Source organism: Cryobacterium melibiosiphilum, from assembly GCF_003602235.1.
GTDB classification, from domain to species: domain Bacteria; phylum Actinomycetota; class Actinomycetes; order Actinomycetales; family Microbacteriaceae; genus Cryobacterium; species Cryobacterium melibiosiphilum.
In genome coordinates this window covers 1-48,524 of record NZ_QZVS01000067.1, presented here as the reverse complement: position 1 = coordinate 48,524, position 48,524 = coordinate 1, and the positions used below count along the sequence as shown (strand labels likewise).

Annotated in this window: 44 protein-coding genes and 7 pseudogenes; 29 read left to right on the top strand and 22 right to left on the bottom strand. The window is 61.1% G+C overall.

The window, feature by feature from the left end:
- Positions 1-392: 392 nt before the first annotated feature.
- Both D6T64_RS05510 and D6T64_RS05505 read right to left on the bottom strand, forming a co-directional pair.
- Complete coding sequence (locus D6T64_RS05510; RefSeq protein ID WP_119972856.1) at positions 393-992, bottom strand: CDP-alcohol phosphatidyltransferase family protein; 600 nt, start codon at positions 990-992, stop codon at positions 393-395.
- Complete coding sequence (locus D6T64_RS05505; protein WP_119972853.1) at positions 989-1,594, bottom strand: DedA family protein; 606 nt, start codon at positions 1,592-1,594, stop codon at positions 989-991. The genes D6T64_RS05510 and D6T64_RS05505 overlap by 4 nt, the downstream gene beginning before the upstream one ends.
- Positions 1,595-1,701: 107 nt before the next feature.
- Here D6T64_RS05505 and D6T64_RS05500 point away from each other — a divergent pair, with 107 nt between their 5' ends.
- The 3 genes from D6T64_RS05500 (at position 1,702) to D6T64_RS05490 (ending at position 4,834) form a co-directional block, all read left to right on the top strand.
- Positions 1,702-3,144, top strand: a complete 1,443-nt coding sequence (locus tag D6T64_RS05500; RefSeq protein ID WP_119972850.1) for a sensor histidine kinase — start codon at positions 1,702-1,704, stop codon at positions 3,142-3,144.
- Entirely contained in the window at positions 3,141-3,860 is a 720-nt protein-coding gene (locus D6T64_RS05495) for a response regulator transcription factor (RefSeq protein WP_119972847.1), read from the top strand. The genes D6T64_RS05500 and D6T64_RS05495 overlap by 4 nt, the downstream gene beginning before the upstream one ends.
- 107 nt (positions 3,861-3,967) lie before the next feature.
- Entirely contained in the window at positions 3,968-4,834 is an 867-nt protein-coding gene (locus D6T64_RS05490; RefSeq protein ID WP_119972843.1) for a DNA/RNA non-specific endonuclease, read from the top strand.
- Positions 4,835-4,860: 26 nt separating this feature from the next.
- Here the strand turns inward: D6T64_RS05490 and D6T64_RS23150 are convergent, their stop codons facing one another.
- Positions 4,861-4,965, bottom strand: a complete 105-nt coding sequence (locus D6T64_RS23150; RefSeq protein ID WP_456064317.1) for a helix-turn-helix domain-containing protein — start codon at positions 4,963-4,965, stop codon at positions 4,861-4,863.
- 178 nt (positions 4,966-5,143) lie between these two features.
- Between D6T64_RS23150 and D6T64_RS05480 the strand changes: the two are divergent.
- Positions 5,144-5,917 (top strand): annotated as a pseudogene (locus D6T64_RS05480) (IS30 family transposase); the annotation flags it as partial.
- Here D6T64_RS05480 and D6T64_RS05475 read toward each other — a convergent pair.
- Positions 5,881-7,086, bottom strand: a complete 1,206-nt coding sequence (locus D6T64_RS05475) for an IS110 family RNA-guided transposase (RefSeq protein WP_377012561.1) — start codon at positions 7,084-7,086, stop codon at positions 5,881-5,883. The pseudogene D6T64_RS05480 and the gene D6T64_RS05475 sit on opposite strands and share 37 nt — an antisense overlap.
- 76 nt (positions 7,087-7,162) lie before the next feature.
- Between D6T64_RS05475 and D6T64_RS05470 the strand changes: the two genes are divergently transcribed.
- Together D6T64_RS05470 and D6T64_RS05465 are read left to right on the top strand one after the other, a co-directional pair.
- Positions 7,163-7,801: an IS30 family transposase gene (locus D6T64_RS05470; RefSeq protein WP_119972859.1), complete on the top strand. Its 639-nt coding sequence runs from the start codon at positions 7,163-7,165 to the stop codon at positions 7,799-7,801.
- A 266-nt stretch (positions 7,802-8,067) separates the two neighbouring features.
- A complete protein-coding gene (locus D6T64_RS05465) occupies positions 8,068-8,793 on the top strand; it encodes a hypothetical protein (RefSeq protein ID WP_147364486.1) in 726 nt (241 codons plus the stop codon).
- Positions 8,794-8,945: 152 nt separating this feature from the next.
- On the opposite strand, the gene D6T64_RS05460 is transcribed toward D6T64_RS05465, so the two are convergent.
- Positions 8,946-9,587: a hypothetical protein gene (locus D6T64_RS05460; RefSeq protein WP_119972832.1), complete on the bottom strand. Its 642-nt coding sequence runs from the start codon at positions 9,585-9,587 to the stop codon at positions 8,946-8,948.
- Positions 9,588-9,944: 357 nt separating this feature from the next.
- Here D6T64_RS05460 and D6T64_RS05455 point away from each other — a divergent pair, with 357 nt between their 5' ends.
- Positions 9,945-10,466 (top strand): tetratricopeptide repeat protein, encoded by a 522-nt coding sequence (locus tag D6T64_RS05455; RefSeq protein ID WP_119972828.1) that lies wholly within the window; start codon positions 9,945-9,947, stop codon positions 10,464-10,466.
- 191 nt (positions 10,467-10,657) lie between these two features.
- On the opposite strand, the gene D6T64_RS22530 is transcribed toward D6T64_RS05455, so the two are convergent.
- A complete protein-coding gene (locus D6T64_RS22530) occupies positions 10,658-10,834 on the bottom strand; it encodes a hypothetical protein (protein ID WP_158594820.1) in 177 nt (58 codons plus the stop codon).
- A 145-nt stretch (positions 10,835-10,979) separates the two neighbouring features.
- On the opposite strand from D6T64_RS22530, the gene D6T64_RS05445 reads away from it, so the two are divergent.
- Entirely contained in the window at positions 10,980-11,288 is a 309-nt protein-coding gene (locus D6T64_RS05445) for a PadR family transcriptional regulator (protein WP_119972821.1), read from the top strand.
- Positions 11,289-11,296: 8 nt separating this feature from the next.
- Positions 11,297-11,914, top strand: coding sequence for a hypothetical protein (locus D6T64_RS05440; protein ID WP_119972818.1), 618 nt, complete (start codon positions 11,297-11,299; stop codon positions 11,912-11,914).
- A 1,087-nt stretch (positions 11,915-13,001) separates the two neighbouring features.
- Here D6T64_RS05440 and D6T64_RS05435 read toward each other — a convergent pair.
- From D6T64_RS05435 to D6T64_RS05425, 3 genes are all read right to left on the bottom strand, one after another.
- Positions 13,002-13,541, bottom strand: a complete 540-nt coding sequence (locus D6T64_RS05435) for a hypothetical protein (protein WP_119972815.1) — start codon at positions 13,539-13,541, stop codon at positions 13,002-13,004.
- The gene (locus D6T64_RS05430) at positions 13,538-13,840 is read right to left on the bottom strand and encodes a helix-turn-helix transcriptional regulator (protein ID WP_119972811.1); all 303 of its coding nucleotides are present in this window, start codon (positions 13,838-13,840) and stop codon (positions 13,538-13,540) included. The genes D6T64_RS05435 and D6T64_RS05430 overlap by 4 nt, the downstream gene beginning before the upstream one ends.
- A gap of 674 nt (positions 13,841-14,514) precedes the next feature.
- Positions 14,515-14,988, bottom strand: a complete 474-nt coding sequence (locus tag D6T64_RS05425) for a WapI family immunity protein (RefSeq protein ID WP_119972808.1) — start codon at positions 14,986-14,988, stop codon at positions 14,515-14,517.
- A 505-nt stretch (positions 14,989-15,493) separates the two neighbouring features.
- Here D6T64_RS05425 and D6T64_RS05420 point away from each other — a divergent pair.
- From D6T64_RS05420 to D6T64_RS05405, 4 genes are all read left to right on the top strand, one after another.
- The gene (locus tag D6T64_RS05420) at positions 15,494-16,420 is read left to right on the top strand and encodes an aldo/keto reductase (RefSeq protein ID WP_119972804.1); all 927 of its coding nucleotides are present in this window, start codon (positions 15,494-15,496) and stop codon (positions 16,418-16,420) included.
- Positions 16,421-16,758: 338 nt separating this feature from the next.
- Positions 16,759-18,195 carry an integrase core domain-containing protein gene (locus D6T64_RS05415; RefSeq protein WP_119972801.1) on the top strand — a complete coding sequence of 479 codons (1,437 nt, stop codon included), beginning with the start codon at positions 16,759-16,761 and terminating at the stop codon, positions 18,193-18,195.
- Between the two features lie 179 nt (positions 18,196-18,374).
- Positions 18,375-18,602: a hypothetical protein gene (locus D6T64_RS05410; protein WP_119972798.1), complete on the top strand. Its 228-nt coding sequence runs from the start codon at positions 18,375-18,377 to the stop codon at positions 18,600-18,602.
- Positions 18,599-19,411, top strand: coding sequence for an ExeA family protein (locus D6T64_RS05405; RefSeq protein WP_035880690.1), 813 nt, complete (start codon positions 18,599-18,601; stop codon positions 19,409-19,411). Before D6T64_RS05410 ends, D6T64_RS05405 begins: the two co-directional genes overlap by 4 nt.
- A 185-nt stretch (positions 19,412-19,596) precedes the next feature.
- Here the strand turns inward: D6T64_RS05405 and D6T64_RS05400 are convergent, their stop codons facing one another.
- The 4 genes from D6T64_RS05400 to D6T64_RS05390 all read right to left on the bottom strand — a co-directional run bounded on the left by D6T64_RS05400 (position 19,597) and on the right by D6T64_RS05390 (position 21,068).
- Positions 19,597-20,022, bottom strand: a complete 426-nt coding sequence (locus D6T64_RS05400) for an ATP-binding protein (protein ID WP_158594819.1) — start codon at positions 20,020-20,022, stop codon at positions 19,597-19,599.
- 10 nt (positions 20,023-20,032) lie between these two features.
- Positions 20,033-20,185 carry an STAS domain-containing protein gene (locus D6T64_RS22525; protein WP_158594818.1) on the bottom strand — a complete coding sequence of 51 codons (153 nt, stop codon included), beginning with the start codon at positions 20,183-20,185 and terminating at the stop codon, positions 20,033-20,035.
- On the bottom strand, positions 20,185-20,661 hold the full coding sequence (locus tag D6T64_RS05395) for a Dps family protein (RefSeq protein WP_119972793.1): 477 nt from the start codon (positions 20,659-20,661) through the stop codon (positions 20,185-20,187). Before D6T64_RS05395 ends, D6T64_RS22525 begins: the two co-directional genes overlap by 1 nt.
- 221 nt (positions 20,662-20,882) lie before the next feature.
- The gene (locus D6T64_RS05390; RefSeq protein ID WP_119972790.1) at positions 20,883-21,068 is read right to left on the bottom strand and encodes an integrase core domain-containing protein; all 186 of its coding nucleotides are present in this window, start codon (positions 21,066-21,068) and stop codon (positions 20,883-20,885) included.
- A gap of 574 nt (positions 21,069-21,642) precedes the next feature.
- On the opposite strand from D6T64_RS05390, the pseudogene D6T64_RS05385 reads away from it, so the two are divergent.
- Positions 21,643-22,137 (top strand): annotated as a pseudogene (locus D6T64_RS05385) (recombinase family protein); the annotation flags it as partial.
- Positions 22,138-22,382: 245 nt separating this feature from the next.
- Here the strand turns inward: D6T64_RS05385 and D6T64_RS05380 are convergent.
- A complete protein-coding gene (locus tag D6T64_RS05380; RefSeq protein ID WP_233550842.1) occupies positions 22,383-22,703 on the bottom strand; it encodes an ATP-binding protein in 321 nt (106 codons plus the stop codon).
- Positions 22,704-22,878: 175 nt separating this feature from the next.
- Here D6T64_RS05380 and D6T64_RS05375 point away from each other — a divergent pair, with 175 nt between their 5' ends.
- From D6T64_RS05375 to D6T64_RS23140, 7 genes and pseudogenes are all read left to right on the top strand, one after another.
- A complete protein-coding gene (locus D6T64_RS05375; RefSeq protein ID WP_147364485.1) occupies positions 22,879-24,924 on the top strand; it encodes an EAL domain-containing protein in 2,046 nt (681 codons plus the stop codon).
- A 365-nt stretch (positions 24,925-25,289) separates the two neighbouring features.
- Positions 25,290-25,607 (top strand): annotated as a pseudogene (locus D6T64_RS23145) (helix-turn-helix domain-containing protein); the annotation flags it as partial.
- Positions 25,608-25,744: 137 nt separating this feature from the next.
- Positions 25,745-26,143, top strand: coding sequence for a hypothetical protein (locus tag D6T64_RS05365; protein ID WP_119972781.1), 399 nt, complete (start codon positions 25,745-25,747; stop codon positions 26,141-26,143).
- 411 nt (positions 26,144-26,554) lie between these two features.
- A pseudogene (istA, locus tag D6T64_RS05350) lies at positions 26,555-28,113 on the top strand (IS21 family transposase).
- Positions 28,110-28,862, top strand: coding sequence for an ATP-binding protein (locus D6T64_RS05345; RefSeq protein ID WP_119972768.1), 753 nt, complete (start codon positions 28,110-28,112; stop codon positions 28,860-28,862). The pseudogene istA and the gene D6T64_RS05345 overlap by 4 nt, the downstream one beginning before the upstream one ends.
- 118 nt (positions 28,863-28,980) lie before the next feature.
- Positions 28,981-29,745, top strand: a pseudogene (locus D6T64_RS05340) (transposase); the annotation flags it as partial.
- Between the two features lie 42 nt (positions 29,746-29,787).
- Positions 29,788-30,114, top strand: a pseudogene (locus D6T64_RS23140) (IS30 family transposase); the annotation flags it as partial.
- 24 nt (positions 30,115-30,138) lie between these two features.
- Here the strand turns inward: D6T64_RS23140 and D6T64_RS05335 are convergent.
- The 5 genes and pseudogenes from D6T64_RS05335 to D6T64_RS05315 form a co-directional block, all read right to left on the bottom strand.
- The gene (locus D6T64_RS05335) at positions 30,139-31,770 is read right to left on the bottom strand and encodes an RCC1 domain-containing protein (protein WP_119972764.1); all 1,632 of its coding nucleotides are present in this window, start codon (positions 31,768-31,770) and stop codon (positions 30,139-30,141) included.
- A gap of 66 nt (positions 31,771-31,836) precedes the next feature.
- A complete protein-coding gene (locus tag D6T64_RS05330) occupies positions 31,837-32,541 on the bottom strand; it encodes a signal peptidase I (RefSeq protein WP_158594816.1) in 705 nt (234 codons plus the stop codon).
- 297 nt (positions 32,542-32,838) lie between these two features.
- Complete coding sequence (locus D6T64_RS05325; RefSeq protein ID WP_119972758.1) at positions 32,839-33,537, bottom strand: hypothetical protein; 699 nt, start codon at positions 33,535-33,537, stop codon at positions 32,839-32,841.
- A 115-nt stretch (positions 33,538-33,652) separates the two neighbouring features.
- On the bottom strand, positions 33,653-34,078 hold the full coding sequence (locus tag D6T64_RS05320) for a hypothetical protein (protein ID WP_147364483.1): 426 nt from the start codon (positions 34,076-34,078) through the stop codon (positions 33,653-33,655).
- Positions 34,079-34,572: 494 nt separating this feature from the next.
- Positions 34,573-35,876 (bottom strand): annotated as a pseudogene (locus tag D6T64_RS05315) (ISL3 family transposase).
- Between the two features lie 176 nt (positions 35,877-36,052).
- On the opposite strand from D6T64_RS05315, the gene D6T64_RS05310 reads away from it, so the two are divergent.
- From D6T64_RS05310 to D6T64_RS23130, 4 genes are all read left to right on the top strand, one after another.
- Positions 36,053-37,345 (top strand): sensor histidine kinase, encoded by a 1,293-nt coding sequence (locus tag D6T64_RS05310; RefSeq protein WP_119972751.1) that lies wholly within the window; start codon positions 36,053-36,055, stop codon positions 37,343-37,345.
- Between the two features lie 83 nt (positions 37,346-37,428).
- Positions 37,429-38,184, top strand: a complete 756-nt coding sequence (locus D6T64_RS05305; RefSeq protein WP_199719074.1) for a response regulator transcription factor — start codon at positions 37,429-37,431, stop codon at positions 38,182-38,184.
- 117 nt (positions 38,185-38,301) lie between these two features.
- Positions 38,302-38,820 (top strand): DNA/RNA non-specific endonuclease, encoded by a 519-nt coding sequence (locus D6T64_RS23135; protein ID WP_267900471.1) that lies wholly within the window; start codon positions 38,302-38,304, stop codon positions 38,818-38,820.
- 6 nt (positions 38,821-38,826) lie between these two features.
- The gene (locus D6T64_RS23130; RefSeq protein WP_233550839.1) at positions 38,827-39,195 is read left to right on the top strand and encodes a hypothetical protein; all 369 of its coding nucleotides are present in this window, start codon (positions 38,827-38,829) and stop codon (positions 39,193-39,195) included.
- A gap of 25 nt (positions 39,196-39,220) precedes the next feature.
- Here the strand turns inward: D6T64_RS23130 and D6T64_RS05295 are convergent, their stop codons facing one another.
- Positions 39,221-39,781 carry a recombinase family protein gene (locus tag D6T64_RS05295; RefSeq protein ID WP_119972744.1) on the bottom strand — a complete coding sequence of 187 codons (561 nt, stop codon included), beginning with the start codon at positions 39,779-39,781 and terminating at the stop codon, positions 39,221-39,223.
- 288 nt (positions 39,782-40,069) lie between these two features.
- Between D6T64_RS05295 and D6T64_RS05290 the strand changes: the two genes are divergently transcribed.
- The 3 genes from D6T64_RS05290 to D6T64_RS05280 all read left to right on the top strand — a co-directional run bounded on the left by D6T64_RS05290 (position 40,070) and on the right by D6T64_RS05280 (position 42,661).
- Entirely contained in the window at positions 40,070-40,666 is a 597-nt protein-coding gene (locus D6T64_RS05290; RefSeq protein ID WP_119972741.1) for a hypothetical protein, read from the top strand.
- An 8-nt stretch (positions 40,667-40,674) separates the two neighbouring features.
- On the top strand, positions 40,675-41,880 hold the full coding sequence (locus D6T64_RS05285) for a helix-turn-helix domain-containing protein (protein WP_119972738.1): 1,206 nt from the start codon (positions 40,675-40,677) through the stop codon (positions 41,878-41,880).
- A 178-nt stretch (positions 41,881-42,058) separates the two neighbouring features.
- Positions 42,059-42,661, top strand: coding sequence for a hypothetical protein (locus D6T64_RS05280; protein WP_119972734.1), 603 nt, complete (start codon positions 42,059-42,061; stop codon positions 42,659-42,661).
- 198 nt (positions 42,662-42,859) lie between these two features.
- Here the strand turns inward: D6T64_RS05280 and D6T64_RS05275 are convergent, their stop codons facing one another.
- Positions 42,860-43,792 carry a TIR domain-containing protein gene (locus tag D6T64_RS05275; protein ID WP_119972731.1) on the bottom strand — a complete coding sequence of 311 codons (933 nt, stop codon included), beginning with the start codon at positions 43,790-43,792 and terminating at the stop codon, positions 42,860-42,862.
- Positions 43,793-43,866: 74 nt separating this feature from the next.
- Complete coding sequence (locus D6T64_RS05270) at positions 43,867-46,710, bottom strand: DNA methyltransferase (RefSeq protein ID WP_158594815.1); 2,844 nt, start codon at positions 46,708-46,710, stop codon at positions 43,867-43,869.
- A 631-nt stretch (positions 46,711-47,341) separates the two neighbouring features.
- Here D6T64_RS05270 and D6T64_RS05260 point away from each other — a divergent pair.
- Positions 47,342-48,157 carry a coiled-coil domain-containing protein gene (locus tag D6T64_RS05260; RefSeq protein WP_147364482.1) on the top strand — a complete coding sequence of 272 codons (816 nt, stop codon included), beginning with the start codon at positions 47,342-47,344 and terminating at the stop codon, positions 48,155-48,157.
- Positions 48,158-48,524: the final 367 nt, after the last annotated feature.

Genomic DNA, 48,524 nt, shown 5'->3' with positions numbered 1-48,524 from the left:
GCCGCGCACCATCCCCACCTGACCACCAGCCACCCGGCCCCGAAGATCACGGAACACAATCGGCAGCAAGGCCGACAGCTTCACCGCGCCCACCACCACAACACCACTCAGAATCCAGCGACCACGCTCAATCAAGGCGAACCGGTGGATCGAGGCTTAGGCACATACCGGATTAGGATTGACGGGCCGGGATTCGTCAACCGGCTCACGCCAGGAACGCGTCTCGCGTTTGAAGAGTGTCCGGAATTGATCTTGTAGCACCAGTGTCGTTTTCCAAAGTCGTCTGCACAACGGCCCTTGTATTTTCGGGGTTGTGCAGGCAAGTGTGTGTCGAGGGCAATGAGGAACTGGGCGTTCTTCATGGTCCGTGACAGATAACATCCGCAATAGCTTCAGTCGCGCCCGTGAGCCGTGGCTGGTGCATGCGGTACATCTTGTCGGAGCAGTTGTCGTAGATAGCCGATGCCGGCAGCGATGTGGAACAAGGCGCCGACCACCAAACCGACCTGTCCGATCAGCAAGACCAATTCCATCCCTGGAACGAGGCCGACTGTGACAGCGAACGCGCTGATCATAATGAGCGCGGTGCGAATCTTTCCGATCCAGGTGACCGAGAGCTGATAGTTCCGGTGTCGTACCAGGAAGACGCTTCCAACGATCAGATCGACGAGGAGGATGACGATGATTACCGACCAGGGAATTGCACCGATGATCGATAGTGCGATGCCAAGGCAGCCAATTCCCAATCGGTCGGCGATCGGGTCGAGGATCTCTCCGACCCGGGACTCTTGGCCGAGCCGCCGAGCGAGGAATCCGTCTACCCAATCCGTCGCGCCGAAAAGCACCGTGAGAGTGGCAACTGTGAGCGGCTGAGCACCCGACAACAGAAGGGCCACGATCGGGACGATCAGGACGAACCGAATAACGGTGACGACATTTGGGATGGTCCACCACTCGAATCGCGGCCGTAGAGTCCGATCTTTCGTATTCATGCGGTTACCCGCCTCCGCCGGATAACGAAGAACCCAACAGCGGCAACCACCGCTACCGCGATCGCAAAGATGGTCGTGTGATTGGCGAATTCAACAAACGCGAAACCAAGCGCGGCGCCGCCCAGCACCCAGAGAAGCGACCAGACGACAGCTGCGGTGCCGGAGGCGAGAACGAACCGCCGGTAGCTCATGGGTGACGCTCCGGCTGCTGCGGCGACCAGGGTTCGAACGCCAGGCAGGAGCCGAGCGACGATGATGAGCCAGAAACCGCGTCGTTCGACGAAACCGGTAGCCGCGTCCCAACGATCGACCCCGATTCTCCGCACCACCCGTGTGTTCACCATCTTCACGCCGAGTTTCCGTCCGATGAAGTACCCGATGTGGTCGCCAATGAAGGCCCCGGCGGCAGCGACGAGTACGGCAAAAATCAGAAGAGGACTATCACGGAGGGCGACCGCGGCGAACACCAGAACGGTTTCCCCCGGCAGAATGGCACCGAGGCCGAAGGCCGCGTCCACGATCGAGGCAATGAAGACGATCGCAAGGATGATTCCGATGTACTCACTGACGGAGTCAAGGAACAAAGTGATGTTTTCAAGCATGCAAGAAACGCTAGAACAGCCCCGCTACCGTCGATAGTGACAAAGGTGAAGCCGCGAACTAACGAAGGCGAGTTCTTTCGTCCACCCGGTCTCCCTAGGGTGGGAGGATGCTCGACAACAATCCGACTCCGCACACACGACGTGCGCGCAATACCCACACGACAGTCGCTGCTGTTGTTGGAGCCTTACTCGGAGTCGCCTCTCCGTGGACGGACGGCTCGGGTCTGGTGCTATTAGGCACCATCGCAATCATCGTCGGCTTCTGCGCCTCTTTGTGGAAGCCGTCTTTCGGCGTCGTGATGGTCGCGGTGGCGGCCTCGCTCGTCGCTGCGACACTGTGCGGCCTGATCTCGAGTCCATCGTGGGTCGGTGCCATCCTCGGGCTCGTCCGCGGCACGATTTACACCCTGTGCCTCGTCGTCCCCGTTCTGACGGTCGCTGCGCTTCGCGGACGGCGGGCCTATCTCCAGCGCGGCTGGGATCTGGCCCTCGCCGAGGCACGAGAACACGATGCTCGCGTCGAGCAGGCCGTGATGCGGGAAAAAGATGAGATGGCTAGTGAAATCCACGACGGGTTAGGGCATCGGTTGACGCTGATCGCCGTCCAAGCCGGCCGCCTCTCCCTGGACGACACGTTGCCAGCAACGGCGAGAACGAAGCTGCAGAGCATCCGGGCCAATGCCGCCGCCGCGTCCGACGAACTCGGCGAGACCGTTCGACTGCTTACCGAAAGAGACTCCGGCATTACCGCCTCGCTGAGCAACCTCGGCATTGAAGACGTACTCGAGCGCGCGCAATCCTCCGGTATCGAGGTAAACAGCACCCTCGCACCAGACATCGAGCGATTGACCAACAATTACTCTCGCGCCGCTCTCCTCCGGGCACTGCAGGAAGGACTCACGAACGCCGCAAAACACGCACCGGGCACGAAGGTGAACATCGACATCGACATCGACGGAGACGATGTCGAGTTACGCATTCGCAATCCCGATCACGGTACGACACCGTCCCTACCTATGACAGGCCACGGCATCGTCGCCTTGCGACACCGAATCGGGATTCTTGGCGGAACCCTGAACGTGAATCGTAGCGAAGACTTCACCCTCACCGTCCGACTCCCAAGGTCGGCAACTCCATCCTCAGCCGCCACCAGTACACACCAATCTCGGACCGAGCTCGTCACCGCCTCGGACAGCAGCTCCAACCGGAAACGCCGGCGCACCGCACGGACCGCCTGGCTAGTTCCCATCCTTCTCCTCTCCGCTGCAGCGCTCAGCGCGATCGGTTACTTCGCTTATGCCAACGTCGCGTCAGTCCTGCCTCCCGAACGGTTCGCCGCCATCAACACCGGTGATACCCGCATCAAGATCGAGCTCCTTCTTCCGGCAGTGGAAATGCTCGATGCCCCGCGAACGTCTTTGGCTCAGCCCCCGAGATCGACGTGCGAGTTTTATGAGGCCTCGATAAGTTTCTTCGACCGCGACGATGTCTTCCGAATCTGCTTCGTTAACAACCGCGTTCTCGCCACCGACACGATCCCCGCCCCATGACCGGAAACCTCACCGGCGACACACTGCCCGACAACCCCCACCAACAAAAAGACGGCCCAATACGAGTCCTTCTCGCCGATGACGATCAGCTCGTGCGTGCTGGGATCGCCAGCATCCTCTCCACAGCCCCGGATATAGCAATCACCGCCGAAGCCTCAAGCGGAACCGAAGCGCTCGAACTGGCTCGACGGCACGCGCTGGACCTCGTCGTTCTCGATATCCAGATGCCCAGGCTCGACGGTATCCGCACCCTTGAACAGCTGCGGCGCGAGCAGCCACACGTACCGGTCGCAATGCTGACCACGTTCTCCGATGAGGCCTACATTGCAGAGGCCATCACCCTCGGTGCGCTCGGCTTTTTCCTGAAATCGGATGATCCGCGTCACTTGATCGCCGGCGTCCGCGCTCTCGCAAGCGGCGGTGCCGCATTCTCACCGCGGGTCGGCCGGTGGCTGGTCCGCCAGGAAACCGGCGCCCGTTTCGGCCGCTCAACACGAGCCCACTCAACCGTGCGCGAACTGACCCGCCGACAAAGCGAACTGCTCGCCGGAATCGGGCGAGGCCAGTCGAATGCCCAGATCGCAAAATCCCTACACCTTTCGGAAGGCACGGTGAAGCAGTATCTCAGTGTTCTCTTCACAGCGCTTGGCGTCGAGAATCGTGTGCAGGCGGCGATCATCGCATACGAAGCCGACCTCCTCACAGAACGCCCATAAGACGTTGGCGGTTTCAAATGGTGGACGCAGCAGGAAATCTTCCCATCAACACGGTCATGTAGATCTGAAGACTCCCAGCTGTCAGCTGTGGCTGCTTGACTATCACCATGAACGCCTCGTTACTTTATCCTTCTGGATACAACATCGAGTTCCTCCAGATCTCTCTGCCGCTGCCGGCGCCTCCCGCCGGAACCCTGATTCGTGAACTGCTTTACACACATTTCACCGTGCTCCTTGACCCCGCGCGGCGCCTCGCGATCGCGACCGGCGTCAACATCGACGGGGATCGCCTCGTTACCGTTGACCGGGCCGACGACTGGCACCTCGAATCGCTTATCCCGGCCTACGAACAGGCCGGGGAGGGCGTCTACGCCAGAAACGATCTCGACCGCGGGCACCTCGTCCGGCGCCTGGACCCCGTCTGGGGCGACAAACCGACAGTCAGGCGAGCCAATTACGACACCTTCACTTACACCAACGCCGCCCCGCAAGCCGCAGCCTTTAACCAATCGAAACAACTCTGGCTCGGCCTCGAGGACCACGTCCTCACCTACGCACGCACCAACGGTAACCGCATCAGTGTCTTCACCGCCCCCGTACTCTCAGCCCAGGACCCGATATACCGCGGTGTCAAGATCCCACAAGCGTTCTGGAAAATCGCGGCATGGACAACGACCACGGAAGGCTCCACCGTTCTGCACGCTGCCGGATTCGTCCTCGACCAAAGCCCGCAGTTAGAAGACCTCGACCTTGACACGGTCCGCGCTCCAGCCCTCATGTACGGTACTCCCCCGCCGCTTGGACCGTACCGCACCTATCAGGTACCCATCGTGGACATCGTCGATCTCACCGGGCTCACCCTGACCGCCCTATCCGAGGCAGACGTCTACGCCCCGACCCCAGCTATCCGGAAAGACACCGACCGTCGAACGCGCTGGGTCGAACTGGGCGACCCAGCAGGAATCCGCCTCTAAACCGCACCGAATCGTCTATTACCAGCTCAGCCCCCCCTCGCACGGAGGTAGACATAAACGGTTTCGCGGCTTATCCCAAACTCTCGAGCAAGCACAGACTCCGGCACGCCAGCAGCAGCCTTCTCACGCAGCTCGGCCGCGCGGACCGTGTCGAGTGACGGGTACGACCACGGTTGTGACTTTTGGCGCTCTGTGGCGGCGTTCTGTGACCGCTATTTGGCGTATTGAACTGTATGTCCGCGTCGCTCCGGAGCCGACGTCAGCGTCTTGTATCCCATGGGCAGCTTCAAGGGGTCGTAGCAACATCGTATGAGTGAGGTGTTGTTGATGGCGTCGAGAGTGGTGTTCAAGGATCGTGAGAACTTGTTCTGGGATCGGGTCCGTGAGGGGATGTCGGCGGCGGCCGCGTGCGAATCTTTGGGAGTGAATCGCAGCCAGGGATATCGGTGGATCAAGGCCGCTGGCGGGCGAATACCCGTTCCAGCCGTGGCCTCTTCGGGGCGCTACTTAGGCCAGGAGGAACGTCTGCGCATTGCAGATCTGCGGCTTGGCGGTGCCGGCGTTCGCGCGATCGCACGGGATCTGGGACGCTCCGCGTCGACGATCAGCCGGGAGCTGCGTCGTAATTCCCACCCGACAACGCGCAGCTACCGGCCTTACGCCGCGCAAAAACGCTGCGTGATCAGAGCGGGCCGACCCAAGCCGAGCAAGCTCGACGACCGGCTGCTTGCCGCTGCCGTGGAGGAGCGGTTGCGGAAGAACTGGAGTCCGCAGCAGATCAGTGACGACCTTGCGGTCGTGTTTGCCGGCCAGGCCGAGCTGCAGGTTTCCCACGAGTCGATCTATCAAAGCCTCTACGTTCAAAGCCGTGGTTATGTCGGAGTGCGCCTGCACCGGCACCTGCGACGGGGCCGATCAGCCCGGAAACCGCGGGGCACACACCTGAACGCGGCGGGTAAAATTCGCGATAAGGTGATGTTGAGCGAGCGACCTAAAGAGGCCAACGACAGGCTGGTCGCCGGTCATTGGGAATCTCAATGTCTTTGTCAAGCGGTTTTGAGCATCGGGATCTCGGCTGGTTCCTGGTAGAGGGTGTGGTCGCGGAGCATTGCCCAGAGGACGTTGATGCGTCGCCGGGCGAGAGCGAGCAGCGCCTGTTTGTGGTTTTTCCCTTCGCGTCGCTTTCGGTCGTAGTAAGCCCTGGAGGCGGGGCTGTTCTTCAAGCTTGATAGTGCTGCGAGATAGCAAGTTCGTAACAGCCGTCGGTTGAATCGGCGGGGTCGGTGGTGGTTGCCGCTGATGCGACCGGAGTCTCTGGGGGCTGGTGCGACGCCGGCGACGCTGGCAAGTCGATCGGCGTTCTCAAAATTACGGAGGTCTCCACCGATGTTTGCGAGGAAGGTGGCGGCGAGTATGGGGCCGAAGCCGGGCATGCTCTGCAGGATCTCGGCGTTCTCGTGCTCGTTGTATCGGGCGGTGATGGTTTTGTCGAGTTCCACCAGCTCCGCGGTGATTGCGGTGATTACGGCGGCCAGGCGCGACACGAGGGTGGCGGCGACAATCTCGGTGCGCAACGTCGTTTCTTGCTCACGCGCGGCGTCGATTGCTTTCTGGGCGACGGTGGCGCTGTTGCGGCAGCCGCGGGCTTTCAACCATGCAGCCAGACGCGTTACTCCCATCCGGCGAAGCGCTCCGGGCGTCTGGTAGGTCGATAAGAGGGTGAGAGCGGCTTTGCTTTTGGAGTAGTCGAACGCGCGCTCCAGCGCGGGGAAGTACTCCAGCATGTTCGCGCGGAGCCGATTGATTGCGCGCACCCTGTCGTGGATGATGTCCAGGCGTCGAGCGGTCAGGAGTTTCAGGTCGACGCTGATCTGATCACTATCGCGAACGGGTTGGAGGTCGGTGCGCATCCGTGCCTGATCGGCGATGATTCGGGCATCTTTCGCGTCTGTCTTGCCCTCACCGCGGTAGGTCGCAGCCGCATGGTGAATGATTCTGCCCGGGATATAGAGCAGCTGCTGGCCGTGATCGACCAGCAGGGAAATCAGGAGAGCTGCGCCGCCTGAGTTCAGATCCGTCGCCCATACGACCTCGTGCCCATCGGCGATCTCGGTGACCGTGGCGATGATTTCGAGCAGCACGGTCTCGTCGTTATCTATCCGTTGGGAGAGAAGTATCTCCCCGGCCTGGTCGATCACGACGCAGTGATGCGCCCGCTTTCCTGAATCGATTCCCGCCCATACTGCTGGCATCTGAATGTTCCTTCCGTCTCGTTGATAGCAGTTTCCCTGTCGATAACCACGCCGGCACGTCCTTACCCAGCGATCAATGTCGCAATTCTCAATCAGCGGTCGAGTCATCTGCGGGCAGCGGGCGGCCATTCCCAGTGAGCCGTTTATGCGGCAAGGCGATCTCAGCCATACCCGCCACCCGAGGGTGATCGACACACTACGACAGTCCCGAAATCACCCACCACAACAACGTAAGGAAGGCGATCTGATCGTCGGATCCGCATCAGGATCGGCGATCGCGACTCTCGTTGAACGCACGACTCGGTTCGTCGTCCTGGTGCATCTGCCCAATGGCCACAGCTCAGCTGCACTCCATGACGGACTCATCAGCGCCCTGGACGCTTTGCCCGTGCTGCTACGGCGCTCATTGACGTGGGATCAGGGAACCGAGCTGGCCCGGCACGTGGACATCACCAAGGCCACCGGCGTTCCGATCTTCTTCTGTGATCCTGCCTCGCCCTGGCAGCGCGGCTCGAACGAGAACACCAACGGCCTCCTGCGCCAGTACTTCCTCAAAGGAACCGATCTGAACGCCCACAGCGCTCAGCGCCTCCTCGAAGTCGCTACTGAACTCAACGATCGGCCCCGCAGAATCCTCAAACGCAGCACCCCAGCCGACCTGCTCAGCGAGCTAGTCTCGAAGAAGGAATTAGCCCCTGTTGCTTCCACCGTTTGAAACCGCCAATCTCTTGCGGGACGCTGAGCCGGGAATGCCTTGGTGTCCTGCTGCGGCCACGGAGCGCGTGCGCGCATTTCCGAAGGCGATTAGGACTCCACAAGGAATGCAACGCGGCAAAGACCGGGAGTGTGAGCGTGGTGGTCCAGCCAGGGCCGGCCATCACAAAGCCTGAACCACCTGAGCTGATCAGCTAGGACCCCGCTCGCCATCCCAGGAACCATATCTGCGTTCAGTCGCTCGGAGCGATACCGTTGAATTCTGGGGTGGACGGTTTGTTCGCATCAGCATTTTCTCTGGGGGCTCCCATTCGTAAGACATTTGCAGTAATTTCCATGGCCGTCTTGGGCTTGATGCTCTCAGCCTGTGCTGCTGTATCGCCCGCGGCACCCGACCCGATTGACCCATTGTCGTCGGCATCCGCACCGACGGACATCATCATTGGCGCCGAGAATACGGACATTGTCGATGTGAGTGGAAACGTACTCGTCACGCTGACGTATTCCGAGGACGGCGACGCCGCCGTTGCCGCCGCCGTCGGAATCCTCGGTGAACCGACCGAGGTGCGCCACCAAGACCGAACAAACCACTATCCCGAAGTTGACGGGACTTCCTGGGGCGGATTCGACATCGTCGTCAATCGGTACCCAGCTGAGGCGTTGCTCACCGGCGAAGCGCGCTTTTATCAGCCCGCGTTTAGCGTGCAGGCCACGGCTGCGACCACGGACGCCGATGTGGCCGTCACTGCGGTCGACCTGACACGTGTCGGGGATGATTTTGACCTCGCCGCTGAAGGACAGCCCGCGAACCGCGTCCACACCGACGACGCATTCGGAATACGCTCCGTTGCGATAGACCTCCCCACGTCGTTTTCGGGGATCATTGACGATGCCGGGATAGAAATGACTTACGGTGCCATTGCCAATGCTGTCCCCGACTCAAGCACCGTCACCCAGATCGTCGCACCGGCGTACCTGTTCTCCCTGTCATAGAACCTCGACGACCTCCTAGACAAACGCACAGCAAGCGGTACGGGCCTCGAGGGCTGAAGACAGCGGCCCATCGCAGCATTCCCGATAAGGGAACCCCCTGCGCGACGGATCCGCGGCCAATCGGGTCGATTGCCGAGCGCCCAGATTCTGGGTCAGTGGGGGGACCGTAGCTGGTCGCCCGGCTGGAGCGCAGTGCCGGCTGCGCACCCGAGCTCTCCGGGCTGAAGCAGAATCTTGGGCACCTGCAACACCTGCACGCCGTCGACGTCTCGTTTCACGAGCAGGCAGTCGTCCCCATCGCCCATCGCGAAGCCGATGTCGCCGTCGACTACCGTCGCCTCGGGATCGAACGCGACCTCACGCTCACCGGTCGGCTGCGGCATCCGCTGGACGATCTCGGCGATTATGTCGTCAGCGGATGCCGCGGACGCCGCGTTTGTCAGCACCTCGACGACGAGAGCCTCCGCTCCGTCGGGAACAACGTCAACCAAGCGGGTGTCGACCGGAGGGGGGATGCGCTGTGCGTCCGGCGGGCAAGCGATGTCGTGGGCGACCGCTGTGTCGTCGCTCCATTCGCCGGGCTCCTCGGTCGCGACGCCCCAGAAATCAAACTGCGACTCAAAGCAAGCGACGTGCGGCCCTTCGTTCGGGGTGGGCTGTAGCGTCGCACGAAACTGCAGCGCTCCAACTGGTTCGCCGTGGATCGCGCCGGGATATGGTTCGTAGCCGATCAACTCGACTACGGTCGATTTCTCGGTGTCGGTGTCAGCCCAGCGGGCATAGTCATCGATCACGTCCGTCCCCTCACGGTAGAGATCCCGAGAGACGTCAGCGACTGCCTTGCGCGCCGACACTTGTGACACCGCGTCCGACGCCGGGACTGCTCCCGCGCAACCAGTGAGCGTGCCGCACACCGCGAAGGACAACAATGCGACGGTGCTCGGACGGTGTCGGTTCGAAACGGAACGGCGCACGTTGTTGATCAAACCACAAGTCGGCCGGATGTTGTTGCAGGGGGATGGCCCACATCAGCACGGCGTCAACGCCGAAGGTGAAGTCAAGCGGTGGTAATCATGTCATCGACGGTACCGCGGCCCTCGCCCGCAAGCCGAAACTTCAGCGGACAATCGCGGTAAGGGCACAATAGGTGGATGACACTTGATGAGGAGCTCAACCGGATCTTCACTGTTCGCGATCGGAATAAGATGCAGCCCACAATCGATGCGCTGCTACCAATTTTGGTGGACCACCCGGCTGACGCTCGCGTGCTGTATGAAGTGGGCGGCGCCTACGACACTGCCGGTAAGGAACAGGCCGCGCGATCGTTCTACGAACAAGCCCTCCAGGCTGGCCTCTCGGGTGATCTGCTGCGCCGATGCTACGTCCAGTACGGATCCACGCTGCGGAATCTCGGCGAGTTCGCTCGCTCGGTGGAAGTCTTCGAGCGTGCCCGACAGGACTTCCCGGACTCGCCATCGCTGGCGGTGTTCCAAGCGATCTCCCTTCATGCTTCCAGCCGCTTCGATGAGGCTGTCGCTGCGTTGCTCGAAGTGGTTGCTGAGGGTGTCAAGTCGCCAGATATTGAACGGTATAAGCCATCCATCCGCGGCAACGCCGCCTACATCCGGTCCCTCGCGACCTCCGCGCAGCCAACGAAGCAACACAACGCGTAGAAGGGTCACGGTCACGGCGTCGGCTCACTCCGGTGAAGGACGACCGGATTCCCATAGCGGGAACCCCTTACGGGAACCGCCTACGGGACAGGTGGCAGGTCACTCAAAATGTCCTGGCCGAAGGCTTAGGTTGGTTCCATACCAAGAGCGCGGTAGACCGATCCCGTCACCTCGCGGCAGCTCGACATAGATCACAACCCCTCGGCCGTCAGCATGCCCTGCAGCCCGAACGAATACGTCGTTGACGTCGGCTGCTCCTTCGACCCGCCACTGGCAGCGTCCCGGGTCCAGAAGTCCACGCGATAGCTGGACTTTTCGTCGATGTGATTGGCGTAACGTGGGTCAGCTGGAGTAGTGCGGAGGCGCATGAGATATCCGATCGTTTTGCAGATGGTCCTGGTCGCGACGTGAGTCCAGAAGTTCACGACGTATGGTCTGGCGGTCTTCGCCAGAAAGCCGTGCCACGGCCGACGCTTCGCCACCTCACTAATCAATATAGCTAGAGTAGTAATTATGGAGCCAATATCGCGGGTGACTGCACCCACCGTGGACGTGCTGAAAGTCCTCCTCAGCAGTTCGGCCCCGGTCTGGGGATTGGCCATCATCAAGGTAACCGGAAGGCTCCCGGGTAGCGTGTACCCGATTCTTGAACGCCTCGAAAGGCTCGGATGGGCGGAGTCGTCCTGGGACGTCGACACCGACCGGTCCGGTCCGCGTCGACGCCTCTACGAGCTAACGGCGCCGGGCGCAGCAGCAGCAGTCCGCACCTGTCATCAGTTCGAGGTACGGTCGCACACGCGTTTGGTGCCGGTGACGTCGTGACAAGGCTCATGGCACTTCTTGTTGAGGCGGCTGTATGGTTGAGCCCCGCAGATCGCCGGTCCGTGCGCCGCGAACAATGGACCGCAGACATCGCCCTCGCCAAGACGGAGGGCTTGTCACCGATGCTTTTCGCCGTCGGGGCACTGACCACGTCCCTGGTCGGCTGGAGGTCGCGCCTAACACCCCATTTGATGGTGGCGGCCTCGTGCCTCACAATCGCGGGCTTCACCCTGCTCGGCGCAAGTACGCTGTCCCAAGGCGGCTACCAGGCCACCACAACTTATTTCTCTTCGCAGCAACAAGCGGATGCGGAACGCATCGTCGCAGAATTTACGGCAACGAACACAGCGCCACTCCCCGAGGACAGCCGTGCCGGGGAGAGCTTTGAGGAACAGACCGCGCAGTATTGGCAGGATGTTCCCTGGCGGGCGGTGGCCGAACAGTGGGACTGCAAGGTCACCCTCGACGCCAGAGTGACACATACCCACACCGAGGTCGGCCATGCAACGGTGACGCTGGAGAGCGGCCAAATATGCGCCGACACGTCTGGTGTCGCAGCCGAGGGCGCGGCGACAGTGCTGCCGAAAGCTGTCTATCTGGCCACCGCAGCAGCATCCGCCCAATAGATGAACCACGCCGGCGTCCGCGCTGAGGTAGACGGACGGACCGCTTCCAGCGTGCGGCCCGCGCTAGCAAAGTTGGACTTCCAACTACGAACACACACCGTTGCCACCGACGGTGACATCCGAGGAGGCGATCCATTCGCTCGGACCGCGGGGGTCGTGCAGCGAACGTTTCGGTCTCGATTCCAGGAACGGCCAGCGTAATGCGCAATGCACCAACTAGTCTCTTCGGCATGCCGACAACATTGCGCACAACTGAGCCGAGGACCCGATGGGTCGTCGCGAGCCTGCTCGTAATCGTGGTCAATGTCTTGCTCTTCGGACTTACCGTCGGAGAATGCACTGATTACGCCGTGGAATCGGGTGCGGTGAGCACGTGTGCCAGCGGCCCCGTCTTGGGATACCCGGGGACGTGGGCGTTGGGGATCCTCAGCATCTTCGCATTGGCCTACTTCGCACATCGACTCTTGCGGCGGCCAAGTTCTCGTTGAGGTTCTCTTCTCAGGTACGGTCCATGCGCTGAGGTAGTAAACCCAACGAGTGTGGATGGTGCGCACCCTGGGCACTCTTCCCATAACGGGAACCCCCTGCGGGACGCTGTCGCACCAGACGACAATCAGAGCCCACAGCGGCGCCACGATCGATCGGGCAGCAAGGGAGACGATTGCGCATCCAACCGATCCGTGCGACCGTGGCGTACAGATGGGTTGGGGGACGATATGAAACGTTGGATAGTTGGAACAGCGCTAACGCTCGGATTGGCTGTTGTCGCGCTTCTGGGAGTAATCGGCTACACGGCCGTTGGCCGGGCTCGCGGGGAAAGCTGGAGCAGCTTCACCGGTCCCGAGCCGGTTTGGCCCGCAGTCGTAGGTTTCGGTGCCATGTATCTCATCCCCCTGGCCGCCGTACTGCTGGTCGTCCTCGTTGCCACTGCCGTGGTTCGCGCATACATTCCTAGGTCCACTGCCCCCAGATAGGTGTGCCCCGCAACGGGGACGTCGAGCGCGACAGATCTGGGGCCAAATCAGCTGGCGGCCGAAGGCGCTGACGTTGTGTCACAGGGGAACCCGGAGAGGGACAGCCCGTCAGATCACTCGTTGTGATCGGAGCCGAGTCTCGCGCTCCAAAGAATTACTGCGGCGGGCACCATGGTCATCGTGACCACCGCGGTGAGGGTGATGAAGATCCAGGAATTACCTCCAAGAAGCTGGATTGGTCCGGCGGCGAACTGGTCGATGACCGCCAGCGCCCACAGCATCCCGACAATCGCCAGCGCGAGCTGGAAGGCCCGACCGAACGCTCGGTTGCGCTGAGCCAATTCGCGCTCATCGAGCACCTTGCGAGGCGCGTTATCGAGCCTGTTAATGGCAAGTCGCAGAAAGATCGTTCCCGTCGCTCCAGTGACGAGGGCGAGGCTGAGAAGCACGAGGCCTAGGGAGTTTTGTGCGCTGAATGCTGCCGCTATGCCAAGGCTGAAGGTGATCGCGGGCGAGAAAGTCAGCGCGATCCGAGCGATCGGCTTCCGCAGCCACGAAGGGAGGGGACGTTGACGCGAATCCTCCAGTCGGTCCTGCATCTCGACATGCAGTTCGGCGGCACGACGGCGGGCGTTCGAGTTCGAGTCGCTCATGCGTCAAGTCCTATCGTTGGGTCGGGAGCGGGGTGCGAGCGGTATAGCTGCGCGGACATCGGGGCAAAAGGGTGAAGGGAGAAGATTGCCTCTACCGGGAGAGTGAAGTGTGTCGCGATCTGGAGGGCGAGCTCGACGGACGGTCTGTAGTCGCCGCGTTCAAGGAAGCCGATAGTTTGATGGTTGACGCCCACGGCCTCCGCCAGTTGACGCCGCGTAATGCCGCGCTCGGCGCGCAAGACCGCCAGTCGGTTATGCAACCGTTTACGTACCTCTTCATCCGCAGTCTTGCCTATCATGATGTAATCATTGCTTACTCACAATGAAACAGCAACAGTTCGAACTCCATCGTTGCTTTAATGGAGCAATCTCATGGCTAGATCCTTCGGGGAATCGCGAGATGGCGTGCCCATTTTGGTCATCGCAAACCATGCACCCCCTCGTCCCGCTGGAGTTCAGCGTGGACGCGACCCACAGTCGCTGTGCGGGCAGGGACGGCCAGCTTTGAGCTAACACGGGCAAGATCAACGACACAAAATGGCGGTTACCCTCCGCATAGCGGGAAAAGTCACAACTACTGCCTCCTCAGACCCCGCTATATATCCGTAGGCGGGACGCCGTGCGACACAGGTGTGGTACCGAAGCACCCGGTGGCCAAGTTCGCCGACGCTGTGCCACAGGGGAACCGCTACCGCGACGAATTGCGTGAACGGATCGCCACGCCTCCGACGGGAACAACGACCAGGCCGCCCGCACAGAGGAACACGATCCAGTATCCGGTGGCCAAGCTCACCCACAGCCCGATCGCAAGAATTGCGATGCTATAGACAATTCCGAATATCCAAATCCGACTTCGCGATGAGGTGATCTGAGTAGTGGACATACCTTCACGCTATCGGACACCGAACGAACGTGAAATGCCGTGCCTCGAGAAAGGTCGCGTCGCACACAGTGAATCCCGTAAGCCGAACGCCTAGCGGTCCGGAAAGGCTGACAGGGCCTTGTCCCATTCGTCGGCCGCCGAGTCAAGGTCTGCAGGCGTCACTGCGACCTCGACCCAGAACTGATCCCGGTCGTCGCTGCTCTGGCCAACAGGCTTGGTTTCGAGTGCAAAGTGCACCCTAACCGAGGTCGACTCGTCCCTATAACTGTCAACGCTGAACGCAAGATTTGGTTCGGTGAATTCGAGCGACGGCACAACCCCCGCGTCTCCAATGACGCTTACGGGAATGCTTCCATCGGCCACGCTCCGCAGCCAGGCCGAAATTTGTTTCGCTTCGAACGTCGTCAAACACGGAACGGAAAATTCCCACTCCGTGTCCGGCGCCGATATGCCCCCGCTGATGACCAGCCAGTTGTCATCCCACTCATCGCCGGCAGGGTTCGCGAACTCATATCGAACGGGCTCCAACGTCACGGACGCTCTCGTGCCCACACCCAGTTGCATGGGTAAATCCTACTGACCGCAGGTCTCGCTGAAGAGTTCGCTCACCCCTCGCAAACGTCCAGCTCCTCGGTCCCATAAGCCGGACGGTCACCGGGCACTCCCCCACCGTTCCCGCCTTCGTGGAGTTCTGCAAACTCGGGTGACGCGTTTGCCCCGCCCGACATTAAGCCCGATGACCGGACGTCATACGCACGAGGTTGAGCACGACAATAGATGTCTAGCCCATGGGTTTCGACACACTTTAGTTACGAGACAGATTTCAGAGTCGTTCCGGGCGGTGCCTCGTCGCGCATTGTTAACGCGGAGGCGAAAATGGGGCCAGTAGTGCCGGGTGAGTTCTAGCATTACTGGCCGATTTTTCGAAGAGCGCTGACAGGGCACGTCACGTCTCGACCGAATTGCCGCTGGAAGAGTCCACCCGTGACAACCTCGCCTACGTTCGAGGCGCGTATCAGCGCGCAGGCACGGCGCAGAGTGACGACACGTAATAGGGCAGGATGGATCAATGAAGACATTCACACCTCCACAGACGAATCTGCAAGCATCCAACGTCATCCTCGGATTGATGCGGATCTCTGAAATGGAGGACGAGGAGATCCGCACCCTTGTCGGCACCGCCAGGGATGCCGGGATCAACTTTTTCGACCATGCCGACGTTTATGGTGGGGCGCACGGATGCGAGAAGCGGTTCGGTGACGCGGTCACGTTCACTGCCACCGAGCGCGAGTCGATCATCATCCAGTCGAAGGTCGGCATCCGCCAGGGCTTCTTCGACTTCTCGAAGGAGCACATCTTGCGCTCGGTCGACGAGTCCCTCGCGGCGCTGAACACCGACTACATGGACATCCTGCTGCTGCACCGTCCGGACGCCCTGGTCGAGCCCGCCGAGGTCGCCGCGGCGTTCGACGCGCTGCACGCCGCCGGCAAGGTGCGCAACTTCGGCGTGTCCAACCAGACGCCGGGGCTGGTCGAACTGTTGAAGCGTTCGGTCAACCAGCCGCTCGCTTTCAACCAGGTGCAGCTGAGCATCACCCACTCGCCGTTGATCGCCCAGGGAATCGCCGCCAACATGGCGGGACTTGACCAGTCGATTGACCGGGACAACGGCATCCTCGAGTACAGCAGGCTGAACGACATCACGCTGCAGGCGTGGTCGCCGTTCCAGAAGGGCTTCTTCGACGGTGTGTTCATCGGTGACCGGGAGAACTTTGGCCCGCTAAACGATGCTCTTGACGAGATCGCCGCCGCGCACGGTGTCACCCCGACCGGGATCGCGGTCGCCTGGATTACCAGGCACCCGGCCAACATGCAGGTGGTGCTCGGGACGACCAAGCCTGCGCGGGTGCTGGAATCTGCCGCGGGCTCCGACATTCCGCTTAGCCGTGAGGAGTGGTACCGCCTTTTCACGGCGGCCGGGCACGTCCTACCGTAAGCGGGCTACCAGGCGACGTCGGCCAGGTAGGTAGGTGGCGGCTTCGCCCGCCGCTTCGTGGCCGGCGTCCCCTCTACGGGGGTGCGGGACGGCTGTGTCGGCGGCTAGAAAACGCCCTTTTGGTGCTCATGGCGAGTAGTCCGACTTAGTACGGGTAGTCCACGTTGTTGGTGTGTTACCTCGGGACATCGTGGACAGTGGATCTCATCACTTCGTGGACGTTGGGTCTCATGGCTTCGTGTGTCCTGTCTCAACGCATCGTGGACACACGATCTCATGACATCGTGGACACCCTGTCTCACAGCATCGGAGACACTGGCGCCGATGATAGTTAGGGAATGTCGAATTCTCTTTTACCCCAGACTCGTGCCGCGATCATGAACTACGACCCGACCCAGCCTCACGCGCTGTCGATTGTCGGGTTCTGCCGCTCGTTGAAGATCTCTCGGAGCGTGTTCTATAAGATCCGTGGGCGAGCTGCCCAGAAGGCTGCTGCTGCGCTGCACCCACGCTCCCGCGCCCCGAATGTCCCTGCCCGGCGTTATGGGCAGGTCGTCGTGAATGAGGTGGTGAAGATCCGCAAACAGCTCAAGACTGATGGCTGGGATTATGGTCCCCGCTCGATCTACTACGAAGCGGCTATGGATAGCGGGTTTCCCGGAGGGAAGGTCCCGTCGGTGGCGACGATCGCACGTCTTCTGGCCCGCGTCGGGCAGGTGGACGCGTCACCGAGAAAGCGACCGAAGTCGTCCTACATCCCTTTCGTGCGCGCGACGGCGATGTCCCTGTGGCAACTGGACGCATTCGAGTACCGGCTGGCGGACGGGCGAACCGTTACGGTGTATCAACTTCTCGATGACGCAAGCCGTTACGACGTGGGCTCCGACGCGTATTCGCGTCATGAGAACAGTGCTGATGCCAAGGACGTCCTCGAACGGGCAATCGCCGCATGCGGGGCACCCCAGGAAGTGTTGTCGGATAACTCGCTGGCGTTCAACCAGCTGCGCGCTGGCAGAATCGGCTCCGCGGAGATCTTTCTGGCATCGAAAGGCACCATGCCCATCAGCGGACTGCCGGGTAAGCCCACCACACAGGGCAAGAATGAGCGTTCGCACCAGACGTTGATCCGTTTCCTGGACGCCGACCGGCCGGCCACTCTCGAGCGTCTCCGTGTCCGGGTCCAGCGTTTCCGGGAGCACTACAACAACCGCCGACCGCATCAAGCCCTTGAACAAGCTACGCCGCGGGCGGCGTGGGACCTGCTCGAGCACACGCCGGCGACCGAGCCGATCCCGCTGTCGGTGCTGGAGGCGAAAGCCTCTGAGTACCGGTGGGCTCGCACACGACGGCAGTCAGACCTTCACCGGGCGTCGTTGACGATCTCCAAGACCGGAGAGGTCCTGCCCGACGAGAGCGCGCAGCCGCCCACAGCGGATCAGTCACTCGTGGAGGTCACCATGGCGAACAGGCAGGTCTATTTTCAAGGATTCCACGTCTCCCTGCCGACGACCTACGCCGACCGCACGTTCTATCGGACGATCACCGCTGACGCGTTCTTACTGACCGATCCCGTGACTGCTGAAATCGTGTTCTCGTTCCCGCTGCCGATGGTCGCGCTGAACGTCCGAGGCCGATACGTTGCCTCATATTCCATCCAGGGCGTGGGCGTGACCCACCCGACGAAACCCTGGGAACGCAAGAACGCGGAATATCAGACACAGTTCGCCCAGCGCCAGACCGATCTCCCCGCAGTGCTCGGTGCGCCAGAGCGGTAGCTGTGCACGAAGCCATGAGACCCAACGTCCACGAAGTGCTGAGATTCACTGTCCACGATGTCCCGAGGTAACACACCACCAAGGGCTACTGCTACCACCAAGGGCTACTCGCCAACGCCTTCGACCTGGCCGGGCTGATCACCGTTTCGGCAGGAAATGGCGTCTCGGCGGGCGTCGCCGTGCTCAGTGAAATCCGCCGCCACGTTCACAAGAAGGCCGCGACGGCTGCGGCCGACGAGGCCGAGACGGGCGCGAGAAACGCGGTGTCCGGCATCGATTACCTCCGCCTGGTCGAGGATCGGCACAAGGGCACCATGGCGGGCGAGCCGATCAGCTTCGCTAAAGCGTCCACCGCGAAGCGTCCCGCGGTCGTCTTCGTGCCGACCATCCAGGAGGCCGTTCGATGAGTATTGACACCCTGCAAGCGCATTATGGATTCACGCGCATGCCCTTCTCCCGTGATATTCCGCCGCAAGCTTTGCACCCGCATCCCTCGCATCGGGAAGCGATCGCCCGGATTGATTGGTGCATCAGCCAACGCCAGCTCGGCGTGATCAGCGGGGAGGTCGGCGCTGGGAAAACCGTCGCCGTCAGGGCTGCCCTCGCTCAGCTCGAGCCGTCTCGGCATCAGATCATCTACGTTCCCGACCCGACGATCACGATGCGCGGCATCCACACCCGCATCGTCACCGCGCTCGGCGGAACTCCGGCGTTTTTCTCCGGAGTGCTCGCCTCGCAAACGGCGACGCTCCTCGCGGGGGAACTCGACGAACGCGCCCGCCTGCCCGTCGTCGTGATCGACGAAGCGCACCTGCTCACCAACACCGACCTCGAATCGCTGCGCCTCTTGACCAACGCCGATATGGACACCGGCTCGCACTTCGCGATGCTGCTCATCGGCCAGCCGACGCTGCGGCGCCGCCTCAAACTCGCGGTGCTTTCAGCGCTCGATCAACGCATCTCCACCCGTTACACGATCACCGGGATGGGTGCTGGCGACACAACCGATTACATCCGGCAGCACCTCACGTTCGCCGGCCGATCCGACCCGCTCTTCTCCGACGACGCCATCCACGCCATCCACCTCGCGTCGCGCGGTTATCCACGTGCGGTGAACAACCTCGCGGTCGCCGCGTTGATCGCGACCTACGCTGCCGACAAAGCAATCGTCGACCTGGCCGCAGCGCAATCGGCAATCACCGAGAACAGCGAGTGAACCCGCGTCACGAGTGACGATGACCACGTCACCCTGACGATGAAAGCCCCGCCGGAATCCTCCGGCGGGGCTTTTTCAGACCCGGGCATCGTCACCGACGATGACGCCGCCACCGTCAAATAACGCGACGGACAACAGTCGGTGAAGACGACGACGTCGCCATGTTCAATCAGGGCAGTCCCCGCTTAGAAAGCAACGGGTATGTCAGGCGAGCCGGGACGTGTGATGTTTTTGGTGATGCTCCACAGGTTGCGGTCACCGACGCGCTCGTAGTGAAAGTTATCAACGAGGGCGTGGATGAGCGCGATCCCCCGGCCCGATTCGGCCAGCTCGTCGTCAGGCATTTCCCGAGCGACCAGTTTGATGCCGCGGTCCTCCGCGGTGTCGCTCAGTTGAGCTTCGATGCGATCGTGACTGATGCGCAGGGAGAGCGTGCAGGTTACGCCAACCCCGGTGTCGGCGTGCTGGATGACATTAGTCGCCAGCTCGATGAGCGCCGTCACGAAAGCCATCCGGTCTATCGTGTTCAAGTCCGGGTGCCGGTTTAGCTCCGCGACGACGAAATCGTGCACGTCGTTCACGTCGCCGGGCGGCGGAGTCAACCGCAGCACGCAAGCACCTTCAACCACTGTAGGCCTCCTCCGTCGAGCCGTAGCTCTTCAGCACGCGGTCAAGGTTGGACAGCCGCAACACCAGGGTTATCTGCGCGGCGGGCTGCGCGATGCGCAGGTCACCTCCCGCCTGGCGGGCACTCTTCAAACAGCCAATGACCATTACAGAAACTTAGCTTCGTCCGCGGAGTACAGCCGTCGGTTCTCGGCGCTGATCATCCACGCGTGCTGCTCCAACTTCTCAATGAAAAGGTGCAGAATATCGGCGCTGGTGGGATCTTCGTCATCGACCTCATCGTGCACGACCCTCATGTTTTCCACCGTGAGGTTCAGGCGTTCCGTGATGAGGTTGACCGCGTTTGTAGTGAGGACCTCGCCGGCGGGAAAGGTCGGCAAGTGTGCGGTCGCGGCGACGGTTTCAATGCGTCCGTCGGGCTCCACGTTGAGGGCGCGTAGGCGTTCGGCCAATTGATCAGAGAATTCACGTACGTCATCGACGATTTCGTCGAGTTGCAGGTGGAGGTCGCGAAAATTCGGTCCAACGATGTTCCAATGCGCCTGCTTGCCTTGCAGGTGCAGCGCAATCAGGTCGACGAGAACGGACTGCAAGTTCATGCGGAGTGCCTCGGAGGCGTGCATGGTGTCCTTCCTTGATGCGGAGATAGAGCTTAAAATGTGATGCCACCGCGCCTGCCACTATCGCGGTTATGCGGGTTTCAACGAACGTTTTAGGCTGTTCAAGGCCCCTTTCGATGATAAGGCCATCAACTCAAAGGCTGCACCGAGCTGCACTGCCCAAGCAGCGCCTCTGACCCGTCGAGAGAACAACTCACAAGAGGGAGCCTGAACCGTCCCGGGTTTCATGCCGCCGTTTTGTTGGCAGCTTCGATATTCATCGGGCCGTTTGTTTCAGCGTAGTAGTTGCGTTCATATTCTTCGGGCGGGATGTTCCCGAGCGCGCTGTGCAGCCGCCGATTGTTGTACCAATCCAGCCAGTCGAAGGTAAGTTTCTCGACGTCCGCGAGGGTCTTCAACGGCCCCGTCACGAAGGACGAGTTCTTCGCTACGGCCTCGTTTTAGTAGAGCCCTGTCAGCGGCCACGAGAATCGGCCCACACACGGCCACATCGGAGCCCGTATACGGCCAATAGCCGATGGCCATCTATGGGCATGTGTTTTGACCACCAGATGTTCGAAAGGCGTACCGTCACATGCGCGACCGGACATGCCTCGTCGGCACTCGCGTCCTTCAGCGCAGGCGGGACTACACGGTAACGCCCGAAGCAAATCCCGGCGGGATTCCTTGCGATTGAAGGCGAGAGTGGACAGCGACGAGCGGCTGTGCGGCTGTTGACGCACCAGCTGCGACGAGCCGCGCCATGTTCGGGGTCGTTCTTGCTGGCATGTGGAATCGGACTGTGGTGCTTTCCCGGCACCACAGTCGAGCGATACGACTGGCCGTCGGTGGGCTGGCCTCGTGGCCATATGACGCAGGCACTCCGACTCCCCATTGACCGGGCGGATTCTGAGAGTCGACGCAACACAAGCGTTGTAGTCCGGCGTATTTCCGGGCAGTTTCAGGCTATCGCGGGTTCGCTTCGGCGACCCACTCTAGATGACGTTTACCGATCAGGGCCTGACCGGAACAAACCGTGCCCGGCCAGGTCTTCGCGAAGCGTTGGCCGCATGCCGAGCCGGCGACACCCTCGTCGTGACCAAGCTCGACCGTCTGGCGCGCTCGCTTCGCGGCGCGAAAGACATTTTCGATGATCTCACCCTTCGTGAAGTGAAGTGAAGTGAAGTGAAGCTCAGCATCGGCGGTTCCGTTCACGACCCCACCGACTCAGTTGGAAGGCTCCTCTTCAATGTGCTCGCGATGGTCGCTGAATTCGAGGCCGACCTCATCCGAGCTCGCACCCGCGAAGGCATGCAGGTCGCCAAAGCGGCTGGCCGGCTCCGCGGCGAGCAACCCAAACTGTCCACGGTTCAGGAGAAGCACCTGGTCGAGGTCTACCAGCGCGGCAATCACACTACCGCGCAGATCGCTGAACTCTTCAGCGTCGCCAGATCCAGGGTCTACCGGGCAATCAAGCGTGCCGGGGACACCGCCGTCTGAACGTGCGTCCTGCAGAGAAGTAGGGGTAAACGGGCGTTTGTGCAGAGAAGTACGGAACAGCCGGTGTTCACACGCGCCTGCACAACCCTGAAAACACCATGACCGTTGTGCAGACGACTTCGGAAAATGACAAACGATAAGTGGCGTTGTTTTGGCCGCGATTAGTGGCCGATGAGGAACGCTTCCCGCGCGGCGTCGACGACCTCGGGCGTGAGCGTCTGGAGGCCGTTCACTGTGTGGACGCGTTAGGTGAGGAACCGATCGACGAGTTGGAACTTGCCGCCGGTGATGCGGACGGTCACGACCGCGGTCGCGTACGCAATGCCACCGTCGTTTACCTCGACTGAGGGAGGGAGCCGTTGCGGGAGTACGGCGGTGAGTTCTTCAAGCGTTAAAGGGCGGTACTCGTGCGCGAATCCGCTTGAGCTGCAGAGCTGCGGATAACGGGCGAAGCGTTTCTTGATGCCGGGCATTCCTATCTGTTCGAGGCCGGTTGTTTTGCGACGGTCAGCTTCGTTGATAATAAGCAGCTCGGTCCAGCCTTTGGAGCGGGATTCTTCGTGCACGTAGGGATCGAGGGCACCATGCTCGGGATAGTCGAATTGCGCATTTGGAGTCGGTGGGACTTCCCCGCGCTGATCCCGACGAGGCCAACAGGGCCCTGCAGGATGTTGGATATTAGTTCGCGGTGAACAGTCGGAATGACCATGAGGTGAGGGGCGGCGGTACAGTGCTGTGGCCATGTGTCAGACTTTATTGATGCACTCATTTTCTACTGAAACACCTGCGGCCAGCGCAGAGCTTTTGGCGCGAGCGTTCGCGGCGACGGCGCGTATGTCGTTGATTACGGACGCGCAGCAGAACATTTTGCATGTGGGTAATTCCTTCACCACGATTACGGGATACGGCGCCGACGAAGTGCTCGGCCGCAACTGCCGCCTGCTTCAAGGCCCGGGTACAGATCGTGCAGTCGTCGCCACTATCAGCGCCACATTGTGGGCCGGAGACGCCTTCGAGGGTGACATCCTGAATTACCGTAAGGACGGATCGCCGTTTTGGAACGGTTTGAAGGTCACACCGCTGCGAGGCCCGGCAGACAAGATCACTCACTACGTGAGTACGCAAAGTGACATTAACACCCGTCGAGCGTTCCAAGACACTCTGCGCTTCCAAGCGCTGCACGATGTTGTCACGGACCTGCCTAACCGCCGCTACCTTGAGCAGCACTTAGCGCGGGACAGGGCAGACCTGGACGCGGGTGTCACGGCCGTCGGTCTGATCAATATTAACGAATTCCGTCGCATCAACGACCAAGTTGGACTTCGCGGAGGTGACGAGCTTTTACGTGCCCTGGGTCGCCGGCTTCGCAATTTGGCCGGTGACGGGGTTTTTCTGGCGAGCCTGAAAGGTGATGAATTCGCCGTCGTGATCGACGACCTCGGTTCGCCACGCGATAGTGCAGATATTGACGATCAGCTCGAAGTGGTCCTGCGTCGGTTGCACGAAGCCGTTGAGCGCCCGTTCCAAGTGCGGGGGCAAAGCGTGAGCGTCAGCATCAGCATGGGAGTCGCTTTTTGCCCGCGGGATATTGACGACACTTTAAACTGTTTTCGTGACGCCGAGGCGGCGTTGAAAACGGCTCAGAGATACCGACACGATCGTAAGCGCTGGTGGTATGTGGCACCGCCGGTTTCCGAGACCGGCACACAGGCGATAACCATTTTTACGACGCCGCGTGCAACGCAGGCGGAACGGAACGTGCAGAACCAACGCTTCGAAGACCATCGGTGGCGCCTCTTCAACGGAGGATTGTCTATGTACATGCAACCCGTCATTGACTTGCGCACCGGAGATTTAAGCCGAGTAGAGGCTCTAGCGCGACTAATACTTGTCGATGGCACCGTCGTCGGTCCCGACCAGTTCCTTCCCTCACTCGACGATGCTGGCCACGATGATCTGTTTCGTCTTGGTCTTGACGAAGCATTAGGCTGCCTCGCACGTTGGGACAGGGAAGGGCTGTCAACCCGGGTCTCGGTCAATTTGTCTCCGTCAACGCTTTACGACTTGAACTGTACCGGCTGGGTAAAGAGTGCCTTGGAACGCCACAACATAAATCCGAACCGCCTCTCGCTCGAGCTGCTAGAGACGGAGTCAGCGAAGTCCGCAGTGCAAATCGTTGCAATCAACGACCTGCGAAAACTCGGAGTCGGGTTGGCTCTTGATGACCTGGGTTCCGGTCATGCAACTCTAAAGCGTTTGTCAGACTTGCCTTTCGACTCGATCAAGCTGGACCGCGGCTTATTCGCGAGCCTGAATAATCGTCCGCTGGAGACACTCAGCATGCTCGCCACACTCACACAAATGGGACGCGATTTCAAAGTCGACGTCGTAGCGGAGGGCCTTGAAGATGCCCGCCTCGCTGAAGCTGCGGTCATACTCGGGGTGCCATTGGGCCAGGGATACTTCCTTGCCCGACCGATGCCCGCCTCGTCGATACCCGACTGGGCCACGGCACACAAATTCCCCCTGAGCGCTGGTAAGGTAACGACCGCACTTGGAGCACTGGCCTACCATTGGAAATTTCTGCGTTGGGAATCACCGCATCCGCTGCCGCTATCGGCATGTCCGCTGACCGACTTTATGCAACGTCACACGCCGCACACCAGCCGAGCGACCGCTTTGCACGTGCAACAACACGAGCCCTTCAACGAGCCATCGACGGATGGTCAACAGCTGCAGGAATGGCTGATCGACTTAGTGCAGGACCACATCACAGCAGCGGTCTGAACACCGTCGCCCAGCGCCACTGAAAATGCTCACCCCACGTGCGCCAGCGGCACCAACAATCCAACGCTTCACGACCTGCCCTCACCCCACCCTGACGGAGGGCATCTTTGATGATCTAGGCTTGAAGCATGATGGGGGAGCATAGTGGGGCATCGCAGGCGCAGGCGCAAGCGCAAGACGCGACGAGCGTTTCGTGACTGGGCCTTCCGAATAAGCCACTCCCGCGCCGCGCCTATCTGGGCTTGGTCATTCGTGGTTGCCATGGCTGCCATCGCAATCTTTCTGGTCTGGGTAGCCATGATGCGCTAAGTTACACACCAACTCGCCGGACTATCGCTACCACCAAGGGCTACTCGCCACACCACCAGGAATTCTGGGATCTCGTCGGGCAGGGCATCTCGAGCGAAGAAGCTGGCGAGCGAGCCGGCGTGTCGGCGCCGGTCGGGACTCGCTTCTTCCGCCACGCTGGCGGTATGCGAGATGTCAGCAAGGACCCGCTTTCAGGAAGATTTCTGTCTTTCAGCGAGCGTGAGGAGATCGCGATCCTGCGTGCACAGAACGCTGGAGTTCGACAGATTGCGTAGGCGTTGAGTCGGTCCCCATCGACGGTCTCACGCGAGCTTCGGCGCAACGCGGCCTCACGGGGCGGCAAGCCTGAATACCGCGCCACGAGCGCCCAGTGGCACTCCGACCGCCCTACGTGTCAGGGTTGGGTGAGGCCAGCACCTCAGAGCAAGTCCACCGTCTCACGTAGGGCGAGAACCAGGAAACCCCGAACATGACCAGCCCTTCTCCGTCCGCTCTGCGCGACGATAGACCCATGACCAACACCAGCCCGGGCCCCCGCGCCGGAGGCCCGAAATCACGGCGAACATTCACCCCGGCCCAGAAACTCGACCTCCTCGCGGGCTACGAAGACGCGGTCCTCCGCAACGGGGGCGGCGCGTATCTGCGCAAGGAAGGCATCTACTCGTCACAGATGACCGAGTGGCGCAAACTGCGCGATGCCGGTGTTCTCGCGGGCAGGAACCCGGGCGAGAAAATCGGCCGGTTGACACCCGAGCAGGCCGAGATCGCGCGTCTTCGCCGGCAGCTCGCGGTCACGCAACGACGTTTGGGAATCACGGAGGTCGCCCTGGGGATCATGGGAAAAGCACACGAACTCTTGGAAGAGATCTCCAAGGGTTCGCACGACGACACCCCGCCCAAGAGACGCTGATGGCCACCTATCGGGCCCTGATCACCGCGGACGTCCCCACCCGGGCCGCCGCAACTTTGGTCGGGATCCCGCGGGCGACGGCGACGAGGAAGCCTCGAACGACACCACTCCCGGCAGCGACAGTCGTGCCGGCGAACAAGCTCGGCCCCCTCGAGCGGGCACGGATCCTCGATCTGGTGAACTCGCCTCGGTTCGTGGATCTGCCTCCGATTCAGATCTACGCGCAGCTGTTGGACGAGGGCGTGTATCTTGAATATTCGTTCTCCTGGGGGCCAGCGTTATTGACCTTCGGGGCCACTGATCAAAGTGCTGAGTAGCGTTCTCGGGGGCCACCAAATATTTCCGTTAGGGGCCATCTGCTTAGCTCCTTCCGCTGCGTGTATTGGCACGCAGCGGAAGGAGTAGTTAGCAATGGTACGAAGGATCAAGGCGAAGCGGGTGCTCGAACTCCGCGCCGAGGGCATGACGGGGCGCGCGATCGCACTCGCGGAGGGCATGTCGCGCAAGAGTGTGCTGGCGGTGTTCGATGCCGCTGACAAGGCCGGCATCGGCCGCGACGGCCACGTGGGCCGCAGCGATGCTGAGGTGTATGCGTTGCTGTTCCCGGGGCGCGGCGAGCATGAAAGTGTCTTTGTGCAGCCCGACTGGGACGGGGTGCACAACGAACTCGCCAAGGTCGGGGTGACGCTGAAACTGCTCCACGGCGAATACATCGACGGGTGTGCTGCGAAGAAGCAGCCCTCGATGGGCTACGACCGATTTTGTAAGGCCTATGCCGCGCATACTCTGATCACAGGAGCGGCGTCCCGGGTGGGCCATAAGGCTGGGCAGACCATCGAAGTCGACTGGTCGGGCCCGACGATGCAGCTGATCGACCCGGTGACGGGAGAGATGTCTCGGGTGTATTTGTTCGTGGCGTGTCTGCCGTTTTCGAGGTATGCGTTCGTCGAGCCGGNCGCCAAGACACCTGGCTGCTGGCCAACGTGGCGATGTTTGAGTGGTTCGGCGGGACGGCTCCCCGGATCGTGCCCGACAACCTCAAGACCGGGGTGATCAAGCACCCTCGCGAGGGCGAGATCGTGTTGAACGATGCCTACCGGGAGCTGGCCGCGCATTACTCAGCAGCGGTGCTCCCCGGCAGAATTCGCCGCCCGAAAGACAAAGCGAGCGTCGAGAATACGGTGTCCCACGTGGCCACCTGGGTGATCGCTGGCCTGCGCAATCAACAGTTCGCAACCCTCCCTGAATTGCGGGTCGCGATCCGGAAGCGCATGGACGCTTATAACCGGGAACCGTTCCAGAAACGGGCTGGCTCTCGCCTGAGCGTGTTCCAGACGGAGGAGAAGTCACTGTTGCGGCCGCTGCCGTCGGTTCCTTTCGAGATCAGCAGGTGGGTCATGGGGCGCCGGGTTCAAAAGAACGGGCATGTGGTCTGGGAGAAGAATTTCTACTCCGCCCCCTACGCGCATATCGGGCAGGGGGTCGATCTGCGCATCACCACCCAAGTGCTGGAGATCTATCGCAACCACGAGCGCCTCACAAGCCACCTGCTGCTCCCGGAGCATGTCATCAACGAATACCGGACCAACGATGCCGACCAGCCTCAGGGCGAGAAATACCGGGAGTGGGACGCCGTCAGGATCCGGGCTTGGGCGACGCGTGTCGGCCCGAACATGGTGACCGTCGTGAACAGGATCTTTGAGGCGGTGCCGGTGGAGGAGCAAGGCTTCGATGCCGCTCTCGCAGCGCTGCGACTGAGCCGCCGATACTCCAGCGAGAGAGTGGAAAAAGCGTGCCAGATCGCCCTCGAAGGGCGTATTCGCTCACCCCGATATGCGCACTTGCGGCCGATCCTAGAGACCGGACAAGACAAAGCAAGCACCCGCAGAATACCGCGCTTCGAACCGACAGAACCTGAAACGGGCGGCTATGTCCGCGGCGCCGACTACTACGCCGGAGGCGCACGATGAGCCGCATCGACATCGAGACCAAACGCAAGCTCCGCGAGATGGGCGTGACCACCCTGCTAGACGCGTTCGACGCCCAAGACGACACCCTGACCCTCGGCTTGGCGTTCGAGGAGAAAATCAAACTTGCCGTCGATGACGCCCATGCCTCCTTCACCCAAACCAAGGTCGAGGGGCTGATCCGCCGGGCGAACCTGCGATATCCCAACGCCGACCTGCGACGCCTGGACCTGGTCGAGGAACGCGGCCTCGACCGGTCGGTGATCGCTGGACTGGGCACGTGCTCGTTCATCGACCGGCAGCAAAACGTCGTGTTCCAAGGATTCACCGGGTCGGGAAAATCGTATCTGGGGTGCGCGTTAGCGAAGGCCGCGTGCCTGCACCGAGTGCGGGCGCACTACATCCGGATGCCGGAGCTCGAAGAAGCTTGGCAGCTGGCCCGCGATAAACCCGCCGGGACGACCAAGTTTCTGAACAAGTACACCGCGTTCACGCTCTTGGTGATCGATGAATGGCTCCTCGACGAACCCGACGAGAGCACCCGCAGCATGCTCTTGGAATTCCTCGAGCGACGCTACGACGAAGCATCAACGGTCTTCTGCACCCAATACGCCCAACGTGATTGGCACCAGCGCCTAGGTTCCGGGGTTCACGCCGACGCGATTATGGACCGCATCGTGCACAACACCATCTGGGTCGAGACCGGCGGCCACAACATGCGAGAACACACCGCCGGCCTGGTCACGGCCTAACCCGTCGCGCGGTCGGAGGAAAGTGGCCCCCGACCGCGCGTCAGCCCGGCATCTCCAGGCAATACCGGTGGCCCCCGAAGGCAATATCGGACGGCCCCCAAGCCCTCAAATACTCAATCTCGCGTCGATCTCAACGATCTACCGGATTCTTGCGGAGAACAGGCAAGTCAGGGAACGCCGCCGCCTAGCGAGGCATCCGGCACGGAAGGTCCCGGAACTCGTCGTTACAGCCCCCGGAATGGTGCTCAGCTGGGATATAACGAAGCTCGCTGGACCCGTCAAAGGCAAGTACTTCGACTGCTACGTGATGATCGATATCTTCTCGCGTTATATCGTCGGCGCCGTCGTCCACGCCTCGGAATCGGCGGTCCTCGCAGCTGAGATGATGAGGACGACGTTCGGGATCCACGGGACCCCGCAGGTCGTCCACGCGGACCGAGGAACATCGATGACGAGCAAGACCGTCGCGGTGTTGCTGTCAGATTTGGAGGTCACGAAGTCGCACTCGAGGCCTCGCGTCAGCAATGACAACCCCTATAGCGAAGCGTGGTTCAAAAGCCTCAAGTTCGCGCCGGTGTTCCCCGAAAGGTTTGGGTCCCTGACTGATGCGAGGGTCTTCATCGCGGCGTTCGTCGAGGGCTATAACCACTCGCACCGTCATACAGGCATCGGGTTGAATACGCCCGCTGACGTTCACTACGGCCTCGCGGTCGGCAAGGCTGAAGACCGCTCCGCGGTCCTCGCCCAAGCCAGGCTCTCGACACCGGAGCGTTTCGCGACGGCCCTGGATCCGAAGATCTTGGCGTTGCCGGACTCGGCGTGGATCAACCGGCCGGTCGAGGATCCCGTCGCCGCAGAAGGGATCACACAACTAGCTGCGTAAACTCACGCTGGCCTCATTCGCCTTGACAAATTCCGCCGGCGCGCCTGCCGACCCAAAACTGCCAAGCTCGTGGGCAGCCCTCAGTTGCGCGAGTACGTGCAGTCGCGGTTGGATGGAGCGGTCACCCGGGCTGACGGCACGCCCGCGGCAGCGCCTGGAATTGGTGCGTGGAATGGACGTCGTCACGGGCCACGCAAGGATCGGCGCTGGACGACCGCGTGGAGCCCGGAACAGATCACAGGTCGGCTCAAGATCGATTTCCCTGAAGATTTGAGCATGAGGATCTCGCACGAGGCGATTTATCAGGCCCTCTACATCGTGGGGCCCGGCGCGCTGCGTCGCGAGCTGACCACTGCCTTGAGGACCGGGGCGATCACTGAACCGTACCGGGTTTCATCCCGCCGTTTTGTTGGTCGTGACTTTCAGCCATCCGCTCGGTGGTGATGTCCACCGACCAACCGCGTAGGAAAGCTCATAATAGTAGGCCGTGTCAGGGGTCAGGGAGCAGGTGGTTACGCGGGTTTGCGCGTTGGTGCTCTGTGTGGCGCCGGGAGCGCAAAGAACATACTCGTACGCAGTTGACGTGACGGGCACTGGCGTGCGGGTTGATGCTGTGGCGCCGCTGCCAAGTTTTCCCGAGTCGGTGGAGCCCCAGCAGGTGAGGGTGTTGTTAGTGATGGCGCAGGTTTTGTAGTCGCCGGCGTCGACGGTTTTGGTTGCGCTCGTTGCTGGAGTGAACACCACGACTTGGGGTGTTACCTGGATGGTTCCAGTTGTGTCGGACGCGTCATAGCGGTTGTTACCCCAGCAGTTGACGGAGTCGGTTGTGGTGGCGCAGGTGTGCTCCCTACCGGCGGAGATCGTAGTGAATTGGTACGAGCCACTCACGAGACCGGGCGTGCTCTGACTGGTTTGGGTACCGTCGCCGAGCTGGCCGAACGTGTTGTCTCCCCAGCAATATGCGGTTTCATCCGTTGTGAGGGCGCAGGTACTCTCGAAGCCAGCTGTGATCGTGGCGAAGTTGTTAATGCCGCCTGTCACGGCTTTTGACTGCAGACTTACCGGTACCAAGCTGCCGCTGCCGAGAACCGGTACCGAGCTGTCGCTGCCGAGTTGTGTCGAATTATTATTCCCCCAGCAGTGGGCCTCTCCGCCTGCGATGGCGCAGGTGTGTTGGCCCGAGGTATCGATATCGGTGACGATGCCGGTTTCCGTCACGCTACCGGTAACAGCAACCGGCGTGCTGCTGCCGCTCATCAGACCGTCACCCACCTGCCCTGAGTCGTCGTTTCCCCAGCAGAAGGCGGATCCGTTAGATACTGCACAGGTCGTGTTACTGCCGGTGGTAATAGCGGTAACGGTCCCACTCAGGCCTGAGATTGCCGTCGGTGTCATGTGGTCAGTAGTCGTGCCATTTCCTAACTGCCCATCCGCGTTGGCTCCCCAGCAGTAGACGGTGCCATCGGCGAGGGCACAGGTGTGAGCGTCTCCCACGCTGATGGCGCTCACATCGTTTAGGAGGCCCGCGACCTTGACGGGAGTGGTCGTATCCGTAGTCAAACCATCTCCTAACTGCCCGGCGGAGTTCGCTCCCCAGCAGTACGCGTTGCCAGCGGCAACGGCGCAACTGTGTTGATACCCCACGACGACGTCGGAAATTTCCGCCCGGACCGCCGGATCGCCGGCGTCTGTGACGGTCAACCCCGTTCCGGAATACAGCGTGGTGGGCTCGCTACCATCCGCACTCAACGAACGCTGAACTGTAAAGCTCGCGGTATCGGCAGGGACAGGTGCTGGTGCAGCAGCCCAGTCGAGGTCAACCGCGGTATTGCCTGTCGTTATCGTCGGGGCCGCCATCGCGGCGAGGGTGGCGGTGGTGATGGTGTTGTCGGTGATGGAACTCTGCGCGGTGAAGTCCGCCCCGCTTCCGAGCATCGGCGTTGCCGTGACGATCAGCAACGCGCCGATAGCGGTGAGGGCCGCTCGGCACGTGCGGCGCAAGGTGGACTTTGCGGACTTCGTCATGCAGATTCCGTTCTGTTGGTGCGTTTGGTGCGTCGAGTATGGCGGCTGACTAGGTGACAGGCAGTGTCAGACCGAGCTGCGGTCGGCCACTGTGGTTCCACTGGACTCGGCGAATAACTCAGCGATGAAGTCGAGTTGATCCGCTGCGGGACGCGGCGGGACCGCGACATCCGTTGGGGTGGAAATGTCGGGCCCGCTGCCGACGGCGGGTTGGTCGGCGCCGTGTGGGTCAGCTGCAGCCTGAGCGTCGTGCTGCGAGTCGGCGCGCCTCGATCGCGCCGCGCCGGGCAGGGGCAGTATCGCTAGTCCGCCGATGACCGCGAGGAGGGAGATACGTGCGGGCAGCGTTTCAAGGCTGTGCAGCACTCCAGCCAACGGTTGGCCGACGGCGCCGGTAACAACACCCACCACCATGCTCTGCACAAGCGGGGTGGTATCAGCACTGTTATTGGCGTCGCCCTGTGTGGTGGCCTCGTCACCGTTCACAGCGATGATGCGATGGGTGACAAGTGCGCCGGAGTCATCGTTTATGGTGATAACCGCGTTAAGAACAAGGTCGTCACCAGTCGGCGGCTTCAGCGTGATGATATCGCCGAGCATATAGGTGGGCTCCATCGACCCGCCAATTACCCGCACCATGTCTTGTCCCGAAACCCAGGTGAAGACGGCCGGTCCTACTACTAGGACGACGATCCCCGCGATCAACACAGCCCGTCCCGTACCGAGCACCCTGCGCAGCACGACTCTCGGATGACTGGGGCGGTGGCGCATAGGGAAGTCCTCAGTGCTAAGGGAAGGGTAGAAGGTTTCGCCAGCCAGCCAGCCAGCATGTCGCGGTCTCTGGCTGATGCCGGTAAGGCTGTCGCGCAAGCATGGACCCACCGCCCACGGCGCCGCCCTGCGGGCCCTGATGACCATGACGGCCAACAGTGCCCGCAGGGTGAGGTCCTCGTGAGCGCGGATGGCTCGTCGGACGGGACTCGCACGGTGTGAGATGAGTGATAAAAAACGTGAACGAGGTCACACCTACATGTTTTCCGTCAGTGCGGCAGCGGTGACGCGAAAGACTTACGGCTGCGGCTGCTGCTGTTTGGCGTCGATGACGACGTCGAAGCCCACTTCTGCACCCTGAGCAAGGTCGCCCGCCTTGGAATTGAGCGCAACGGTGACAACCGTCTCTCCCTCCTGATTTTCTCTGTTTATCGGGGCGGCGACAGAACCGGCATCTTCTAATGCTTCGTTGAAGGTGCTCAGGTCGTTGAGATGGCCGGTTATGTCGAGCCCGTCCTCATCCGTGATGGTTACGTCGAACCATCCGAGCACCGCCGTTGTAACATCGGCCGCGGCAGTTTCGCCGGCGTCGACGGCGGCGGGGTCAGTGATCGCGACATTGTTGGCGGTGGCATAGCCTTGGGCGGCGCGGGCGGCGACGCCGGCGGCGGCGGGAACCGTGGCGGTAAGGTCGGTGATACCCAGGTCGTAGTCGAAAGCCACCGTGCCGGCGTTTTCGAAGCTGAGCGTCTTCGTGCTGCCGGTCGCTCCGGGCAGCATGTCCTTGACGTCAAAGGCCCTGTTGTTCGATTCGTCAACCGTCAGCGTTGCAGTCGTGAAGGTGTTCGATTCGACGCGGTCCTGGCTGGTGAACAAAGCGGTAGTGCTGAGAAAGCCGCCGGCGCCGATGGCTACGGCTGCCCCGCCAGCGATGACGGCAAGAGTGCGGGGGCGCAGACGTCGCGCAACGGAAACGGTTGTGGTGATGTCACTCATGATTTACCTTTTTTTAGTGTTGTGAACGGACGTATTCGGAACTGTGTCAAAGACACAGGAAAAGTTTTGGCTGGCCTGATTGGTGCAGCTCGCCGCACAGATCAGACCAGACGGGTCAGACCTGGCGGGCGTTGAGGATGGATTGGAAGGACACTGTGGCGCCCTGCGCGTCATTGCCGACGGAATCTGACACCATCACGTCGTAGGTGAAGGTCAGCGCGCTACCGGCCGGGATCCTCAGCGCCACGGTGTTGGGCATGGCGTCGAGGGCGCCGGAAGCGACCAGCATGGTGGCAGGTGAGGTGTCAGTGGAGGTGAACAGCCGCGTCACGAACCACGAGGCCACCGAAATTCCGGTGAGCGCCGCAGTACTGACGGTGACCTCGATGTCAAAGTCGGTGGGATTGGCGACGGTGTAACGCAGGGCAGGGCGGGTCTCGTTCGGCAGCAAGTTCACGATCGAGGTGTCCTGGTTGAACTGCAACCCGGAGATTTTTACCAGGGCGCAGGAATCCGCTGTAGTGACAGTGCCAACGGTCATCGCGGCGGTTGCTGAAGCGGTGCTGGACTGCGCAGCCTGCGCCGGAGTGAAACCCACACCGGTCAACATCGCTACGACACAAGCAACGGTCAGCACCGAGCCAACAGTCCGAAAGTCGCGTCGGCGAGAGCTCACGGCCACGGCGACAAACCCGGCGACCAACAAGCCTGCAGCGATGAGGGCGATACCGTCGCCGTTAAAACCAGTTGCGCCGAGTGCGTGAGCCGCCGGCGCGCTCACTACGACAACCGAACATGTGTTATCCAAGGTGGTTCAAGCCGTCTCCCCATCAGATGCTGATTTCACGCAGTACCAAACCAACACGTCAACCGCCGCCCCGGTGGCATAAAGATGAATCAAAATGTTGTGACACACACCACGCAGTTGCGCGCACGTATCAGAATGCCAAATCAGAATCAGGATTCACGGCAGATTTCGGCCCAGCAACTACAGGATTAGCCCAGTTTTTTGGGCTCTCCTGACGCTTCCGTGGGTTAAACCCGGCCCGGGAGGACCGGTTTGTGCCCGCCGAGGCTGAGCATCGCGAGGGCGATCAGGGCGTCGGGTGATGTGAAGCCGAACGCGATGCGGGTCATGAGGCGGATCTTGGTGTTCATGGATTCGACGCGGCCGTTGGAGAGGCCGTGCTCGATGGACGCGAGGATCGCGGTGCGATGCTTCACGATGCTTTTTTTTGCAGTTTCACGAACGCCGGGATCCGGCAGCGGCGAGCCCAGCTGACCCACTTGTCCAAAGCCTCAGTGGCGTCGGTGAGAGGGAGTTTGAAGATCACGTGGAGGCCTTCCTTCAGGTAGTAGGCGCGCGCCAGTCGGGGGTCGGTCTGCACGATCCAGGCGAGCTTGGTTTGTTGTTTCTCGGTGAGATTTTCCGGGTTCTTCCAGAGCGCGTAGCGATAGTTCTTGATGCCGGCCGCTCGGGCGCTATCGGGTCGTGGTGGGGCGTCGGCGGCAGGCCGGCCACCGCCGCGGCGGGTCTCGTTTTGCCGGGCGGCTATGCGGGCTTCGTTCCACGCGGCCCGGCGGACGTCGTCGAGGGCTTCGGTAGCCCATTTCACGACGTGGAACGGGTCGGCGCAACGAACCGCGTTGGGTGCGCGTTCCTTGACCACACTGGCGATCCAGGCTGCGCCGTCCGCAGAAACATGCGTGATCTGGGCTGAGCGTTCCGGCCCCAACGCGTCAAAGAACGTTGCGAGGGTGGCTTTGTCCTGGCCCGGCGCCGCCCAGACGAGGCGGCCGGAATCGTGGTCAACAACGCACGTCAAATACTTGTGGCCGCGCTTGTAACTGATCTCGTCGATGCCGATCCGGGTGAGGCTGGCGAACTGGTCGAACTGCTTCTCAGTGTCGGCCCAGACCCGGGTAATGATCGCGCCGACGGTGTGCCACGCGATGCGCATCAGCACGGTGATGGCGGTCTTGGAGGTTTGCGTGGCCAGCCACGCGACCTGGTCGTCGAAGAACAGCGTGTGTCCGCTTTGATGCCGAGCCCACGGGACGGCGGCGACGGTGACCCCGTGCACCCGGCAGCTCACCCGGGGCGCGGCGGCTTCTAACTGGATTTGTACTGAGCCTGCGTCCAGGGACCGCCAGCGGCGACGCCCGTCACCGGCGTCATAGCGGGGGCAACGTTTCCGGCAGGCCCCGCAGCGGTTCCGCATCGAGGCCGTGGGGCGTACTGACGCGACCAGAATGCCCGTTTCCACGTCGAGATCGACGGTTTCGACGATGGTCTTGTCGACTCCGAGCAGAGTTCGCCATAGTGTTGAGTTTTGCACGCCGCTTTTCCGATCCTAAGTTTCTTGCCTTTGACAGTTAGAAACCTAGACGCAGAGCGGCGTGCACTCGTTAAGGCGCTCGGAAACCACCCACGGTTACGTCAGGAGAGCCGTTTTTTGTCCCCAATAGTGGGCGTTGCCCCTGTGATGGCTGCGTGGAACCTTAGTCTGAGTCCATGGGGACAGATCAGGCACGCCGCGGCACGGGTCGGGCCCTGCTGGAGTTTCAAGGCGTTGTGTTCGGGGCCCTGGTGGTCGTCGGCTCGGCGGTACTGCTCAGCCAACCGGCTGACCTTGATCCGCTTCTCTACGCCGCTGGCGCCGGCATCATCACCGTGATCACTGTAATCACTGTGATCTGGCACAACCGACCGGGTCTGCAACGTTTTGCGGTGCTGCTTCCGCTTCTTGACCTGCTCGGTATTCGGTTCACCGCGCACGCGGAAGGCGCAACGCTCTCGGGCGGCGCCTTACTGCTGATTCTGCCCATAATCTGGATCGCATACTCGTTCGGCATGCGGGGCGTACTGGCTAGCGTCGCCCTTCTCCTGGTCACAAGCCCGGTCGGACTCTTGCAGGCCTACAGCGGAAACATGGAACCGGGCAATTTCACCCGCATCGTGGCCTACCCGCTGACGCTGCTGATTTTGGCGGGGGCTGCAGGAGTGTCGGGCGTGCGCATCCGTCGAAAAAAGGTGCAACTCGCAGCGCAGACCGCCCTCACCGAGCAAGCGGTGCGGGCCCGCGACGACCTGATCGAAGCGGTCACGCACGAGCTGCGCACACCACTCACATCGATTCTGGGCAATGCCGAGCTGGTGCTGCACACAAATGATGCCCAAGCTGTTGAGCGGCGCGCCGGGGTAATCGTGCGCAACGCCGAGCAGATCAGCATCATTCTCGCGGACCTGCTCCTTGCACGCAGCACCGGCACTGCAACGCCGGGGCTGCACATCACGTCCACCAACGTGAGCGGGCTCATCGCGACGTGCGTCGCGGCACGAAGCACAACAGCCGATGCGCGCAGCGTGTCGATCGACGTGATCATCCCTGACACACTCTGGGCCGACGTCGACTCCAATCGTATTCGGCAGGTATTCGACAACCTGCTGACCAATGCCATCAAATACAACCGGGTCGGCGGCACGGTAATCGTGAGTGAAACCCGCACAGTCACCACGGCAACCTTCGCCGTCACTGACAGTGGATGCGGCATAGTCCCCACCGACCATGCACGCGTATTCGAGCCGTACTATCGCACCGAGTCGGCGCGGCTCTCGTCGCAAGACGGCTCGGGGCTGGGCCTGGGCATCAGCCGTGACATTGCACGCGAGCATGGCGGCGACCTGCGCCTAGTCGAGTCATCGACGCGCGGCAGCAAGTTCGAATTGATCCTACCGCTCGCACCTGCAGGTCACACGGACACCGTGGCACCGTCAGTGCACGGGAATGAGCCCAGTGTTGCGTGAACCCGTGAAACAACATTTTTCTTGTTCTTATGTATTGGAGCGGTGTGGGTAGCGTGAGCGGACAAAGCAAACCGGGGGTTCGCGTGAATACTGATCGCATCGCAGTCGTCATCGAGGACGACGCTGATGTCGGCGAAGTGATCGAGGCGATCCTTGTCCAGGCCGGCTTCAACGTGAAGCTCGCCAGCACCGGCGCTGAAGGTATCGAGCTCGTCCGAGTTCATGCCCCCACGCTCACAACCCTCGACGTGAACATGCCCGGCATGGACGGCTTCGAAACCCTCAAACGCATACGCCACATCACAGCGAGCAGCATCATCATGATCTCCGCCTGCTTCGACGAGGTCGACGTCGTCCGCGGCCTCAGCGCCGGCGCCGACGACTTCGTCGCCAAACCATTTCGCATCGGCGAACTGCGCGCCCGCATCGACGCAGTACTGCGGCGAGCATCAACTGTGGCCGAACTACACCCGGCCACATCGACGCCGACGTCGTTCGAAAACACGCCACAGCGCGAATCAAGCGGATGGCTACACCACGACGGTCTGCGCCTCGATAAAGCACGGCGCATAGTGGAAGTGGATGGAGCTCCCGTTATGCTGACCCGCAGTGAATTCGACCTGCTCGCGCAACTGTTGCAACCCGCCAACCAAGCCCACAGCAAAACCAACCTGATCCACGAGATACGCAGCGACAATTACAGGAGCGGACTCCTGACCCACGCCGACAAACGCTCACTTGAGGTGCACGTAGCCAACCTGCGCAAAAAAATCGGACCCGCCAACCGCATAGAAACAGTGCGCGGGGTCGGATATCGGCTCGCCAATGGTCCCTTCTAACCCCGCACACGCTGCGCAGAAAGTCCGCCAATACACGGAAGTTCGGACCTGGCCGGAACGCGTCCGCGAACACCGCACGGTAAAGCAAGCCAGACTGCTCAGCTTCGACAACGGACCTTGAGCTGCCGCGCACTATTTCATCCTTCTGGATACAACACCGACTTCCTTGACGTTCCTCTGCCACTGCCGGTCCCTCCCGCGGGAACCCTGATTCGTGAACTGGCCTACACACATTTCACCGTGCTCCTTGACCCCGCGCGGCGCCTCGCGATCGCGACCGGCGTCAACATCGACGGGGACCAGCTCGTTACCGTTGACCGGGCCAACGACTGGCACCTCGACTCGCGTATCCCCACCTACGAACAAGCAGGGGAAGCTCTCTACGCCAGAAACAACCTCGACCGCGGGCACCTTGTCCGGCGCTTGGACCCCGTCTGGGGCGACAAAACGACAGCCCTGCGAGCGAATTACGACACCTTCGCCTACACCAACGCCGCCCCGCAAGCCGCAACCTTCAACCAATCGAAAGAGCTCTGGCTCGGCCTCGAGGACCACGTCCTCACCTGCGCACGAACCAACGGTAACCGCATCAGTGTCTTCACCGCCCCCGTACTCTCAGCCCAGGACCCGACATAACGCGGCGTGAAGATCCCGCAAAAGTTCTGGAAAATCGCGGCATGGACCACGACCCTGGAAGACTCCACCGTTCTTCACGCTGCCGGGTTCGTCCTCGACCAAAGCCCACAATTAGAAGACCTCGACCTCGACCTTGACCTTGACCTTGACCTTGACATGGTCCGCGCTCGCGCCCGCACGGACGGCACTCCCCCGCCGCTTGGACCGTACCGCACCTACCAAGTACCCATCGTCGACATCGTCGACCGCACCAGGCTCAACATGACCGCCCTATCCCAGGCAGACGTCTACGCCCCGGCCCCAGCTATCAGGGAAGGCACCGACCGTCGAGCGCGCTGGGTCGAACTGGACGACACCGTAAGCATCCAGCTCTAACCACACCGGATCCTCTACAGCCAGCTCAGTCCCCGGCGCGGAGGTAGACGTAAACAGTTTCCCGGCTGATCCCAAACTCACGAGCAAGCACAGACTTCGGCACACCAGCAGCAGCCTTCTCGCACAACTCGGCCGCACGGGCCATGTCGAGTGACGGGGTACGACCACGGTAAACGCCACGCCTCTTCGCCAAGGCAATGCCCTCACGCTGACGTTCACGAATCAAAGACCGCTCAAACTCAGCAAACGCCCCCATAACGTTCAAAAGCAGATTCGCCATCGCATTGTCATCGCCCGTGAACGTGAGCTGCTCTTTCACGAACTCAACCCGAACCTTCTTCGCCGTAAGCCGGCGCACAATCAAACGAAGGTCATCAAGGTTGCGGGCCAACCGGTCCATGGAATGCACGAGAACGGTATCGCCATCGCGAACGAACTTGATCATCTCCTCCAGCTGGGGCCGGTTTTGATCCTTCCCCGACGCCTTATCCTCAAACACCCGATCAACCTCAACGCCAGCAAGCTGACGGACGATGTTCTGATCGAGAGTGCTCACTCGCACATATCCAACTCGTTGACCCGCCACGGGGCTCTCCTACCTGTTTTGTCAGATTGAAGTCATAGACCCCGTCAGGAGGGGTGTCTACCAATCAAAATGTGATCCTATCCTGACAATTTTTGATTAGGACGTCTGACGCCTAGTTGGGGTACACGCCATATGGGCAGATTAATTGAACGACCTCGAGAATCACAGACAAAAGCACTACGAAAACCACAACAGTCGGTGTCCGTATCAGGGGCTTCCACCGGCGCCGCCACTTCATGTCAATCTAGCAGCTTGCGCTGTGACATTCGATATAATATCCTCATAGCTATGGTCACTCTTTCTGCAGAACTCGTCGACGTACTCGGCGATCTCGCCATCGACGTTCGTGAAGGCTTCGAGGCAGGGGTGTGGGCCGTCGATGAAGGGCTCTCTCTTCACACCGCCTTCACCGACAACAATGTCCCCCGGTCGTCACTCGTGCGCTCGATACTCGCGCGCGAGTTCCGTGCTGGTGCGGGACGACGTGGCCTCAACCCACGCTCAGGACTGGGCGGCGCCACGGAGCTCTACGAACTTAATGGCAACGAGTACGCGGTCATTCGACTCCGTAGTGCAGAGCAAGTCGGCGACGAGCTTCGGGTCATTGCCAACAGTGGCTCCACGTGGGGCGGGACGTCTGACGACGGGCTTTGGCGCGAAATTCCCTACATCTTCGGGTGCCTCGTTAGCCAAACGTCAGTCGAGTTTTTCGTCGCAGAGGTGATCGGTCAATCGAACGCTGCGGTACCCCACTTGGAATTCGGCTGGACCCACCGCTTCACTCCTCCGACCCCGCAGGACGGCTCGTCGTTCACACCCGACGATGGTGACTCGCTTGATGGTTGGGATATGCCCGATGAGGGTGACGCCTACAAGCACGGATAGGACTGCTCGTGTCTGCATCGAACACTGTAAAACCCACCGTCTTCGTCGGAACACGCGTGCGCCAACTCAGACTTGCCCTAGGGCTCACACAGGCTGATCTCGCTGCGCAGACCGGTCTCGCGTCCGGATCAATATCCATGATCGAAAACGGTCATCATGAGGCCGACATTGCCATGTTGCGGTCTCTCGCTGAGGCGCTCGACTGCGACCCTTCGTACTTAGTCTCTGTCACGGGTGGCGCGGACTATGACCGCCCAAAGCTACGCGCGTACGCTGATGCCTCTCAGAGAGCAGTCGACCGAACCCTATTCGACACCATCACCGCGGTGGAGGCGATTCGAGCGACTGGCCTCCGATCACTCCCAGTGAAGCTACCCGTCTACGACGGAGATCTAAACGATGATGACGGTATAGATCGGATTGCAGCTGATGTCCGCACTGCCGCAGGCCTCGAACCTGACAGCGTGATTCCGAACGTTATCCGCGCCGCTGAGAGACTTGGGTGCGTCGTACTCCCACTGGACCGGGAACTGGGACGCCATTGGGGCATGTCCCTGACGGTTGACGGTATTCCAGTCATCCGGGTCGCGCGCCCATCGAACGACCCGGAGAACGACATTCCCGGCGACCGACAAAGGTTCACTGTGGCGCACGAGCTAGGTCATCTCGTCCTCCACGCAGGATCAGCGCAGCCAGCAATACCCTCAGAAGCCGCAAGGATGGAAAGGGAAGCAAACCGCTTCGCCGCCTCCTTCCTCGTGCCCGGGGACGTCGCCCTAGAAGATCTCAACAGCAACGGTGGCCGCATCACGCTCAGCACGCTCGCAGCGCTGAAGCAGAAGTGGGGGTACTCGGTCAAGGCGTTCGTGTTCCGGTTTCGCGAGCTCGGCGTCATCGATGATGCTCAAGCACGTTCGCTCTACAAGCAGATCTCCGCTCGCCGCTGGAACAAGGAAGAACCTCATCGTCCAGGCAATGAATCTGCGGTGTGGTTCGCCAAAGCGTTACGTGAAGGATTCTCCGGATCAGAGGGGACTAAGAAAGCTGCCGCGGCAGCGGGACTCGGCGAGCGTTACATCGCTCGCTGGGTGGACTGGAGCCCATCGGGTTCGCCAGCACCGGAAGCCCGGATATCTCAGCTGAAGCCCCGGCAAAATCCTTCAGCGCAAGCTGATCAGACTGCTCAGGTATCAAGACTTCCCCGGCGACCCTGATTTACATCCGCCGCGGACCACAACTCATCGCCAACTGCGGTGAGTCGCTGATGCCGACAAGTCATACGCCATCGCGCGGTCGGGGGCCAGTGGCGCCCGACCGCGCAAGTGCCTGTGCCGTAACCTGCTCTGACCGGCGATGCTTCGCGCGAGTTGCCGGATTGGCTACTCTCGTCACATGAGGAATATTGACGAGTTGAACGATGCAGTGAAAGCGGCAAAGGCGGCGGCGGTCGAAGCACAGGGAGTGTTTCTTCTCTCGCTGGCCGAGCAGTGGCGGGACATGGCGACGCAGGAGTTTAGGAAGCTCGCCACGGAGCTACAGCCGGAGATCACGCACGCTCTTGGTGATGGCTTCGCGGAGGCGAGGGCGATCGTGACCAGGGTCATCAATGAAGGCGCTGATCGGGTGCCCGAACTGTTCGCACCAGCGAGTGATCCGGAGCGGCTTGTGGCTCAGGTGAAAAATCGCACGTATGGAAGTGATCCGATCTCGATTAAGTTCGGTGGCTTCGGCGGGCCGATCGAGGGGGTCGCTCAGCCGCTGCACGATGCCTTGACGAGCTTGAAGTACAACCCGGACCTCATCAAGGACCGCGGCCATCAAGCGTCTTACTCCAGCTCGGGCTTCACAGAGAGCGACTTCCCCCTGCCGTCGAGCACTGTACGGTCCGCGTATACCGAGGCGCTCAATGTCTATGCCAAAGCGCGCTTCGCCTTGGCTGCTGCGGAGAAGGAGAACTCTGCCGACGCAGCGCAGGATCTCTGGGATCGATCGTAACGAGGCGCCTGGTCCATCGGACGAATAGATCTGATTGACAGGAGGAAATCTAGACCCGCCGCGACTGAGGCTGACGCTGCGTCGTAACTGGGCGGACGGTGAATCCCCGGCCTGCGACGGTACCTCAGCTCGAAGCCCACGGACTGAGCCACCGACCGAGATGAATTTTCTGCACGGTTCGAACAGCGTGACCACGAGTCAATCCTGCTCCGGGAAGCTGCCGATCGTACGCCAGACTTCACCGTTGTCATTGACGGCAAGGCCACAACTCTTTAGCCGACCGATGAGTTGCCGTCGGCTGGAGATGTCTCCGCGCAGATTAACATAGTTCAAGCCATCGATGTCGCTCAGCGATCGGACATTGCCCACCTTCACGAGGACCACGTGATCCTGATCGAGGGCCATCGCCCAGCCTGCCTCGAATACCACGTTCTGCCGGGCCTGCCCGCTCTCCTTCGCCTCACGCGCATCGTCGTTTGACTGGTGAAAATCAGGCTGAACTCTGCCGAGGTCGTCGGGCGTCATTAACACGACGACAGCGGTCGCGCTCCTGATGCCGGCGCGGACGATGTCGAGCGTGTGGGGCGTTCCTCCACCACATGCACGTGCGGCGTCGTCCCATGTCACGATCCGAAGGTCAAGGGCGATGAGAAGCGACGCAAGCGCGTCATACGCTGCCTGGTCTCGACCGCGTACGACGAAAACGGTGCGTTGAGTCTCCGGAGCGTGCGGTTCAGGTGGCATCGGTGCGCTCGTTCCCGGTCTCTTGAACTGACGTTCTTGCCTCGCCTCTTTTGCCCTCGGCGGCTGGACGACGGCCGAGAGGTCGTAGTCCAGATTCGCGAACAAGTCGGACGAGGCTGGGTGGCCACGTTTGAACTCTGGCCCCATACCTGCACCATCGGTCCCGGCATATATGATCAGGCTCTGCAAACTCAACCGTCCCTCTGGCCTGGCCGCGAGCTCCCGCGTCAGGTGAGTTGCCTTCTTGAGCTTGGTCGGCATACCGTCGATCGTCGGGAGTGACGGAATTTGAAAGCGCTGAAACAGGCTATCGATGATGCGGTGGGACTCGTACTGATCTAGCAATCGGGCGAGCGCCTGCTGCGTCGGTCCGCTCAACTCTGTCATGTCTTCCCCCTGGGTGCCCTAACGAAGATATCAGCGCCCTCTCGATCGGCAGGCGAGCAGGATCGCATCAGGACTCAGAGCGAGGGGGCGGGCCACCTCCAAGTAGACGGCTTGACGGTAGTTGGGTGTGGGCCAGGAGCCGTAACCTCGTCACCCTCAGCTTCTTTGGTTGCTACCAACAAGTTGAGTTCGAAAATTTGCGTTAGAAGATCCTCATCTGCGTCGAAGCCGTACGCCTGCAAGACCGCGGCGTCTAACGCCGCGTGCAGGTCGCGCAGCTGCGACTGCCCCGGGCGCCGAAGGACGTCGTACTGGTCAGCAAGGGTAGAACCCAACACGAACGCGCGTCCTCTGTATTCGTTGATCGCCACGGCGGCCTCGGTAACGGCTGTAACGGCGGAGGGTGACGGATTTTGCGGCCACGGAAACGAATTGAACACTGTTGTCAATGTATAGCGCAGGCGTGTTTCCAGGGTTGAGCAGCGCTCCCGAAACCAAGTGATGTGAGGTTGACTTTGTAGAATTCCGAAGCTGTAATCGTCCGAGTATGGGAACGACACCATCGAATCTTCAATATGAAAAGCGCCATCGATGAATGAGAAGATTGGCTCTCTCGACTCGCTCGAGACTCGGCTCAGCGCAATGTATCGGTCGACACCATTCATGGCCTCGACGTAGTTGCCTCGACGCCTCCAAAGATTCCACCAATGCGTAAGAAATTCCGAGTGGTGCTTGTTTAGCTTTGCCTTCGGATTGACAGCGAGTGCCAACTCGTTCGCTTCACTTTCTTCGCGGGCGCGTTTCACCCTCTCCGGCAGCGCTGCGGATTCCAAGTGCTTCAGCGCCTCAGGATGTTCGCGCCAAGCGTCGTCCGCGTTGCGCGTGGAAATGTCGATGATCCACTCGGTTCCAACTTTCGCATGCAACATTGCATCGCCGCCAAGCAGGGGAAAAACCGAGGGATCGGCCACAGGCGATTCGCGAAGGAATTTTCGTGCCTTGAACGAATCTATTTTGAAGGCACTCGTCACACCAAGGGTCTGTCCCTGATAGACACCCTTTCGATTCGTGGCGAGCTTCTGGACCTTCTTCAGATTTATCTCGGGCGAGAGCGCCGCCGTGATCTCGTCAAGAATCAGAGCAGGCTCGTTCACATCAACCCAAAGTGTCTTCTTGGCGGGCGGAGTGCCACCCTTCTGCCAGCTGACGATCGCGACGGTAACCTGCGCATCACCGGACCACTTCATCGCAGCCACCGCATCGAAGATCACTCCCCCGTTTTCCACGATGTAGTCCAATGATGCGCGACGTCCGTCGACCTGTTTGATGGACTTCGTTGCGACAAAGCCTGCACGCCCTCCAATAGGTAACGCATCGTGCGCCTTGGGGAACCAGTAGGTCACAAAGTCGGCCACCCCCTTGGGACCGAACGTTGCATCCAACCTCGCCACGTAGCCGGCACCCAGCTCTCGGACCATCTTCCGGCGGCCCAGATACGGCGGATTGCCTACGATCACGTCAGCCGGCGGCCAACGATCGAATAGCGCGTCACCGGCGACGATGTTCTTGTCGAGGTTGTTTAGCGGCAGGGTTGCACCGACCTCCAACATCTCATCATCCGCGAGCTTCTTGCCTAGAAGCATCGTGACTTTCGCCACCTCGACGGCGAATGGATTTACGTCAATACCAAAAAACTGTTCGGGGGACACATAACCGAACGACTCCTGGCCGGCGATCGCTTGTGAGCGACGTCGCTCACGTATCTTCTCGATTGCGTCCCGCTCGAGTCGACGCAATTCGCGGTACGCGACGTAAAGGAAGTTGCCTGAACCGCACGACGGGTCGAGAACTCGGAACTGCGACATCGCCTCAAGAATCGCGGACAGATCTTGAATGCTTGACGCAGCGTCAATGCGCTGTCGCCACGGCTGAACGATCGTCGGCCCGATGATGCGGACGATATCAGCTTGAGAAGTGAAATGAGCACCACTTGCGTGTCGCTCACCGGCGTCCATGGATCCCTCAAAGAGGGTGCCGAAAATTTCTGGTCGGACATCAGACCAAATTGTCGAACTCGCGGCCCGTAGCAGTTCAATTTCAGTGACCGTCAATTCCTGCGGTACCACCTCAGCGAATAGTCCACCATTGAAATACGGTGTCCCCGTGTATCTGCCACCAGCAGTAAAGCCCGGGGTGTTCATTTCACGAAAGAGCCCACCAATCAAGTCGTATGCGTCCTGCCCATTCTTGGCATCGGCCACCGCCCGAGTGAAGTAGTGTCCCGGAAGTAGTGCAATGTCTTCCGCAAACATGGCCATCACGCATTGAAGCGCAAAACGCTGAGCTACAGGCGCGGCGACACCACGGTCCCGTAAGGACACAAAAACCTTCGCTACGTCCGCCGCGGCTTCGCGGGTGACTGCGACAAGGTCATTGTTGAACACGGGTGTGACTGCACTCGGAAACAGGAAACCGATCGCCTCACTGCGGTGTTCCAGTTCATCAAGCCGAAACCGTTCGACAGGCTCATCTAGCTGGTTCTCGAAATCGTAAATCCAAAATTGGTCGAAATTGCACAACACTACGTAGCGCGGACGCTCAGGAACAGCGTGAACCCAGTAGTCGAATGCTTGTCGATAGTGACGTGATAGGTCGGTTCCGGCCTTCTTCATCTCGATGAGCGCGCGCGGCTTCCACATAAGGTCCGCGAATGAGGTTCCGCCGTTGTCGTTCGCGAGGCGGTATTCGAGGGTTGCGCCGGCCTCATAAATCCCTTCGTGCCCGAGGGCTTGGAAAAGGCGATCCAGAAAGACCTGGGCCTCACCCTTTTCGTCGCCGCGCAGGTTCGCGCGTCTCCAACTGACAAAAATTCGGAGTTTGTTTCTAAGGTTGGCAAGGTTTGGCGCTTCATCAGGCATAAGCCGATCCTGCCAGACAACCAAGTCGCCAGATAAATGATCAACTTCAGATCGAATGCGAGCGGGCTTCCTCCCGCACAGCATCGCGGGCTGTTCGGGTCTCGTCGAGCTGGTCCCGAATCTTGGCGAGGTCCGTCTCGGTGCGCTCCGCTCGGGCCGCTTCGTCGTCGGCGCGGGCGACCGCGCTGCGAGCTCGTTCCTCGACTTCGGCTTGCGCGGGAGCGTCCCTCAGTGCCGCAGCCTCGAAAAGTCATTCTCACTCTGTGCAGACGACTTCGAAAAATGACACCGACACATGACAATAACGAAGCCCCGATTTCGTAATTCGTTATATCGTTATTCTTTTTCTGTTTACGTATTGCGTCATCAGTGATACGATATGTGCATGAGCATCCCCAGGATCACTGACGTGCGCACCTGCGGTTTCCCCGGTTGCGATGAGCCCGTGGACGCGACGCCTGGCGTGGGCCGACCCGCTGGTTACTGCACTAACCCCGCTCACAACCGGGCCGCCGCGTGGCGTGCTCGTCGCGCTGAGGTAGGCCGGGTTGAGCGCACAGCAGAGGACGACAGGCTTCCCGTCGATGCTGCTCGGCAGCGGGCGAGTGTGCTGCGGTCCCAGGCCGCTGGGATGGTCGAGCACTTGCAGCAGCAGCTCGTCGTCCTCGTTGACGAGTTGCGCACGGTCGCGGACCCGGGTGCGGCCGAAGCGCAGATCGAGGCTGTCACCTCTGATGCAGCCGAGCAGGTCGCGTCCGCGGCTGCCCGCGCCAACCGGGCCGAGACCGCTACCCGCAAGGCCGAGGCCGAGCGGGCTGAAGCGGACGCGGTAGCTGAGGAATCCGCTGCCCTGGTCGACGAACTCCGTACAACTCTGGTCGCGCTCGAGCAGCGTGCCGCCGTCCTGGAGGGCGACCTGGTCCTTGCGGGCGAGAACAACGTCCGCAAGGCCGCAGGGATCACCGCTCTGACAGACCAAGTGGCCGCTCTGACCGTCGAGAATACGGCCACAGCCGCGCAGCTTGTCGAAGCCCGTGAACTCGTCAGGGCGGCCACAGCAACCACGGACGGTGCCTTGGTGGCCGCGCGTGACGCGGACGCGCAGGCCGACGCTGCCACGGCACGCGCCGAGCGTGCCGAGGCAGATGCTGCGAGCACGCGTGACCTACTCGATCAGGCCCGAACGGAGCGCGAGAGCGCGCGGGCGGAAACGCTCGTGCTCACCGGGCACCTGGCCACCGTCAAAAGCCAACGCGACAGCGCCACAGCCGAGGCCACTCGTGAGCGTTCCTACGCCGAGCAGCGCGTCACCGACGTGCGGAACGCCCTTGAGCAGCAACTTACCCAGCTGCGCGCCGACCTGGACCAGTCCCGCACGGATGAACGCGAACAGCGCACCCGGGCCGACCGCGCCGAAACACAGGCGACAAGTCCCAGGCAGAAGTAGACCGTCTGTCCGCTCCCCCGCCCCACGTTTCGACGTGCGCCTTACTAGGCGCGGGCCTGTTCGTCTGCGGCGCCCGCCAGGGGCGGCGTTCGCGGGCCGGCTAACGGAAGTTCTTCTTCGAGTCCGTCTTGTTGGGATAGCCGGTCGCGGCTTTCGTGATGACTACACGTCCCGGTTTCTTTGCCTTCGCGTTGGGCTCGTCAACGGCGTACCAGAGCCGAACCCGTCCGTGACTTTATACTGCCACTGCGGCAGGACCATCCCATCGACTAGGGCGTGTCTCCTAATGATCCGTGGGGTCGTGTGGCACAGTTGACGCATGTCGCGAACTGCCGTTTTATCTGACAGCGAGTGGGCTCGACTCGAG

Bases quoted from the DNA above. Each gene is read 5' to 3' on its own strand.
- D6T64_RS05510 (WP_119972856.1), bottom strand. From the start codon at position 992: ATGAATACGAAAGATCGGACTCTACGGCCGCGATTCGAGTGGTGGACC.
- D6T64_RS05505 (WP_119972853.1), bottom strand. From the start codon at position 1,594: ATGCTTGAAAACATCACTTTGTTCCTTGACTCCGTCAGTGAGTACATC.
- D6T64_RS05500 (WP_119972850.1), top strand. From the start codon at position 1,702: ATGCTCGACAACAATCCGACTCCGCACACACGACGTGCGCGCAATACC.
- D6T64_RS05495 (WP_119972847.1), top strand. From the start codon at position 3,141: ATGACCGGAAACCTCACCGGCGACACACTGCCCGACAACCCCCACCAA.
- D6T64_RS05490 (WP_119972843.1), top strand. From the start codon at position 3,968: ATGAACGCCTCGTTACTTTATCCTTCTGGATACAACATCGAGTTCCTC.
- D6T64_RS05475 (WP_377012561.1), bottom strand. From the start codon at position 7,086: ATGCCAGCAGTATGGGCGGGAATCGATTCAGGAAAGCGGGCGCATCAC.
- D6T64_RS05470 (WP_119972859.1), top strand. From the start codon at position 7,163: ATGTCGCAATTCTCAATCAGCGGTCGAGTCATCTGCGGGCAGCGGGCG.
- D6T64_RS05455 (WP_119972828.1), top strand. From the start codon at position 9,945: ATGACACTTGATGAGGAGCTCAACCGGATCTTCACTGTTCGCGATCGG.
- D6T64_RS22530 (WP_158594820.1), bottom strand. From the start codon at position 10,834: ATGCGCCTCCGCACTACTCCAGCTGACCCACGTTACGCCAATCACATC.
- D6T64_RS05445 (WP_119972821.1), top strand. From the start codon at position 10,980: ATGGAGCCAATATCGCGGGTGACTGCACCCACCGTGGACGTGCTGAAA.
- D6T64_RS05440 (WP_119972818.1), top strand. From the start codon at position 11,297: ATGGCACTTCTTGTTGAGGCGGCTGTATGGTTGAGCCCCGCAGATCGC.
- D6T64_RS05435 (WP_119972815.1), bottom strand. From the start codon at position 13,541: ATGAGCGACTCGAACTCGAACGCCCGCCGTCGTGCCGCCGAACTGCAT.
- D6T64_RS05430 (WP_119972811.1), bottom strand. From the start codon at position 13,840: ATGATAGGCAAGACTGCGGATGAAGAGGTACGTAAACGGTTGCATAAC.
- D6T64_RS05425 (WP_119972808.1), bottom strand. From the start codon at position 14,988: ATGCAACTGGGTGTGGGCACGAGAGCGTCCGTGACGTTGGAGCCCGTT.
- D6T64_RS05420 (WP_119972804.1), top strand. From the start codon at position 15,494: ATGAAGACATTCACACCTCCACAGACGAATCTGCAAGCATCCAACGTC.
- D6T64_RS05415 (WP_119972801.1), top strand. From the start codon at position 16,759: ATGTCGAATTCTCTTTTACCCCAGACTCGTGCCGCGATCATGAACTAC.
- D6T64_RS05405 (WP_035880690.1), top strand. From the start codon at position 18,599: ATGAGTATTGACACCCTGCAAGCGCATTATGGATTCACGCGCATGCCC.
- D6T64_RS22525 (WP_158594818.1), bottom strand. From the start codon at position 20,185: ATGGTCATTGGCTGTTTGAAGAGTGCCCGCCAGGCGGGAGGTGACCTG.
- D6T64_RS05395 (WP_119972793.1), bottom strand. From the start codon at position 20,661: ATGCACGCCTCCGAGGCACTCCGCATGAACTTGCAGTCCGTTCTCGTC.
- D6T64_RS05375 (WP_147364485.1), top strand. From the start codon at position 22,879: ATGTGTCAGACTTTATTGATGCACTCATTTTCTACTGAAACACCTGCG.
- D6T64_RS05365 (WP_119972781.1), top strand. From the start codon at position 25,745: ATGACCAACACCAGCCCGGGCCCCCGCGCCGGAGGCCCGAAATCACGG.
- D6T64_RS05345 (WP_119972768.1), top strand. From the start codon at position 28,110: ATGAGCCGCATCGACATCGAGACCAAACGCAAGCTCCGCGAGATGGGC.
- D6T64_RS05335 (WP_119972764.1), bottom strand. From the start codon at position 31,770: ATGACGAAGTCCGCAAAGTCCACCTTGCGCCGCACGTGCCGAGCGGCC.
- D6T64_RS05330 (WP_158594816.1), bottom strand. From the start codon at position 32,541: ATGCGCCACCGCCCCAGTCATCCGAGAGTCGTGCTGCGCAGGGTGCTC.
- D6T64_RS05325 (WP_119972758.1), bottom strand. From the start codon at position 33,537: ATGAGTGACATCACCACAACCGTTTCCGTTGCGCGACGTCTGCGCCCC.
- D6T64_RS05320 (WP_147364483.1), bottom strand. From the start codon at position 34,078: ATGACCGTTGGCACTGTCACTACAGCGGATTCCTGCGCCCTGGTAAAA.
- D6T64_RS05310 (WP_119972751.1), top strand. From the start codon at position 36,053: ATGGGGACAGATCAGGCACGCCGCGGCACGGGTCGGGCCCTGCTGGAG.
- D6T64_RS05290 (WP_119972741.1), top strand. From the start codon at position 40,070: ATGGTCACTCTTTCTGCAGAACTCGTCGACGTACTCGGCGATCTCGCC.
- D6T64_RS05280 (WP_119972734.1), top strand. From the start codon at position 42,059: ATGAGGAATATTGACGAGTTGAACGATGCAGTGAAAGCGGCAAAGGCG.
- D6T64_RS05275 (WP_119972731.1), bottom strand. From the start codon at position 43,792: ATGACAGAGTTGAGCGGACCGACGCAGCAGGCGCTCGCCCGATTGCTA.
- D6T64_RS05270 (WP_158594815.1), bottom strand. From the start codon at position 46,710: ATGCCTGATGAAGCGCCAAACCTTGCCAACCTTAGAAACAAACTCCGA.
- D6T64_RS05260 (WP_147364482.1), top strand. From the start codon at position 47,342: ATGGTCGAGCACTTGCAGCAGCAGCTCGTCGTCCTCGTTGACGAGTTG.